This window comes from Rugamonas sp. GW822-FHT03B10, assembly GCF_058801745.1.
Map to the genome: position 1 here is coordinate 622,840 of NZ_JBXANP010000001.1, position 56,031 is coordinate 678,870.

The following is a 56,031-nucleotide window of genomic DNA, read 5'->3' on the forward strand; positions in this document are numbered from 1 at the left end:
TGGTTGTAGGCGGCGCACAACAGTTCGTCGAAATTGCCGAACGATTCGTAGAAATAGCGCTCCGTCAGACCGGCCTCCGCGCACAGCATCTTGAGCGTCGTGTGGTGGTAGCCGTGCGTGCCGAAGCAGTGGATGGCCGCCGCCAGCAGGCGCTGGCGGCGCTCGCGCACCCGCTGTTCATTGCTGGCGCCGCGGTACACCCGCTCGCCCCTGGCCGCTTCCCTCGTCGTCTTGCTGTCGCCCATGTCATCGCGCCTTGATCGGTTTGACATCGTTCAATGTCAATTAATTCCGGCTATATTGACATTGAATAATGTCAATTGTAAAGCGACTTGAGCGACATCGCGTGCTGTCAGATGGCGGCGGCGGGCGCGGTCCCGGTCCCGGTCCCGGCCCCGGCGTCGGCGCCGGTGTGCTCCAGCCGCGCCAGCAGCGCGTCCACCGGCGCCGCCCGGCCGTACAGGAAGCCCTGCATGCTGTGGCAGTGGTGGCCGATCAGGAAGTCGGCCTGGGCCTGGGTCTCCACGCCCTCGGCCACCACCCGCAGCTTCAGGTGGCGCGCCATGTCGAGGATGGTTTGCACCAGCGCGCCGCTGCCGGCGTCGTGCGGCGCGTCCGTCACGAAGCTGCGGTCGATCTTCAGCTCGTACAGCGGCATGCGGCGCAGGTAGGCCAGGCTCGAGTAGCCGGTGCCGAAGTCGTCGATCGAGAAGCGCAGCCCGAGCGCGGCCAGCGCGTGCATGCGCTCGATGGTGGCGTCCATCTTCTCGACCAGCAGGCCCTCGGTCACCTCCAGCACCAGCATGCCGGCCGGGGCGCCGGTGGCGGCCAGCGTGGCGCGCACCTGCTCGACGAAGCCGGCCTGGCGGAACTGGCTGGGGCTGACGTTGACGGACAGGGTCAGCGCGTGGCCGGCCCGCGCCAGCCGCAGCGCGGCCTGGCAGGTCTGCTCCAGCGCCCACTGGCCCAGCTGCAGGATCAGGCCCGACTCCTCGGCCACCGGGATGAACACGGACGGCGGCACGGCGCCGCCGCCGGGCAGCGGCCAGCGCATCAGCATCTCCGCGCCCACCGTGCGGCCGTGGCGGTCCACCTGCGGCTGGGCGTGCATCTCGAGCCGGCCGGCCGCCAGCGCGGCGGCCAGGTCGCGCTCCATGTCGAGCCGCCGCTCGACGTCGGTCTGCATGGCCGCCTCGTAGAAGGCGACGCCATTGCGCCCGTCAGCCTTGGCGCGGTACATGGCCGTGTCGGCCTCGCGCAGCAAGTCCAGCGCGTTCTGGCCGCTCTGCGGCAGCAAGGTGACGCCGACGCTGGCCGAACAGCCGTAGCGCTGGCCGTCGATGTCGAACGGGGTGGCGATGGCGTGGCGGATCTTGTCGGCCACCGTGCGCGCGGCCAGCGTGGCCGCCTCCAGCGCCGGCGCCAGGTGCGGCAGCACGACGACGAACTCGTCGCCGCCGATGCGGGCCACGGTGTCGGCCTTGCGCAGCAGCGGCGGCAGGCGTTCGGCCACGGCCCGCAGCAGCGCGTCGCCGGTGCCGTGGCCGCGCGCGTCGTTGATGAACTTGAAGCGGTCGAGGTCGATGAACAGCACCGCGCTGTACTGGTGGTCGCGCGCGCTGGCGGCCAGCAGGTTGTCGATGCGGTCGATCAGCAGGCGCCGGTTGGGCAAGCCGGTGAGCACGTCGTAGAACGCCAGCCGGTGGATGTCGTCGTTGACGGCCACCAGGTGGTTGCGGCTTTGTTCGAGCGAGGCGGCGCTGCTGGCCAGCTCGTCCAGCGACTGGGCCAGGTGACGCAGCAGCACCGCGCACGACAGCGTGAGGATGGCGGCGATGAACAGGAAGTTGAGCGCGATGATGAACGAGCGCAGCATGCCGTAGGCGGGCAGGCCCATCACCTGCAGGCCGGCGTCGGCCCGGTAGCCGAGCGCCAGCACGGTGGCCGTGGTCAGCGCCAGCATGCACAGCGCGGGCCGGAAGCCCAGCAGCAGCGCGGCCAGCACGGGAATGGCCAGCAGGTAGATCTGGCTGATGGGGCCGACCTTGAGCAGCAAGCCCACGCCGACCACATAGATCACGCCCAGGAAATGCCAGACGCGGGTGGCGTAGGCCAGCCGCCGCAACCGCCAGATGGCGCCTATCCACGCCATGGCCAGCAGGTCGATGACGGCGATCAGCCAGATGCCCTCGCGCGCGGCCAGCAGCGCGCTGGGGATGGCCGTGGCCACGCCCAGCACGAACACGACCAGCAGCAGACGCGCGAAGATTTGCGCGCGCCAGTGCGCGAGGGCGGTGGGCACTGCCACGGTATCGGCCTCCTCGATGTGCGTACGGAAACTTCACTTTCGCAACCGATAGTACCGGCAATCGCCGGGGATGTCACTATGACAATTGTCCCGGTTGAGCGCGTTTGCTTGACCGCGCGTATGGTCGCCGCCCGCGCCCGCTGGTCGCCCGCGCGCGGCCGTCAGTCGCCGGCGCTGACGCTGCCGATGCCCTGCACCGATTTGTTGATCACGCGCGGATGGCCGTAGTAGGACAGCGAGCCCATGCCGCGCGCGATGGCGTTCAGCGTGTCGCGCGCGTACACGCTGACGGCGCCCACCCCCTCGAAATTGACGTCCACGCGCTCGGCCCGCAGGGCGTGGGTGTCGACCTCGCCCACGCCCTTGGCGGCCAGGCGCAGCAGCTTGACCTTGCCGTTGGCTACCAGATGGCCGGCGCCCAGGTAGCTGACGTCGAGCCGCTCGCCGTCCACGTGGTTCAGGATGGTCTCGCCGGCGCCCTCGACCTTCACCCGGCTCAGCGAGGGCAGGTTGATGGCCACGTGCGGCGTGCCGTTGCCGGCCGGGGTGGCGTGCCGCTCGGGCAGCGTGATGGTCAGCTCGTTCTGCACCACCTCCGTGCGCAGCTGCGACACGACCTGCTCGGCGCCGCTGACGGTCACCGCCTGCGGCTGGCCCACGTTCACCGTGATGCTGACCGGCCCCTTGCAGTTGATGGCGATGAACGGCGCCAGCTGGCGCACGCTGTCGGCGGCGCCGGCCGGCGCGGACAGCAGCGACAGCGGCGCCAGCACGGCGGCAAGCAGGGGCACGGACAGGGTCGGACGGCACATGGAACGCTCCTTGTTGGGTGAAAATACAACGTTATGATTATGGCACCCGCCCATTGTACGGCGCGCCCGTGACGGCCGGTTGCCCGTGTGACGAACCGCCGTTTGGGCGGCATGAACGGTCGTCACTTGCAAAGAGTATGTTGCTGTTTCGATACGTTTCCATGTTATTTTAAAACTAATCTGCATTTCGGCGCCGGCCCCGCCTTGGCTATACTCGACGAGGCCGGGCCGGCGCCGCTCCCTTCAGTTTCACTAGTGACTCACTGCGAAGGAATGACATGGAACACGTACATGCTGCAGGCTTGTCCCAGATCGACCGTTGGCAAAAGAACCGCCAGAAGGCGTTCAAGGCCATCCCGCCCGAGGGGCGCATGATCAAGTACCTGGGCAAACAGTTCATGGTCTACCCCGGCACGTTCTGGCCGTTCACGGACAGCCAGCCGCTGGTGCGCCAGCTGCAGGTGGACCCCGGCGACGCCGTGCTCGACGTGGGCACCGGCTCGGGCGTGATCGCCGTGCACGCGTGCTACGCCGGCGCGGGCCGGGTGCTGGCGCTGGACGTGAACCCGTCGGCCCTGCGCAGCGCCGCCTACAACGCGGCCCTGCACGGCTTCGAGGACGTGATGGAGGTGCGCGCATCGAACCTGTTCCAGAGCGTGGGCGACGAGCAGTTCGACGTGATCACGGCCAACCTGCCGTTCCGCGACAAGCCGGCGCCCGACGTGGTGGCGCGCTCGCAGTGGGACACCAATTTCGAGACCAACACCGGCTTCTTCGAGCAGGTCGGGCGCTACCTGAAGCCGGGCGGGCGCATCTACTTCGCCCAGGCCAGCTTCGGCGCCATCGAACAGACCCGCAAACTGGCCGAGGCCAACGGCTACACCGTGCGCGAACTCGACAGCGCGGCCGCCGACAAGGCCGAGGTCAAGAAATTCTTCGTGTACCTGATCGAGCGCGCCGCGCCGGTCCGGCCCGCATGAACCGGCTGATCGACGCCGTCAATGCGATCCGCGCCGTGGCGCCGTCCGAACTGGGCGGCGCCGTGCGCCAGGTGGCCGTGATACTGACCAGTCCACGGTCCGGCTCCAGCCTGCTCACCAGCGTGCTGGCGCGCCACCCGGGCATCGCCACCCTCGATGGCGAAATCGAACCCTACCTGGCCCTGACCGGCAACGGCTTCGGCTATTCGAGCAACAGCGACGCCATCGGCCCGCTGGCCAACCGGGCCGCGCTGGCCGACTGCGTGCTCGACGACCTGACCGTGGCCGACGACGGCCCGCCCGACCTCGAATCGATCAAGCGGCGCTGGCGCAACCGGCTGCTGCTGCAGTTTCCGGCCGTGTTCGCCGAGCCGTCCGAACAGCGGCGGCTGGCCCAGTCGCTGGACGAGGCCATGACGGCCGGCGCGGCGCGGCGCTGCGCCGGCGAGCGGGCCTGGCAGGAATACGTGCTGGGCAAGGTGTTCCGCCACGACGGCTGGCGCATGTCCTATTACGACGGCATGGCGCGCGCCGGCACGGCCGGCGGCTTCGACGTGCCGCTCAAGCTCGAGGAGCCGCCGTTCGTCATGCCGCGCCACCACCGGCGCCGCTTCGACGCCACCGACGCGGCGAACAAGGTGCTGCTGTTCAAGACCCCACCCGACGTCTACCGGCTCGGCCTGTATGAGCAATTGTTCCCCAACGCCGAGATCAAATACATTCACCTCACGCGCGGCTACGCCCAGGCCGTCAACGGCCTGATCGACGGCTGGTGCTCGCCGGTCGGCTTCTTCTCGCACGACCTGCGCTGGGCCGGGGTGGACCTGCGCATCGGCGGCTACACCGACGTGCAGCCGTTCGGGCGGCGCTGGTGGAAGTTCGACCTGCCGCCCAACTGGCGCCAGTTCACGGCCGCGCCGCTCGAGCAGGTGTGCCTGAACCAGTGGCTGTCGCCGCACCGCGCCGTGCTGGCCGCGCAGGTGCCGGCGCTGCGGCTGAAGTTCGAGGACTTCCTGGCCGACCCGGTGGCCGCCATGGGCCGCGTCACCAGCTATCTGGGCTTGCCGATGATGGCCATGCAGGCGCAGCTGCCGGTGACCATGGCCACCGAGCAGCCGGCCCGCCAGCGCTGGCGCAAGCGCGAGCAAGCGTTGCTGGCGCTGGGCCGCCAGCCCGAGGTGGCGGCCATGATGGACACGCTGGCCTACAGCATGGACCCGGAGGGCTGGTCATGAAGCGCCGCCTGCTCGTGCCTTTCCTGATGGGCCAGCGGCGCGACGGCCTGGCCCGCGTGTGTGAACTCGACCGCCACGACTGGCAGGTGGTGCAGGTCGACGAATGCCGCGCCACCAGCATCGCCGACCGGGGCGAGCAGATGCGCAGCATGGGCAGGGTGTATGGCCGGCTGGCGGCGGCCGTGCGCGACATCGTGCGCGCCGGCGACGTGCCGGTCAGCATCTCGGGCGACTGCGTGTCGTCGCTGGGCATGCTGGGCGGGCTGCAGCAGGCGGGCCGCCCGCCCGAGCGCATCCTGTGGCTGGACGCGCACGGCGACTTCCACACCTGGAACACCAGCCAGACCCGCTACCTGGGCGGCATGCCGCTGGCCATGCTGGTGGGCCGGCCCGACCGCCGGCGCGACAACCGCGACGCCATCGGCGCGCTGCGCTCGGCCGTGGGCGTGACGCCGTTCCCCGAGCAGCGCATCGTGCTGTCGGACGCGCGCGACCTCGACCCCGGCGAGGCCGAGGCGGTGGCCGCCTCGGGCCTGGTCCACTGCGAGATCGGCGCCATCCTGCGCCACCTGACGCCATCCGAACGGCTGTACGTGCACTTCGACACCGACGTGATCGACGCCGAGGCGCAGATGCCGGCCCTGAAGTACCACGTCAAGGCCGGCCCCGGCCTGGCGGACATGGGCGCGCTGTTCCGCGCGCTGCGCGGCTACAACGTGGTGGCCGTGTCGGTGTCGGCCTGGCACGAGGAGAAGGATGTGGAGAACCGGGCCGCGCTGGCGTGCCTGGACCTGCTGCGCGAACTGGACCCGGCGCCGGACGACGTGGTGCCGGACAACGTGGCGCCGGACGACGTGGCGGCGCCCGGGGACGAGGCCGGGCCGCCGGTGATGCGGGCGCTGACGCCCGAGCAGCTCACGCTGCCGGCGTCGCCGCGCACGGCGTGGGAAGGCGTGTCGGCCGGCTGACGGCGCGCTTCACGCCGCCTGCAATTCCTCGTACAGGGCCAGGAATTCCTGGCTCAGCTTGTGGCGCGCGTCGAGGTGGATCATGGGCAGGTTGCGGTCGTGCGATTCGCGGATGCGGATCGAGCTCGACAGCTTGTTGTCGAGCACCGGCAAGCCTTCCTGCTTCAACTCGTCCACCAGCCGCTGCGGCAGCAGCGCGCGCGGCTGGAACTGGTTGACGACGATGCCTTCGATTTCCAGCGCCGGATTGTGGTCGGCCTTGATCTCGGCCACGTTGTTGACCAGCGTGTACAGCGCCTGGCGCGAGAAGTCGTCGCAGTCGAACGGGATCAGGCAGCTGTCGGCCGCGATCAGCGCCGACTGGGTGAAGAAGTTGTAGGCCGGCGGCGTGTCGACGAAGATCTCGTCGAAGTCCTTGCTCAGTTCATTGAGCGTGTCGCGCAGCTTGTAGATCTTGTGGCGCGATTCGAGCTTCGATTGCAGGTCGCCCAGTTCCGGGTGCGCCACCATCACCGACAGGTTCTCGAACGGCGTCTCGTGCACGTACTGGCTGGCCGCCTTGGCGAACATGGAAAAACTCAGCAGCTGCTCGAAGTAGGCGCCCATGGTCGGCGCCACCTCGCCGGCCGCCTGGCCCAGCAGGTAGCGGCTGGCGTTGCATTGTGGATCGATGTCGATCAGCAAGGTCCGCTTGCCCTGGTGCGCCGCGATGGCGGCCAGGTTCACCGCGATGGTCGATTTGCCGACGCCGCCCTTCTGATTGAAGATCACACGTTTCATTTGCTGTTCCATGGAGTGGATGAGGATGCAACGATTCTAGCATGGTGCGATGCAGCAACGAATGATGCGGCGATCACGTTTGTGTCAATTTGATCACACCGGCGCTGCGCGCCGCGCGTCAATGTGTCAGGGCGGAGATCGGGGCGGCGGGCATGGCGGGGGCGGCGTCCGCGTCGGGGGTGGCGGCCAGCGGCGGCTGGCAGGCGGCGATCCAGTCGTGCAGGGCCCGTCCCAGCACGCGCAGGCGGGCCGTCTCCACCTGGCGCCGCTTGTACGCCGCGTGGCTGGCCGGGCCGCTCAGGCTGCGTTCGTGGCTGGCCTTGTCCATCAGCTGGATCTCATATTCGAAGAAGAACCCTACATCGTAATCGCCGCTGTCGGCGCCGGGGTCCGGCTGCAGATGGATCATCTTGCGCACCGTGACCTGGATGCTGTTGAAGCCGGCCCCGCTGTGCGGGTTGTCGCTGCGCGTCTGCGGCTTGGCCAGTTGTTCCATCTCCGCGTCCATGCGCTGCAGCAGCTCGACCGGGTAGCCGTCGCTGTGCTCGAGCACGGCCCGGTATTTGCTGAACACTTGCTTGGCGGCGTCCATGTCGAGCAGCGTGTTGCGGGTGCGCTGGGCGTCCACGTTGGTGACCGACAGCAGGTGGGCCCGTTGCAGCGTGCGCAGCGCCAGCAGACATTCGAAGCGGGTGTTGAAGATCAGCCGCACGCCGAGGTGGTCGTAGATGTCGGCCGCCAGGTAGCCGGCTTTTTGCAACAGCTTGAGCAGGATGCTGTGGCGGCCCTTGTTGTTCTTGCGCTCGTAGTGCAGCAGCGGCAGGCAGGTGTCGCCGTCGGTGAGGAAATGGTGGTCGTCGTCGTCGCGGTGGATCACCTCATCCAGGCTGGCGAACACCTGCTCGCGGATGGTGGCGAAGTGGCGCAGCTTGAGGTTGTTCTCGAGGTAGAAGATGCCGTGCATGACTTTGAGCACGGCGCACGACCACATGCGCAGCAAGTCCGACTGCTGGCCGCGCATGGACGCGTACACCAGCAATTGCAGCGGATCGGCGGGCGTGGCCACGGCGGCCGGGATCAGCTGGGCCTGGCTCGGTTCGAGGAAGGTGTGGGCGATGAACTCGACCGCCTCGCGGTGCACGCGGGCGATGTGGGCGGGAGCGGCCGGCTGGTCGAGGTCGAAGCCGTATTCGCGCACGAACTGGCGCGCGTCGTGCAGGTTGCGCAAGGCCAGCGCGCCGAGGTCGATGGCCGACACCCCATTGGCGATCGCGTTCAGGTAGCTCCAGTTGAGCGAAAACTTGTGCTGGCTTTTGAGCGAGGCTCGTAGTTCTGTCATGGCACGCGGGCATGAAGCAGCAATCTGCCCCACCGCGCCGGTCACCGCGCGGTCACCGTGATGGGTGGGGGTATCGACTTGCATGCGGCATGCCGCACGCTCGTCCGTTTCAGTATTGCAGCCTGCCGTGCGGCAGTCAATCTATCTGCCGAACAACTTGTTTTGCTATGCACAAAACCCCGGGCGCGTTGAACGTGTTTGCCCACGCAAAAGCCACGTCATTCCCGCGCAAGCGGGAATCCATACTGAGCATCTGAATAGGCGGCTTATAGGGGGGGATTCAGGCAATGCCTGGATTCCCCCTGCGCGGGAAGTCGTTACTCCGGGGGAGCATCGACAGTATTTCAGGGTTCCCTTTACAGCGCGTGCTGCAGGATGGCGCGGCTCACTTCGAGGTTGATGTCGCGCCGCTCGCCCAGCTTGCTCATGCCGTGCGCGGCCAGTTGCGCCAGCACGGCCTCAACCGCCTCCTGGCCCAGGCCGTAGTCGGCCAGCCGGGTCGGGATGCCCACGCTTTCGAAGAAGGCGCGGGTGCGGGCGATGGCCGCGTCGATGCGCGCATCCTCGCCGCCGTCCGTGATGCCCCATACGCGCGCGCCGTACTGCAGCAGCTTGTCGCGCTTGCTGTCGCGCCGCACCTGCAGCAGGGCCGGCAACACGATGGCCAGCGTGCGCGCATGGTCGATGTTGTAGAGTGCGGTCAGCTCGTGGCCGATCATGTGGGTGGCCCAGTCCTGCGGGACGCCGGCGCCGATCAGACCGTTCAGGGCCAGCGAGGCGGCCCACATCAGGTTGCTGCGCGTGTCGTAGTCGTCGGGCGCGGCCAGCGCGCGCGGCGCGATCTCCACCAGCGTCTGCAGCAAGCCCTCGGCGAAGCGGTCCTGCGGCAGCGCCTGCGCCGGATAGGTCAGGTACTGCTCGGTGGTGTGGACGAAGGCGTCCACCAGGCCGTTGGCGACCTGCTGCAGGGGCAGGGTGTAGCTGCGGGTCGGGTCCAGGATGGAGAACTGGGGGAACAGGTGCTCGCTGCGGAACGGCTGCTTGGTGTGGGTGGCCTTGCGCGTGACGACGCCGCCGTTGTTCATTTCCGAGCCGGTGGCCGGCAGCGTCAGCACGGCGCCGAACGGCAGCGCGCGCTGGACCACGCTGCCACGGCTGCTGGCCACGTCCCACGCGTCGCCGTCGTACACGGCGGCGGCGGCCACGAACTTGGTGCCGTCGATGACGGAGCCGCCGCCCACGGCCAGCAGGTAGTCGAGTTTGTCGGCGCGCACCTGGTCCACGGCGCGCTGCAGCGTTTCATAGCTGGGATTGGGTTCGATGCCGCCGAACTCATGCACGACGCGCCCGGCCAGCGCCGCGCGCACATCGGCCAGCGTGCCGGTCTTCTCGGCGCTGGCGCCGCCGTACAGCAGCAGCACGCGGGCCGTTTCCGGCACCAGCCGCGACAGGGCGGCTGTGGTGCCGGCGCCGAAGACGATTTTGGTGGGATTGTAGTATTCGAAATTCAACATGGTGGGGTTCCTGAAGGCGTGTGTCGGTGCGCCATGCGCGGCCGGGAGCGGCGCGCGCGGCACGGGCAGTGTAGCAGGAGCGCGCCTTCAGCGTGCGTGGGGGGGGCGGCGCAACGGCCGGGGCCGGCGGGGCGGGGCGCCGGGCGTGCGCGTGCCGCCCGCGCCGGCGCCGGCCGTCAGTGGTGCAGCGGCATGCTGGCGGTGGTGCCCGCCAGTTCAGGGTGGAAGGCGCGGTCGCCGGGCGCCGTGTCGTGGTAGGCCCTGAAGCGGGACACCTTGCCGTCCCTCATCGTGAACACGTGGACCCACGGATTGTCGAAGCGGCGGCCGGTGGGCTTGGCGATCCAGGTGGCGTCGCCGATCACCACCACCGTGTCGCCCTCGGCGATGAACTGGCGCGGTTGGAAATAGACGGCCTGGACCGACGCGTCCAGCTTGGCGAAGAACTGGCCTATGCCCTGCTTGCCGTGGAAGCTGCCGGCATAGGGCGTGTATTCGGAATCGGGGCTGATCCATTCCGCCTCGTCGTGGTACAGGTCCATCAGCTTGCGGATGTCGCCGCTCTGGAACAGCTGGTAGCCCTGCATCACCAGTTGCTTGTTCTCTAGTGCATTCATGGCGTTTCTCCTGATCATCGTCCGCCCCGCGCCAGTCGCGGATGGTCGTGTCGGGAGCAGCCGATCAGATCAGCCTAGTGCGCGGCGGGCCAAAGTCAAGGCATCCGGCGCGCCGGGGAAAGTGGTGATGGCGTGCGGCAATGGCGCCATCGCGCGAATTGGCCTAGAGTGTGGCCATGAGCGACGCACGCCACGGGAGCGCAGGATGACGCCTGAACCGATGCTGATCCGCCCCATGCACGCGCAGGAACTGGACACCGTGCTGGACTGGGCGGCCGACGAGGGCTGGAATCCCGGCCTGAACGACGCCGCCTGCTTCCACGCGGCCGATCCGGGCGGCTTCCTGCTGGGCGTGGTGGACGGCGAACCCGTGGCCAGCATTTTCGCCATCCAATACGGCACCGGTTTCGGCTTCATCGGCGGCTACCTGGTGCGGCCCGCGTGGCGCGGGCGCGGCCACGGCATGGCCCTGTGGCGGGCCGGCATGGCGCGGCTGGCGGGGCGCAACGTGGGGCTGGACGGGGTGCTGGCCCAGCAGGGCAACTACGTCAAATCCGGCTTCCAGCTGGCCCACCGCAACATCCGCTACGAGGCCTGCGGCCGGCCCGCCGTCGACAACGAGGCGGTGCCGCTGGCCTCGCTGCCGCTCGACGCCGTGCACCAATTTGACCGCCGCTGCTTCCCCGATCAGCGCAGCCGTTTCCTGCAATGCTGGATCACGCAGCCCGATTGCATCGCCGTCGGCATCCCGGGCGAGCAGGGCGTGGCCGCCTATGCCGTGCTGCGGCCGTGCCGCAACGGCTACAAGATCGGGCCGCTGTTCGCCGACACGGCCGTGCAGGCCGAGACCCTGTTCCTCAACCTGCTGGGGCAGGTGACGCCGGGCGTGCCCGTCTACCTCGACGTGCCCGAGGCCAACCCGGCCGCCATGTCGCTGGCCGCGCGCCACCAGCTGCGGCCATGCTTCGAGACGGCGCGCATGTACACGCGGGGCGCGCCGGCGATGGACATGGCGCGCCAGTACGGCGTCACGACATTCGAGCTCGGTTAGCGCCGGTTTGCTATGCTATCGCCTTCGCGGCGGCCTGCGACACGTTGGGCCGCCTGTTCTCATTTTCGGAGTGGCACGCATGGTTTCTCTGCAAGAGCAGTTGTTAAAGGCCGGCCTGGTCGACAAGAACAAGGTCAAGAAAGTCAATCAGGACAAGAGCAAGCAAAAGAAGGAGGAGCGCCGCACGGGCACGCAGAGCGTGGACGAGGCGCGCCTGGCCGCGCTGGAAATCCAGCGCAAGAACGCCGAGCGCGCGCGCGAGCTGAACGCGCAGCGCGACGAGGCGGCCACGCAGAAGGCGATCCACGCGCAGATCGTGCAGATGGTGCAGAAGAACCGCCAGAACAAGGGCAAGGGCGACATCGCCTACAACTACACCCACGGCACGAAGATCGAGCGCATCCACGTCTCGGCCGAAGTGCGCGAGCACCTGGTGGCGGGGCGGCTGGTGATCGTCTGCCTGGAGGACGGGGTGGAACTGGTGCCGCGCGTGATCGCCGACAAGATCGCCGAGCGCGACGCGGCGCTGGTGGTGCGCGTCAACAAGAGCAGCACGGAGGTCGATGCCGACGATCCGTATGCTGCGTTCCAGATTCCCGACGATCTGATGTGGTGAGGCGCGCGGCGGCCCGCCCGGTGGATGGCGGCTGGCCGCAACCACCCGGTGGCCGCCGCCGGTGCCCGATGAACGTCCTGCTTAGCGCGTGGGCAACCAGGTCGGCTTGCTGTCCGTGTGCAGCTCACGCTCGACGGGGCCGTCGTATGGCGGCTCCAGCGTGCCCAGCGTGACCGCGATGCGATCCGGCGCCTGTGTGCTGCGCCAGAACAGCGTGGAGCCGCACACGCGGCAAAAGCCGCGCCGGCCATGGTCGGACGAGGCGTATTCCGTCACCAGGTCGGCGCCGCGTTCGAACGCGAAGCCGGCGCTGCCGACGTTGGCGTAGGAACCGGACGCGGCGCCATGCTGCTTCTGGCACATGATGCAGTAACAATGGCTGGCGTCGCGCACCGGCAAGGCGGCCCGGTAGGCGACGCCGCCGCACAGGCAGCTGCCGTGCAAGTAGTGTGGGTCGTTCAAGTGAGCGTCTCCCGTGGATGGCTTGATAGGACAGTCGGTGATGCGACCGATGTTATCAGAACCGCACAACGCGCGCCTCAGTGGCCCCTGAAGGCCAGGCTCAGCAGCAGCGCGAAGGCCAGCATGCACGACATCCCCTTCCAGAACGCCAGCGGATGGCGTTCGATCAGCGGCGGGCGCTTGCGGGCGAGGAAGGCCCGGTTCGGCTGTTGCAGGTCGTACAGGAATTCGGCCACATCGTCGTAGCGCCGCAGCGGATCCGGATGCACGGCCTTCCTGATCGCCTCGTCCACCCAGGGCGGCACGTCGCGGTTGCGGTCCGTTGCCGGATCGTAGCGCAGCTTGCGCTGGGCCGCGCGGGTGCGCGCTTTCGGCACGGCGACGCCGTACGGCAGGGTGCCCGTCAGCATCTGGTAGACCAGCACGCCCAGCGAATAAATGTCCGAACGCGTGCTGCCCGGCTCGCCGAGGAAATACTCGGGCGCCATGCATTGCAGCGCGCCGGGCGCGGGCGAACCCTCGTCGGGGCCGGCGTACTCGCTGATGCCGGCCACACTGGCGGCGCCGAGGTCGATGATGGTGACCATGCCGGCGCCATCGATCATGATGTTTTCCGGGCGCAGATCCTGGTGCACCATGTCCAGCCGGTGCAGGGCGCGCAAGCCTTTGGCCACCTGCTCGACGATGGCGCGCACCGCCGGCAACCCGGGGCGCGGCTGATCGTGCAGCCATTGCGCCAGGGTCTGGCCCTCGATGAATTCGGTCAGCAGATACACGAAGTTGCGCGGGCGCTCGTCCGGCACCGGCTTGAGCACGTGCGGGCTGTGGATGCGGCGCGCCACCCATTCCTCCATCAGGAAGCGTTCGACATAGGCCGGGTCGCCCTGCAGGTCGGCGGCGGGCGCCTTGATGACCAGCGGTCGCCCGCTGTCGCCATCGTGCGCCAGGTAGATGTGGCTGCGGCTGCTGCCGTGCAGTGTGCGCACGATCCGGTAGCCGTCGAACAGCTGTCCCGCTTCCAGCAGCGGCGGGAAGGGCAGGGCGGCGTGGCGCCGGACCAGCTCGTCCGCCTCGGGGCTGGGCAGCGCGTCGATCCGCACCAGCTGCACGGTCAGGTTGTCCGGACTGCCGCGCTGGTAGGCTTGCTCGACGATGGCCTGCGCGGCCAGGTCCAGCTGCTGCGGCGTGGCCGCGATGGCGGCGGCGATCGCGGCGCCGTCCGTGTACTCGTAGACGCCGTCCGTGGCCAGCACGAACAGGTCGCCCACCTCGATGGGGACGGTGCGGTAGTCGATGTCGAGCTGGCCGTCCACGCCCAGCGCGCGGCCCAGGTAACTCTGTCCGGGCGCGACCTGGACGCGGTGGTCGACCGTCAACTGCTCCAGCACGGCGCCGTGCAGGCGGTAGATGCGCGTGTCGCCGACATGGAACAGGTGGGCGGTGGCCGACTTGATGACCATCGTGCTCAGCGTGCAGACGTAGCCCTGGTCCTTGTCGTAGCGGCCGCGTCCCTGCTGGGTTTGCGCGTAGAGCCAGGCATTGGTGGCCGCCAGCACCCGTTCGGCCGAGGTCTTGACGCTCCATGCGTCGGAGGTGCAGTAGTAATCGTCGAGGAAGCCGGTCACGGCGAACTGGCTGGCGATCTGGCTGACGTCGCTGCCGCTGATGCCGTCGGCCAGTGCGATGGCGATGCCCTTGCCGGTCAGTTGCGCGCCGCGCGCCAGGTAGATGCCGTGGAAATCCTGGTTGACGTCCTTGCGCCCCTTGCTGGAGTGCTGGCCGGTGGAAATGGCGAGTTGATTGGACATGGATGGCGCAGCCGGCGGGCGGCCAGGCGGCCGGCCCGCGGCATCGGGGTCAGGTCAGGCCGCCTTCCTGAGGGCGCGCTTGGGCAGGGTCTTGACGTGGGTCGTGTACAGCGTGAGGCCGGTGAAGGCCAGGCCGCCCACCAGGTTGCCCAGCACGGTGGGAATCTCGTTCCAGATCAGATAGTCGAGGATGGAGAAGTGGCCGCCCATCAACATGGCCGACGGGAACAGGAACATATTGACCACCGAATGCTCGAACGCCATCGCGAAGAACAGCATGATCGGCATCCACATGGCGATCACCTTGCCGCTGACGGAGGTGGAGATCATGGCGCCGACCACGCCGGTCGACACCATCCAGTTGCACAGCATGCCGCGCACGAACAGCGTCAGCATGCCGTAGGCGCCGAACTTGGCGTAGCCGAGCGTGCGCGCCTCGCCGATGCCGGCGATGGTCATGCCGACCTTGCTCGGTTCGGTCTGGAAGCCGTTGGTGAACACGATGGCCATCAGTACGGCCACCGTCAGCGCGCCGAGGAAGTTGCCAACGAACACCACGCCCCAGTGTTTGAGCACGGCGCGCAGCGTGACGCCGGGGCGCTTGTCGAGCCAGGCCAGCGGGGTGAGCACCAGCACGCCGGTCAGCAGGTCGAAGCCCAGCAGGTACAACATGCAGAAGCCGACCGGGAACAGCAGCGCGCCCACCAGCGGGATGCCGGTCTGCACCGCGCAGTTGACGGCGAACACGGCCGACAACGCCAGGATGGCGCCGGCCATGTAGGCGCGGATCAGCGCATCGCGGGTGGCCATGTAGATCTTGGACTCGCCCGCGTCGACCATCTTGGTGACGAATTCTGAAGGTGCCAGGTATGCCATGTTGTTTTCCCTATCCTTGGTTTTTTGTGTGGTTGGTCGCGCATTTCGCGGGGCTGAAATGACTGTCATCCATCACTAAGCAAGAGTCGGGCCTTGTGGCGTGGCGGCCGAAACGGGGCACCGCGCCGGTGCGGCGAGGCAGGGTCCTGGCGCGGCAAGGTGCAGCGCGCACCATGGTGGATGCGGCTGCCTCGTTCTGGTGCGGCGCTTGGGCGCGCCGCGTCAGGTTACTTCGCCGGCAGCACGATGGGCGCGGCCTTGTCCTTCAGCAGGAAGACCAGGAATTTGGCCGGCTCCGTGCTGCTGGCATTGCGCGATACCGTGTGGATGTCGGCCGGGCCTTCGTAGAAGGTTTGGCCGGGTTTCAGCGTGACGGTCTGGCCGCCGCGCAGCCCCATCACGATCGACCCCTCCAGCACATACACAAAGGCATGCGCATTGTGCTTGTGGATCGGGCTTTCGCCGCCGGGCGCATAGTCGACGGTGATGACGGTCGCCTCCTTGCCGGGATAGTCGGCCAGTATTTTGTTCATCAGCGGCGTCACCTGCGCTTCCGGGGGCGCGGCTTGGGCGCTGGCCGTGCCGGCCGCCAGCAGCAGCACCAGCATGTATTTCAGCTTGTTCATGGCTTGCTCCTTGTCTGCCGGTTATAAGCCGGACTTGTCCACGCCGAACGCCTTGTCGAAGGCGCCCGGTTCGGGGCGGAAGGCGACGTTGACGCGGTTCCAGGCGTTGATCGACATGACCAGGAAGGTCAGGTCGGACAGGTCCTTTTCCGGCAGGTGCTCGCGCACGCGCTGGTAGATGTCGTCCGGCACGCCGAGCGGGGAAAGCTGGGTCAGGCACTCGGTCCAGGCCAGGGCAGCGCGCTCGCGCGGGCTGAACAGGTTGGACTCGCGCCAGGTGGCGATATGGTGCAGCCGCAGCGCGCGCTCGCCGTGCTGGGTGGCCTCCTTGACGTGCATGTCCACGCAGAAGGCGCAGCCGTTCATCTGCGAGGCCCGGACGTCGACCAGGTCGCGGATGGAGTCCTCGATGGAGGATTGTTTCAGGGCAAGGCTGAACTCGACGAACTTCTTGAACAGTTCCGGGGATTGCTTCATGTAATCGATACGTTGCGACATGGTGAGACCTCTTAGGTGTTGGGAAATGGGATGGCTTAGCGTGCCGGCTGGCGCAGCAGCCAGTTCTGGAACCGGGTTGGACCGATGTGGGCGTGCTCGCCGGTGACCAGCGAACGGTCGTCCAGTTCGGCGCCGAAGTAGCGCGCGTGGACGTCGGCGATCACTGTGCGCGGGTCGCCGCGCGCGGCGAGGAAGGTGCGCGCCAATTCGTCGAGCGGGAAACGGTCCGGTCCACCCAATTCGACCGCGTCCAGCAGCGGGGCGCCTACCGCAAGATCGGCCAGGACGGCCGCCACGTCGTCCGCCGCGACCGGCTGGAACAGGGCCGGCGACAGCCGGACCGTGTCGCCGTCCGTCCCGGCCTGGATGATGCCTTCGACAAATTCGAAGAACTGCGTGGCGAGCAGGATGGTGTAAGGAACGCGGGAGGCCTTGATCAGCGCTTCCTGGGCAGCCTTGGCCCGCATGTAGCCGCTGCCGGTAAGGCGGCCGGCCCCGACCACCGACAGGGCCAGGTGATGCCGCACGCCGGCCTCGGCTTCCGCCGCGAGCAGGTTGCGGCCCGATCGTTCGAAGAATTCCAGCACGGCCTGGTCCTCGAACGAGGGCGAATTGGCGACGTCGATCACCACCTCGGCGCCGGCCAGGGCGGCCGCCAGGCCTTCCCCGGTGAGCGTGTTGACGCCCGAGCGCGGCGATGCCGCCAGTGTCTCATGGCCGATCCGGCGCAGCCGGTTGACCACGTTGGAGCCGATCAGGCCCGTGCCGCCGATAACGACGATTTTCATGTTGACCTCCTGTAGGGGGGATGTCCGCGCCAAACGGCTGGCGGGGACTTGAGATGCCAGTATGCGGCGGCGCTGGCGGAAATACTTTGGCGGGCCCTTGCGTTACAATTGCCTTTAGCTTGGATATTCATCCAGAAGGAACCCCGATGTTGTTGGTGTTTGAAGATTGCGAGCTCGACCTGGACCGGCGTGAACTCAAGCGGGCCGAGATGCCAGTGGCGTTGCCGCCCAAAGTCTTCGACCTGCTCGCCTATCTGGCCAGTCAGCGCGAACGCGTGGTGAGCCGCGCGAACCTGATCGACAGCGTGTGGGACGGACGCATCGTTTCCGAATCGACGCTGGCCAGCCACATCAATGCGGTGCGCAAGGCCGTCGGCGACGACGGCCAGCAGCAGCGCGTGATCCGGACCATGGCGCGCAAGGGATTCCGTTTCACCGCCGCAGTGCGGTTGGCCGATGATGGGGCGGACGCCGGCCTGGCGCAGCGCGAAGGCGGGCCGGCGCAGCAAGCGGCGGCCCCGGCTCCGGCTCCGGCCTTGCCTGAGCGGCCGTCCATCGCGGTCCTGCCGTTCGTGAATCTGAGCGGCGATGCGGGGCAGGACTACCTGGCCGACGGGGTGGTGGAAGACATCATCGCCGCGCTGTCGCGCTACCGCTGGCTGTTCGTGGTGGCGCGCAATTCCAGCTTCACCTACAAGAACCGGAGCGTGGACGTGAAGCGCATCGGTAGCGAACTGGGGGTGCGCTATGTGCTGGCCGGCAGCTGGCGCAAGGCGGCAGGGCGGTTCCGTGTCACGGGGCAACTGATCGACGCCACCACCGGCGGCCATCAATGGGCGGGCCGTTTCGAAGGAGTGTTCGGCGACGTCTTCACGCTGCAGGACCAGATTACCGAGAGCGTGGTCGGGGCGATCGCGCCGCAGCTGGAACAGGCGGAGATAGAGCGTGCCCGGCTCAAGGCGACCGGCAACCTGGACGCCTACGATTATTACCTGCGGGGAATGGCCCAGCTGCACACCGGAACCCAGGAGAGCGCCGGGCTGGCGCTGCCGCTGTTCTACCAGGCGCTGGAGGCGGACCCGGAGTTCGCGTCGGCCTACGCCATGGCTGGCTGGTTGTACTGCTGGCGCAAGCTCAACCACTGGATGGATGATCCGGCGCAGGAGAGCGCGGAAGGCATACGGCTGGCGCGCCGCGCGGCGGAACTGGGCAAGCAGGACGCGGTGGCGCTGACCCGGAGCGGGCATGCGCTGGCCCATCTGGCCGGCGACTACCATGGCGGCATCGCCCTGCTGGACAAGGCCCTGCTGCTCAACCCCAATCTTGCGTCCGCGTGGTTCCTGGGCGCGTTCCTCCGGCTCTGGCACGGGGAAACGGTATCGTCCATCGAGTTCTTCGAGCACGCCATGCGCCTGAGCCCGCTGGATCCCGAGCTGTACCGGATGCAAGCCGGGATGGCGGCCGCGTCGCTGTTCCTGGGCCGCTACGAGGCGGCCGCGTCATGGGCCGAGCAGGCGTACCGCGAGCTGCCGAGTTTCCTGCTGGCGGCGGCGGTGCTGGCGGCCAGCCAGGCGCTGTCCGGGCGGCCGGCCGACGCGCGGCGGGTGATGGATCAGCTGCGCCAGCTGGCCCCAGATTTGCGCCTGGCTAACCTCACCGACTGGCTGCCTATCCACAAGCCTGAGAATCTTGCTACGCTGGCGGACGGCCTGCGCCGGGCCGGGTTGCCGGCGTGATGGCGGCACTGCGCTCCATGGCTGCCGCGGTCATTGCTGACCTGGCAAACTAAACCGCCGACCTGCGATGGTTGGCGTTTCCTGAGGTATGTTCTTGGTGGCCCGGGGCGGAATCGAACCACCGACACGAGGATTTTCAAAACAAGGCTCTACAGCAGGCGCAAACACGGAACTCGTCGCATTCGTTAAGTACTGAGTCTGACGACGTTCGCGGAATCATTTAAAGAAATCGTTGGCGTATCGGATTCTTCGGTCCCGTCCGGTAGATCTGCGATGCAGCGGTTTGGGGTAGCGCTGGTATCGTGTGATCGGAGCGGGTTTTTCGGACCTGCGAACCGGGCATAGACAGGCGAAGCTGGAGACGGCAAAATCGTTGCGCCGCGGAAGTCGTTCAGGAAACCGTGCAGAACAGATTTCCTGTCGCTGTCGTGTTAGTCGAGCGACAGGCGCCGGACAGTCCGCCTGAATTCTGGGCGATGTGCGGTCCGACCTCATCACCATTTTTCACAAGCGGTAATTGAGGCCCAAGAAGCCGCTTTGCAATTTCATCCGTCGCAGCAACTGATATTTCTTCCACCGGCCCGAATTCGGTTCCCCCACCCTCCAAGGTGCCTTATATGCGAAAATTATCGGTTGGCGTATTCCTCGATAAAGCGAATGTCGTGCTTTTGTTTCAGCAACGCGGCTCGGGTACGTGCGGCGGCACAGACTTTGTTCATATAGCCCTTCCCGTGCCTGTTTTTCCGAAGCAGGTCGTCAATATAGGTCGGGTTCAAGTGCCGGTCGCCAATTGCCTCAACGTATGCTGCAATGGCCCTTGAAAGGTCTTCATCGCTGCGGAAATCGGTAACGTCGCACAGTTTTCCGAGTAAGTTCGCCTTAGTGAGCTTCGCGTTGACCCAAGTTTTTTGCGCCTTTTCTACGATACTCTTTTCGCAGTAAGCTATTCCGATACGTATTTCATCTGGGTTGTTTGATAGGTAGTATGTGCCCTTGGCGCGCTGGAGCCAGTAGTCGGGTTCTTGGGCACAGATAGGGGCGAGTTTTTCGTAGACCGCTGTGATAACACGTGCTCCCCAATCCTTTTCGTTTAGTGCCTTCGTTCCATATACTGAATTGAGGTTGTCAAATAGTATTAATTGAAACGCTCCATCGTCTACAGTTCTTATCACGGAATACAGTTCGACAATAAATGCCGCAGTGTCGTCCAGTCCGAGCTTATTTGAAAGGGTTCTAAGTGCAAACTGGGTCCAGGCGTATGAATTGCATATTATTACATTGCTTGAATTTTCAGCCTGTCTACTGACCGAATCTGCGGACTCCCATTCAATGAATGGTGCCCACTTTCTTGCAAAGTCTTCGATATGCGTATCCGCCATGTACGGCAGTCCATATCGCTTTGTGAGTGTGCGATGGGCGAAGGAAAACATGCGTTGGCGGACTGCGAGATAGAACAATGTGGCGAACTCCAATTTTGATGGAGCACTAATCTGGCCGGCACTTCGTCCCTGAGTACAGATCGCAGCAATTCGTTCATCCAGCTTGGTCCGGGACTTCAACACGCTATTGACGACGGGAGATGATCCGAGGAAAAAGATATTATCCAGAATGCTGTCAGGTGCGTTCCATCGCTGAAACCCTAATGGGTCCAATAGTTTATTAATATCTGTTATTTCGGTGAAATTAAAGCGAGCATCAATTTCGATGGCCTCGTCAATATAGTTGCTGCCAAGCGCATTTAACTCGGCCCTAGACAGCGCCAACAGCACAGTTGCGTTATTTTCTCGTAGCTTGTCTGCTTTGCGGGCTAGAACTCTAAGTTGATCGTGATGGAGCGCGCCCGAGTCGATCGCGATGATCGCATCTTGGGTTTCGAAAATGTCGTTGAATGTCTTGTCGTTCATGGACGACTGCGACGGAATTAGGAAGCGTTGACGGGTGCGCGCCTCCGCAAGCACCCTATATAGGAGAGTCGTCTTTCCTGAGAACCGGCGGCCGCATAGGACGACGAGTGGCCGATCTAAACACTTGTGGATTGAAGATTCGACTGTCCTAGCAATAGAGACTGCGTACGGGGAGTCACCATGTTTCCAGCCACTCTGCAGAAGGTAGGCTGCAAATTTGTCGTTTGTAAATGGGATTGCGCTATCTGGAAAAACGAATCTGTCAATTGCCGGGCGGCGGACTTGCTCGGAGGTAGCGGCAGACGCCGCTAAATTGTAGAACATGGAATAGTCGCCGACAATAACATCGGTGATCCCGTAGGATTTGAGTTTTTTCTTCTCCGCGTAACCCGTTGGATTGTTTGATGTGACAAAAATTCGCGCATTCCCCGGAACTCGGTCTTCCGGACGAACGTTAGCAAGCGCGAAAGATATGTCCAGTTCGTCGCTCAAGCTACAGCCGATGAACAGGATGTTTTTTTCCGAAAAGTCATTTGTTAAATTGCTGATTAGATACTGATTTTTATCAAGGCTTTTGATGTAATCTGCTTTTCCGAAAATAACCTGTAGTTCATTCCGATTGGCTGCAGTCAAAACATCTTCGGCATCACCATGCAGCTTGTACACATACCGTCGGTCTGAATACCGTGAGAATGGCTTGTATGGTAAAACTTTAACTCCATCAATCAGGCGTTCGATCCCATCATCTATGTTCAATGTATATACGTAGGGCCAGTCAATTTCCAGAAATTTCTTTTTCGAAGCATCATCAATTTCTACTTTTGTAAAAAAAGCGTTGACGCTTTCCTTAATGACGCTTAGAGAAACAATATTTTCTCGAAAGTAGATGTCTGAAAGTTCTTGGAATCCAAATCCTACCAACTCTTCCGGGGATGGCTTTTCTATAACGGCCGACGCCTCGATCTGTTGGCGCATTATCTTCATCCATTCGGCTCCCCTAGGTACCTTTTCGGTACGAGCCTTTTCGCCTCCGGTAAAACCTGCACCAATGAATGGTACGCATGTATCCTGGCGTAAAATTGAACGAAGATAATTCTGGGTTTCGACGGATTCTAAATGACGAACGACGAATCCCCATTCGTTACTACTTTGATTTGTCATATCGAAGCTATCCACTAAGTCGTTTAAGGGTATTGGGCGGTTGCTACAAAAACTTGTATCTCGGAAAGGGAATTATGCACCCTAGTAGGCATGAAGACAACATGTAGTCACATTCGACAGATTTCACAATTTGTTTGGCCTTAGTTGGGGGGGCAAAATTTGGCGGCCCTGCACGTAGCATGACCGGCTAAGACAAAGGTGAGAAGATATTGTGCAGAGAGGGGGGGGGACCAGAGATAGACCGGCGCCGAGGACTACGAATACCAGAAACAACAACGCCCACTTACATGAGTGGGCGTTTCATCAAGGATGTTCTTGGTGGCCCGGGGCGGAATCGAACCACCGACACAAGGATTTTCAGTCCTCTGCTCTACCAACTGAGCTACCAGGCCAAGGGCCGCAATTATAGCAGGCCGGTGTGGGGCGCCGTCAAGGGTGAATTTTCAACGCCGCCACACCGATGCCGCGACGCTTATTTCAGCGTGCGCTCGAACAGCTGGTAGATGCGCCGGTATTCGTCGTACCAGCTTTCCGGCTGCACGAAGCCGTGCCGCTCCATCGGATAGCTGGCCAGTTCCCAGTTGTCCTTTTTGAGCTCGATCAGGCGCTGGGCCATGCGCACCGAATCCTGGTAGAACACGTTGTCGTCCACCATGCCGTGGGCGATCAGCAGGTGGCCGCGCAGCTGGTCGGCGTATTCGATCGGCGACGAGATCTTGTACGCCTGCGGGTCCAGTTCCGGGGTGTTGAGGATGTTGGACGTGTAGTCATGCTCGTAGCTGGTCCAGTCCGTCACGGGACGCAGCGCGGCGCCGGCCTTGAACACGTCGGGCGCGCGCAGCAGGGCCATGAAGGTCATGAAGCCGCCGTAGCTGCCGCCGTAGATGCCGACCTTGCCGGCGTCGCCTTGGTGGCGGGCCACCAGCCATTGCACGCCGTCCAGGTAGTCCTCCAGTTCCGGGTGGCCCATCTGGCGGTAGATGGCCGTGCGCCAGGCACGGCCGTAGCCTTCCGAGGCGCGATAGTCCATGTCCAGCACGATGTAACCTTTTTCCACCAGCAGGTTGTGGAACATCTGCTCGCGGAAGTAGTTCGGGTAGCGCTGGCTGACGTTCTGCAGGTAGCCGGCGCCATGCACGAACATGACGATCGGGTAGCGCTTGCCCGCTTCCAGCTGGGCCGGGCGGTACAGCTTGGCCCAGATCGGCGCGGCGCCATGGGTGGACGGCACGGCCACCAGTTGCGGCGCGATCCAGTGGCGGGCCTTGAACTCGGGCGTGCGCGTGTCCGTCAGCACGGTGGGGGCGCCGCCCGTGGCCGGCACGGTGGCCAGTTGCGGCGGCAGGTAGCTGGCCGAGTAGCGCAGCAGCACCTTGCGGCCGTCCGGCGACAGCGCGAAATTCTCCACCCCGCCCAGCGCCGTCAGTTCGCGCAGCGCGCCATCCTTGACGGACGTGGCGCACACTTCATAGGTGCCCGGCAGCTTGGGGTTGCAGACGAAATAGACCTGGCTGCCGTCGGCCGTCCATTCGGGCTGGCTCGCTTCCCATGCGCCGGCGGTGAGGGCGCGCGGCCGACCGCCGGGGGCCAGCGTGTACAGGTGCGAATAGCCGCTTTCCTCGGACTGGTACCACAGCGTGCTGTTGTCGGGCAGCCAGCCGAAGTGGTTGCCACGGTAGTTGATCCAGGCCGGGTCCGTCAGCCGGTGCACGCTGGCCAGCGCGGCGCGGGCCAGGTCGACGGTGGCGATCCAGCGGTCCTTGTTGTCGATGGCGCGCACCATCACGGCGGCGCGGCTGCCGTCGGCGCTCCATTGCAGCACGCCATCGTCGGGGTCCACGCGCACCGGACGGTTGCCCTTCAGCGCCGGCAGCTTCTGCGCCGCGCGCAGCTCGGCCAGCGGGTCGGTGGCGATGCCGGGCAGGCTGTCGTACGGTAAATCGCGCACGCTGCGCGTGGCCAGGTCGACCAGCTTGAGCGTCTGCGGCACGGGGCCGTCGTGGGCCACGCGCTGGCGCTGGTCGACCGCTTCCTCGAAGCCCGATTCGGTGACGAAGCGGGCCATCTTGTCGCGTGGCGCCTTGGCGGCGTCGCGCGGGGTCGTCACCACCAGCAGGTAGCGGCCGTCGGGCGACAGCGCGCTGCCGCTGATGTCGACCTGGTCGCCCAGGTAGACGGGCAGCGGGGCGCGGGTGGCGTCGGCGCGGCGCCGGGCCTGGTCCTGTTCGCGTTGCTGCTCGCGCTCCTGCTTCTGGCGCGCCAGCGTGCTGAGCAGGCGCAACTGCAGGTCGCGCAGGGCGTCCGGCGCCGGCTTGGCGTCCGGATCCTTGACGGTGCGCAGCTGGGCCACGGGCGCCACCAGCCGTTCGGCGCGGCTCCAGCTGTACCAGTCCTGGCCGAGGCGGAATTGCACGTGGGCGCCGTCGGCCGCGTACTGGGGCGCGGCGGCCGGCGTGCCGCCGCGCACGATCTGGGTCAGCGCGCCGGTCCTCAGGTCGCGCTCGAACAGGTCGCCGTTGCGCAGCTCGATGGCGCGCGTGTGGTCGCGGTTGTACACCATGGCCGGGCTGTCGATGGCGGCCAGGTGCTGGTCGTCGACGACGGTGGGCGCGCCCGTGCCCGTCTGCCAGATGTCGCGCAGCGGCGAGCCGCCGCGCTTTTGTTTGAAGTACAGGCGGCGGCTGTCCCAGCCCCACCAGGCCGCTTCGACGGGCGTGCCTATCCAGTCGGGATTGGCCATGGCCTGGTCGAGCGTGATCGGGGTGGGGGCGGCGGCAGGGGCAGGGGTGGCCGCTGACGCGGCGCCGGCCGCCAGCAAGGCGGCGAGGGGCAAAGCAAAACGCATGGTGGGGTTCGCTATTCTGTTGGGTGGACGGGGGCATGGGATCGCCACGCGGTCACGATTCTAGCCCAACAGTGTCAGCGGGGAAACACCGGCGCGCGGCGCCCGTGTTTCCGCCGGGGGCCGTTTCAGCCGGCCGGCATCAGCTGTGCCTGGCCGCCCCGGTAGCCGGGACGGGCGGGCGCCGGCCGCCGGCGTGCGGCGTCGTCGTCCGACTGGTCCTGGGTCAGGAACATGCTGCCGATCTCGAACCATTCCTCGCTGCGGATCACGCGCTGGGCCAGCGGCAGCAGTTCGCGTTCCTCCTTGTCCAGCCGTTGCAGCAGGTTCTGGCAATACATGTCGATGGTGCGGCACAGGAAGGTGCTGTGCACGGCGCTGCGGCGCATGGCGCGGCGCAGACACTTGCGCACGGCCGCCAGCATGGCGTGGCCGAGCCGGCTCAGCGATTCGAGGTCGGCCAGCAGCGGTCCGGCGTCGCCGGTGGCGTTGCGCACGGCCGGCATCAGGCAGGCCTCGACCTTGCGCTGGTGGCGCGCTTCGGCGAAGCGGGCCAGTTCATCGAGCTGGGATTGCAGGTAGACGGGGTCGACCTCCTGCGGTTTGCGGGCCATGGTGCGGACTTGGTGCAACAGGCGTGAAATGAAGTGGCGTTCCTTCTTCTGTTCGATTGACAGGGTCAACAGGACATAGGTGGCAGTGAGCATAGCGTTTCCCGGAATACGTCTGACGTCGGCTGCGAGGCATACGTTGATGGGGCCGGGCCAGGTGGAAAAACATCACCTTAGCGCTGTCGGGCACGCCATCAACGACTCTTTACAATTGTTCACAACTATCCGTGTGGCACAACCTGGGTAAAAAAACCTGCGAACTTTTTGGCCATCCTGGCGCTTGCATTGCCGGCATGTAAAACGTATTGCGGGGGCGCCAAGCCGGCGGAGGCGCCTTGCAATGTCGGGACATGAGCGAACAATTATGCGCCTGATTTATGTGGCGAAAAACAAGTTTTCACGGCGATGCGCGAAAAAAAATCGCGCTTGCCCGTGCGCGGAATATGGCGGCCCCGGCCGCTGTTGCGCCGGCGCCGCAGCCCGCCATCGGACAGTTTTTTCCGATCTGGACAAAAAAAGAAACAGAATAATCCAACAATGCTAAGATGATAATTCTCCGCGCCCCTTAACATTTTGAACGGAAGGTAATCGACATGCTCCAGACATCGTTGCGCCTCACCGCGTCGCTGGCCGCCGCCACGGCGCTGCTGACCGCCTGCGCCAGCGCACCGCCGGCCGACACCACCGTGGCTTCGGCCCAGCCGGCGGCGCCCGTCGCCAAATGCCACAATGCCGAGGCGACCACGGGCAGCTCCATCGTGCGCAAGGATTGTTCCGCCACCAACAAGGTGAGCGAAGTCGATCCCCACGATCTGATGGACAGCAAGCGCGTGGCCCTGCCCAATCGCTGAACCGCCAGGCGCCTTCGCGCGCCGGCCGGCCCGGCCAGCGCGCCGTCGCCGGCCACGCCTGGCTTGCCAGCAATCTCTGCGACGGCCCCGACGGTGTGCGGTTTCCACCGGGCAGGTAATGAACTTGGTATCATGTCCGGCTCGCCGGCGACCCGCCGGCTTACCCAAAGGCCGGCGACCCGCCGGCCCACTTACGTCGGAGATCAACCCATGACATTACGTCTGTTGCTGCTGGGAACCGCCGTGGCGGCCTCCAGCGCGCTGGCCGCGCCGCGCGGCTTCACGGTGGAAGATATGGTCAACATGGAGCGCGTGGGCGCCCCGGTGCTGGCGCCGGACGCCAGCCGCGTCGTCTACACGGTGCGCACGACCAACCTGGACAAGAACCGTGGCAACACCCAGCTGTGGATGCTGGACCTGCGCGCCGCCAAGCCCGCGCCCCAGCGCCTGACCCAGAGCGAGGCCAGCAGCACCGACCCCGAATGGTCGCCCAAGGGCGACGCCATCTATTTCCTGTCGTCGCGTTCCGGTTCCCAGCAAGTGTGGCGCCTGCCGCTCACCGGCGGCGAGGCCGTGCGCGTGACGGACTTCCCGGTCGACGTCGACAACTTCCGCCTGTCGCCGCAGGGCGACCGGCTGGCCTTCAGCCTGGCCGTGTTCCGCGACTGCGCCGACCTGGCCTGCACCAAGGCCCGGCTGGACGCGCAGGCCAAGAACAAGGCCAGCGGCCGCGTGTATGACCGCCTGTTCGTGCGCCACTGGGACACCTGGGGCGACGGCCGCAACGCCGTGCTGTACTCGGCCCCCATCGACGCCAGCGGCAAGGTCAGCGCCGCGCCCGTCAGCCTGAGCGGCACGCTCGACGGCGACGTGCCGTCCAAGCCGTTCGGCGACCATGACGACTACCACTTCAGCCCGGACGGCCGCAGCGTCGTGTTCGCGGCCCGCATCGCCGGCAAGACGGAAGCGTGGTCGACCAATTTCGACGTCTACCAGGTGCCGGCCGCCGGCGGCGCGCCGCGCAACCTGTCGGCCGACAACCCGGCCTGGGACAGCAAGCCGATCTACGCGCCCGACGGCCGCACGCTGGCCTGGCTGGCCATGGACCGGCCCGGCTTCGAGGCCGACCGCTTCCACCTGGTGCTGATGGACGTGGCCACGGGCAAGAAGCGCACCGTGGCCGACGACTGGGACCGCTCGATCGCCGACTACACCTGGAGCCCGGACGGCAAGCAATTGCTGGCCACGGCCGACGACGTGGGCCAGCACCGCCTGTTCGCGATCGACGCGGCCAGCGGCAAGGTCGCTGCGCTGACCGGCGACGGCGCCGTGCACGGCTTCGACGTGCGCCACGACACCATCGTCATGGCGCGCGCCGACCTGGCATCGGGCGCCCAGTTGTACCAGCAGAAGCTGGGCGCGGCGCCCGGCAAGGCCGCGCAACTGACCTGGAACAATGCGCAGGCGCTGGCCGACGTCAAGATGGGCGAGTACGAGCAGTTCTCGTTCCCGGGCGCCAATGGCGACACCGTGTACGGCTATGTGACCAAGCCCTGGAACGCCGTGCCGGGCAAGAAATATCCGGTCGCCTTCCTCGTCCATGGCGGCCCGCAGGGCAGCTTCGGCAACGCCTGGGGCTACCGCTGGAACCCGCAGGTGTACGCGGGCGCCGGCTACGCCACCGTGTTCATCGACTTCCACGGCTCGACCGGCTATGGCCAGAAATTCACCGACGCCATCAGCGGCGACTGGGGCGGCAAGCCGCTGCAGGACCTCAAGCTGGGCCTGGCGGCGGCGGCCCGGCGCTTCCCGTGGCTGGACACCGAGCGCAGCTGCGCGCTCGGCGCCTCCTACGGCGGCTACATGATGAACTGGATCCAGGGCAACTGGTCGGACGGCTTCCGCTGCATCGTCAACCACGACGGCGTGTTCGACACGCGCGGCATGGCCTATTCGACCGAGGAGATCTGGTTCACGGAATGGGAAAACGGCGGCAGTTACTTCAACGTGCCGCAGAACCACGAGAAGTTCAATCCGGTCAACCTGGTGAAGAACTGGAAGACGCCGATGCTGGTGGTGCAGGGCGACCAGGACTTCCGCATCCCCACCGCCCAGGGCCTGGGCACGTTCACGGCCCTGCAGCGGCGCGGCATCCCCAGCAAGCTGCTGATGTTCCCGGATGAGAACCATTGGGTGCTCAAGCCGGCCAACTCGCTGTTGTGGCACCACACCGTGCTGGACTGGCTCGACACCTACCTGAAGCACTGAGCGCGCCATCGCCCATCGCAGGGCGTTAAATATTGCCACACGGGAAAAAGTAGCAATATTTTAATTGGCCGTCCCGCAGCGCCGCCCCGGCCGGCCCCTGGACCAGGGGCCGGCCGGGGCGGCCACTTCCAGCATGATGGCGGCATGTAGGACGGACGTTCGACGCGGTAGCCGCACCGTTGCGCGACGTTCCGTGTGCCGCCGCCATTTCCCCGCGTTCCGCGCACGAAGTTTGTTTTTACTCAAATTTGCGGAATAACAACAAATAAACAGGCAGCGGGCGTGGCGTGATGCCACCGGATGAAGCTGGTTTCATCGGTGATGCCATTTTTTCTTCTGTTTTTAAAAATAAAATCAAACAATCAACGTTAAGATAATTGCACTTTAAGTTGTTCCTCTTGCTATATTTCTTGATGCTGGCATCGCGACCCGATGCCGCGAAGCAGGGCGCCCCGACCTTGCGGGTCCGACGCAGACCATGTCCGCTCCTTAACCAAGAAGGCAAGAGAAATGAAATCTACCCCCCTCCTGAAACATCTGGCTGGCGCCGTCGTCAGCGCCGTGGCCCTGCTGGGCGCCATGCCGGCCATGGCCGACACCATCACGTTCGATGCCCATGGCCCCGACGTGTTCGCCGGCGGCGACACGTTCGACGAAGCCGGTTACACCATGCAGGTGCTCGACACCGCGGCCGGCAGCGGCGGCGGCTTCGCCGGCGCCATCGGCGACCAGTCGAGCTGCAATGTGGCCGCTTGCCCGGTCGGCAACAGCAGCATGTTCTATCTGGGCATGAACGACGGCGGCCTGAATATCCACCGCACCGACGCGGCGGCCTTCTCGTTCCACGGCCTCGACTACGCGTTCGCGGCGCCGGTGGGCGGCCTGCCCAACTTCAACTACGGCAAGCTGGTGCTGACGGGCACGCTGACGAGCGGCGACACGGTCAGCCGCGCCTTCGATTTCCCGCTGCAGGACGCGGGGGGCAGCTATCTGTTCGGCGCCCTGCCGCTGGACGCGGCCTTCGCCCAGGCCAGCCTGAGCGCGCTGACCATCAACGCCTGCCTGTTCGACGCTGGCGGCAGCTGCTTCAACCCGGCCGCTAACCAGGCCCAGTTCGCCATCGACAACGTCGACGTCAACGTGAGCGCCGTGCCGGAGCCGGCCAGCTACGCCATGCTGATGCTGGGCCTGGGCGCCGTGGCCTTCGCCGCCCGCCGCCGCGCCGGCGCCGCCGCCCCCACCCTGCCAGCCCAAGCCTGAGGAGCCGCCATGAAACTGCATCCCATCTCCTCCGCCGTCCTGGTGCTGCTGTCGGCCATGGCCGGCGCCGCCATGGCCGATGACGTCCGCCATTCCTACATCGTGCAGCTGGTCGACAAGCCGGCCGCCACCTACACCGGCCAGATCACGGGCCTGCCCGCCACCATGCCGGCCCCCGGCCAGCGCCTGAACGTGGACGCGGCCGACGTGCAGAACTACCTGAGCTACCTCGACACCAAGCAGGAAAGCGTTCTGAACACCGTCAGCGCCGCCGAGATCACCCACAAGTACAACGTCGTGTTCAACGGCTTCGCCGCCATGCTGACCGACGACGAGGTGCGCGCGCTGAAGAAGAACCGCGGCGTGGCCAACATCACGGCCGACTCGATCCAGCAGCTCGACACCAGCTACACCCCGACCTTCCTCGGCCTGGACAAGGCCGGCGGCCTGTGGGACCAGCTGGGCGGCAAGGGCGCGGCCGGCGAGAACATGATCCTGGGCATCGTCGACGGCGGCATCTGGCCCGAGAACCCCAGCTACGCCGACCGCGTGGACGAGAACGGCAACCCCAGCCACACCGGCGCCACCCGCGTGTACGACGCGCCGCCGGCCAGCTGGAAGGGCGAATGCCAGACCGGCGAAGGCTTCGGCGTGCAGAACTGCAACAACAAGCTGATCGGCGCGCGCTACTTCAAGTCGCCCGACCAGACCCTGCACTGGACGGAATTCCTGTCGGCCCGCGATTCCGTGGCCGGCACCGAGGGCCACGGCGGCCACGGCAGCCACACCTCGAGCACGGCCGGCGGCAACGCCAACGTCAGCGCCAGCGTCGGCGGCGTGCCGATGGGCAAGGTGTCGGGCATGGCCCCGCGCGCCCGCATCGCCGCCTACAAGGTCTGCTGGACCGACGGCGTGACGGGCAAGAACGGCTGCGCCACCTCCAACAGCGTGGCCGCCATCGACCAGGCCGTCAAGGATGGCGTGAACGTGATCAACTTCTCGATCGGCCCCAACGCCGGCGGCGGCGCCTTCAACGAAGCCACCGAGGTGGCGTTCCTGGGCGCGGCGGCGGCCGGCGTGTTCGTGTCGGCCGCGGCCGGCAACTCCGGCCCCACGTCCAGCCCGCCGGCGCCGGTGTCGCACATCAGCCCGTGGCTGACCACGGTCGGCAACTCGACCCATAACCGCACCTATATCGCCTCGGCCACGCTGGGCAGCGGCGTCAAGGTCGATGGCGCCTCGAGCAACGCCATGACCCCGAGCGCGCCGCTGATCCTGGCCAAGGACGCCGGCCTGGCCGGGGTCGATCCGGCCGACGCCAACCTGCTGCGCTGCTTCGGCGCCACCGACGGCGTGGCGCCGTTGCTGGACCCGGCCAAGGTGACGGGCAAGGTGGTGGTGTGCGACCGTGGCGCCAACGTGCTGGTCAACAAGAGCGCCAACGCCAAGACGGCTGGCGCCGTGGGCGTGATCATCGCCAACGTGGCCGGCGGCGCGACCACCGTGCTGAACCAGCCGCACACGCTGTCGACCATCCACATCACCGAGGAGAACGGCGCCATCGTCAAGAACTACGTGGCCGCCAGCGGCGCCGCCGCCACCGCCGCGCTGGGCGACCTGCGCGCGTTCTTCGACCCCAACGTGCCGGCCCCGGTGATGAACGGCTCGTCCTCGCGCGGCCCGAACGTGGCCAACGCCAACATCCTGAAACCGGACCTGACCGCGCCCGGCACCGACATCCTGGCCGCCGTGACGGCCGACCTGACCCAGGCCCAGCGCGACGCCGTCGCCGGCGGCGGCGTGGCGCCCGTGACCGACTGGGCGTTCTACACCGGCACCTCGATGGCCACCCCGCACGTGGCCGGCATCGCGGCCCTGCTCAAGCAGCGCCATCCGGACTGGACCCCGGCCGCCATCAAGTCGGCCCTGATGACGACCGCCTACGACACCAAGCCCGACGGCCTGAATGGCTCGATGGCATGGGACGCCACCGCCAAGACCACGGGCACGCTGCCATGGGGCCAGGGCGCCGGCCACATCGCGCCGTCCACGGCGGCCGATCCCGGCCTCGTGTACGACGCCACCGAGATCGACTACGCGCGCTTCCTGTGCGGGCTGAACGCCGGTGTGTACTCGGCCGCCACCTGCCAGGCCGTGGGCAGCATCCAGCCGTACAACCTGAACCTGGCGTCGCTGACGGCCGCCAACGTGCTGGGCTCGCTGACCATGACCCGCACCGTCACCAACGTCGGCAACACGGCCGCCACCTACACGGCCGTGGCCAGCCTGCCCGGCTACACGGTGGACGTGCAGCCGGCCGCGCTGACGCTGGGCGCCGGCGCCAAGGCCAGCTTCACCGTCAAGCTGACCCGCACCAGCGCCCCGATCGACACCTGGACCTATGGTTCGCTGGTGTGGTCGGACGGCACCCACACCGTGCGCAGCCCGCTGACGGCGCGTGGCAGCGCGCTGGCCGCGCCGAGCCGCGTGAGCAGCGAGGCGGCCACCGGCAGCAAGATCCTGACCATCGGCACCGGCTTCGCCGGCACCCTGGGCAGCGTCAAGGGCGGCCTGATCCCGGCCACGGTCGATGCCCGCGTGGTGGGCCAGGCCGACGTGTCGGCCAACACGGCGGCCCAGTGCGCGGCCGGCGGCGCGCCCGGCGTCAACGTCCACACGGTGGTGGTGCCGAGCGGCGCCCTGGTGGCGCGCTTCTCGCTGTTCGACGCCGACACCAGCGGCAATGGCGAGTCGGACCTGGACCTGGTGGTGGTCAAGGGCAGCACCGTGGTGGGCAGCAGCGGCGGCAGCAGCGCCAACGAGCAGGTGCAGCTGATCAAGCCGGCGGCCGGCACCTACAACGTGTGCGTGGTCGGTTACGCGCCCGTCGGCGGCCAGGCCAACTACAGCCTGAACGCGTGGGTGATCACGCCGGCCACCACGGGCGGCAACTTCAAGGCCCTGATGCCGAGCGCGGCCACCGTGGGCGGCACCGCCTCCGTGGGCATGAGCTGGTCGGGCCTGGCGTCGGGCAAGCGCCACCTGGGCGCCGTGCAGTACCTGCTGAACGGTGCTTACCAGGGCACGACGGTGGTGGAAGTGAACACCAACGACCCGCTGCCGCAGTTCGACAACGCGCGTGACAAGTACGTGAACGCGAAGTAAGCAGTAACAAGGCCCGCCACGCGGCGGGCCGCAACGGCGAAGGCCGGGCCCGCGCAAGCGGCCCGGCCTTTGCTTTTTGACGGGTGGGAAACTCGAAATACGTCGTTCCCGCGCAGGCGGGAACCCATACGCCGCGTCCTCAGAGGCTCAGCATGGGTTCCCGCCTGCGCGGGAACGACGAGCTGGGGGTCTTTCGAGGTGCCAGGGTGTCTCCGGTGACGTTATTGCTGCAGCGGTGGGCCGTCGATGGTGAGCGGACGCAGCACGCAGTGGCCGGCCTGGCAGGTGGCGCCGGGGTCGCTGACGTAGGAGCAGGTGGACATCATGCGGTCGCGCTTGTCCTCGGCGCGGCGCGCGGCCGCGTGGCGGGCGGCAAGCTCCCGCAAGCGGCTGCCGTCGTGGTGGCGGTCGGACCAGGCGCGGTAGGCTTCCGGGCCGCCGCAGGCCTTGCTGCCGATGGCGATGGTGTGGCACTGGCGCTCGCTGTCGCAGCCGTTGTCGGCCAGTTCGGCCTGGATCTGGCGCATCAGCGCGGCGCTGTCGGCCGGCGTGGTGGACACGGCAGCGGTGGGCGTTGCCGCAGCTCCTGCCGTTGCCGCAGCAGCGGTAGCGGCGGAGGTGGCCGGCGGCGGGCTGCCGCAGGCGGCGCCGCCCAGCGTCAGTGCGACGGCGCAGGCCAGGCGGGAGAGCAGGAGTCGGGTCGAGGTGTGCATGCCCCATCATCGCCCAGCGCGCGCGCCGACGCAAGCGCGGCGCGCGGCGAGCTGCTTGCAAGCCTCTTGCAAGCCTCTTGCGAGCTTCCTACAAGCCTTTGCTGCACAGGCGGAAGTCGGGGTCGTCCTCGTAGGGCTGGATCTGGAAGCCAAGGCTGGCCATCAGCTTGAGCATGCCGCTGTTCTTGCTCAGCACCAGGCCGTTGATCTCGGTCAGGCCCTTGTCGCGCGCCACGTCCATGATGGCGTGCATCAGCCGCGTGCCGAGGCCCTGGCCGCTGAAGCGGTCGTCCACCACCAGCGAGAACTCGCAGCTGCTGCGGTCCGGGTTGGCGATGTAGCGCGACACGCCGATGATGCGGTCGTGGACGATGAATTCGCCATCCTCGCCCGGCGTGCGCACCGACTGCACGGCCACCAGCGCCATTTCGCGGTCGTAGTCGATCAGCGTGTAGCGCGCCAGCATGGGCACCGACAATTCGCGCAGCGACGAGGCGAAACGGTAGTAGCGCGACTTCTCCGACAGGCCGCGCGTGAACTCCTGCAGCATCGAGGCGTCGTCCGGCTGCACCGGGCGCAGCGTGTACTGGCCGCCGCCGCGCATCGGCCACTCCTGCGTGTAATTGGCCGGATAGGGCAGGATGGCCAGGTGGTCGTAGCGGTGCACGGACGGCGGCGCGGCGTCGATCACGATGCGCGCGTCCACCGCCAAGGCGCCGTGCTCGTCCACGATCAGCGGGTTGATGTCCATCTGGCGCAGCTGCGGCAGCTCGCACACCATCTCCGACACCCGCAGCAGCATCTGTTCGATCGCCTCGCGGTCGGCGGCCGGCGCGCCGCGCCGCTCGTCGAGCGTGTGGGCCGAGCGCACGCGCCCGATCAGGCGCTGGGCCAGGAACTGGTTCAGCGGCGGCAGCTCGATGGCGCGGTCGTTGATCAGCTCTATCATGGTGCCGCCCGCGCCGAAGCTGATGGCCGGGCCGAACAGCGGGTCGGTGACGACGCCGATGTACATCTCGCGGCCATTGCGCTTGCCGGCCATCTTCTGGATCGTCACGCCGTTGATGCGCGCCTCCGGGGCCAGGCGCTGCACGGTGGCCATCATGTCGCCGAAGGTGTCGCGCACGGCGGCCGCGTTGACCACGTTCAGGGCCACGCCCTGCACGTCGGACTTGTGGCTGATGTCGGGCGAGTCGATCTTGAGCGCCACCGGGTAGCCCTGCTGGCTGGCGATCAGCATGGCCTCGTTGGCGCTGCGCGCCAGGATGGTCTGGGTGATGGGGATGTGGAAGGCGGCCAGCAGCGCCTTCGATTCCATCTCCGTCAACACCTTGCGGCGCTCGGCCAGCACGCTTTCGATCAGGAGGCGGGCGCCGTCCAGGTCCGGCTCGGCCAGTTGCGACAGCGGCGGCGGGGTCTGGTGCAGCAGTTGCTGGTTCTGGTAGAACGAGGCGATGTTGGAGAAGCCGTCCACCGCCGCCTCCGGCGTGCGGAACGTGGCCACGCCGGCCTGGTTGATGATCTCGCGCGCCTGGCCCACCATCTCGTCGCCCATCCAGCAGGTCAGCAGCGGCTTGCCGACGGCCGCCTTCAGCTCGCCCACGGCCTGCGCCACGGCGTTGTGGTCGCCCGCCAGTTTGGGCGAATAGATGGCCAGGATGCCGTCCACCTGGCTGTCCTGGCCGCAGGCCATGATGGCGGCCCGGTAGTGCTCGGGCCCCGCCTCCTCCGACAGGTCGAGCAGGTGGCCCAGCGTGGCATGGGGCGGCAGCAGCGGCGCCAGCGCCTGCGCGTGCGGCGGCGACAGCGGCGTCAGTTGCAGGCCCAGCTCCGCCACCCAGTCGGCCGCCAGCACGCCGGGGCCGCCGCCGTTGGTGACGATGGCCAGCCGCGGCCCCACCGGCCGGTAGCGCGAGGCCAGGCACTTGGCGGCCGCGAACAGCTGCACGAACGATTTGACGCGCACCGCGCCCGTGCGGCGCAGGGCCGCGTCGAACACGTCGTCGCTGGCCAGGATGTTGCCCGAGTGGGTCAGCGCCGCCTGCGAGGCGCCGGCCGCGTTGCCGGCCTTGAGCACCACCACCGGCTTGGTGTTGGCCGTGCCGCGCAGGGCCGACAGGAAGCGGCGCGCGTTGGTCACGCCCTCCATGTAGATGACGATGCTCTCGGTGGCCTGGTCGGTGGCCAGGAAGTCCAGCGTCTGGGCCAGGTCGACCGAGGTGTTGGGACCCAGCGAGACGACGGTGGAGAAGCCGACCGCGTTCTTGTCGGCCCAGTCGAGGATGGCCGAGGTGAGGGCGCCCGACTGCGACACCAGGGCCAGGCTGCCCGGCCGCGCCAGCTGGCCGGCCACGCCCGCGTTCAGGTGCAGGCGCGGACGCTGGTAGCCGAGGCAGTTCGGCCCCAGCAGGTGCAGGCTGTGCTTGCGCGCGATCGCGTGCAGCTCCTTGGCCAGTTGCGGCTCCACGCCCGACGAGATCACCAGCGCCGCCTTGCACTGGATGCGACCGGCCACCTCCAGCGCGAACGCCAGTTCCTCGTGGGGCAGGGCGATCAGGGCCAGTTCGGCGCGCGAGTGGGCCAGGTCGGCCAGGGTGCCGCTCATGTTCACGTCGAGGTAGGTGACGGGGCCGGTGAAGCCGCCCTCGCGGATCTGGGCGCAGATGCTGCGCCCGTAGCTGGTCTGGGTCTCAGGCTGGTCGACCTTGCCGGCGAAGACGACGATGGCCTGGGGGGAAAACAGGGGGTTCAGGTAATGGGTATCCATGTTGTTCTTGTTCGGGATGCGTTGGATGGGAATGGACCATAGGGTACACGGGAATCAGTCGTCCAGGCCGAGCAGCACCTTGACGTGGGCCGCCGCGCTGCGCGCCAGCGACGACAGATCATAGCCGCCCTCGAGGCAGGACACGATGCGCCCCTGCGCGTGGCGCCGGGCCACGCCGGCGATCTGGCGCGTCATCCAGGCGTAGTCGGCTTCGACCAGGCCCAGGTTGCCCATGTCGTCGTCGCGGTGGCCGTCGAAGCCGGCCGAGACGACGATCAGCTCGGGCGCGAAGCGCTCGAGCGCCGGCAGCCAGAATTCGGCCACGCTGGTGCGCAGCAGTTCGCCGCCGGAGCGGGCCGGCAGCGGCACGTTGACCATGTTGGGGCCGCGCGGCGTGTTGCCGCTGTACGGGTAGAGCTTGTCCTCGAAGATCGAGCACATCAGCACCCGCTCGTCGTGGTGCAGGATGTCCTCGCTGCCGTTGCCGTGATGCACGTCGAAATCGATCAGGGCCACGCGCTGCAGGCCGTGCACGTTGAGCGCGTGGCGGATCGCCACGGCCGCGTTGTTGAAGAAGCAGAAGCCGCCGGCGGCCGCGTACTCGGCGTGGTGGCCGGGCGGGCGGATGTTGCAGAACGCGTTGGGCGCCTTGCCCTCCAGCACCAGGTCGACGGCCAGCACGGCGGCCCCGGCCGCCCGCAGCGCGGCCTGGTAGCTGTGGGGATTCATGCTGGTGTCGGGATCGACCTGCACCGTGCCCTCCTTGGGCGCCATGTTGGCCAGGGTGCGGATGTAGAGCGTGGAATGGGCCTGCGCCAGCTGCTGCTCGGTGGCGCGCGGCGCGTCGTAGGTCTGCATGTAGTCGAGCAGACCCTTGATCAGCAGCATGTCCTTGATGGCGCCCAGCCGCGCCGGCGCTTCCGGGTGCTGGTCGCCCATGTCGTGTTTCAGGCAGTCGGGGTGCGAGATATAGGCTGGCAGCATCGTGGGGGCAGGGCAACGTTGCGGGCGCACGAAGGCGCCGGGCCGCCGTGATCGTTTAACTCATGGTACGAAACCCAGTGTACTGAGGTGTATCAAATGTTGCGTTGATCTAAATCAAACGGGCCGGCTTGGCGGGCGGCCACGCCGGCGCGGTGGCGAGGCTAGTGGCGGTGGCTGGAAGCGCCGGTGCCGGCGGCGCCGGCCTGGCCCGGCATGGTCAGGTATTCGGGCGGCGTGCCGTCCTTGAACAGTTGGCGCAATTGCTGGCGCAGTTGCGGCGTGTCCTCGTGGTGGTGCGCGCTGACGGCGTGCTGGACGGCGATTTCCATCAGTTCATTTTCGCTGTCGGCGGCGATGGCGACGGTGCAGTTGATGTCGCTGGGAAATTCCCGGCAATCGATGTATTTGCGTGTCATGATCTGCTCCTTGCGGCTGGCGGGCGTGTCGCCCAATTCAGTATAGGCCGCCTGCGGATGGGCACAATGGACCGTTCCGGCGGCCGCGCGCGGCCGTATAATCGGGCCGAGGAGCGGGCCGGTGCCCGGACGGGGGAAGGGATGACGCTGGCGCAATTTGCGGTCGACGTGGCGTGGAAGACGCTGCCGCTGCTGGCTTTGATCGGGCTGGCCGGGCTGGCCGAGCGCAGGCGTCCGGTGGAGGCGCAGCGCTGGCGCGGCCGGGTCGTCAACCTCGGTTGCATGCTGGTGTACGTGCTCGGTGCCGCGCTGTCGCGGCTGGGCACGGCCGCGCTGACGGTGCTGGCCATCAACGGCGCCGGCGGCGGCTGGCTGGCCTTGCCGGCCGACGGCTGGCATCTGCTGCCATCGTTCCTCGTCTACACGCTGGTGCTCGATTTTGGCGAATACGCTTTCCACCGGGCCCAGCATCGCATCCCCGCGCTGTGGGCCATGCATTCGTTGCACCACAGCGACACGGCCATGAACGCCACCACCACCGATCGCCACTTCTGGCTGGAGCCGGGCATCAAGATGGTGACGATCTACCTGGCCATGGGTTTGTTGTTCAAACCCGACCCCGTCATCGTCGGCATGTACGCCGTGCTGGGGCTGTACAACGTGGTGCCGCACATGAATCTGCGCTGGGGGCTGGGGCGCGCCGCGTTCCTGATCAACACGCCGCAGTACCACCGGCTGCACCATTCGATGTCGCCGCAACACTACGACTGCAATTTCGCCGGCCTGTTCCCCGTGTTCGACCTGCTGTTCGGCACCTACCGCCGGCCGGCCACGGACGAGTATCCGCCCACCGGCATCAGCGGCGGCGACGTGCCGGCCAGCCTGCTGGAAGTGCTGGCCTGGCCGTTGCGGCGCTGGCTGCGCTGACCGGCCCACGGCAACCGGGCAGGCGAAAAAAAAGCTCGCCGAGGCGAGCTTTTCTTTTCACACGGGAACCGCTTAGAACTGGTTCATCGTGTTGTCTTTACCGGCCGCCTTCAGGGCTGCTTCGCCGCTGAAGTAGTCCTTGTGGTCGTCGCCGATGTCCGAACCGGACATGTTCTGGTGCTTGACGCAGGCGATGCCTTGACGGATTTCCTTGCGCTGCACGCCAGCCACGTAGCCCAGCATACCTTGGTCGCCGAAGTATTCCTTGGCCAGGTTGTCGGTCGACAGGGCAGCCGTGTGGTAGGTCGGCAGCGTGATCAGGTGGTGGAAGATGCCGGCTTCGCGGGCGGCGTCGGCCTGGAAGGTGCGGATCTTCTCGTCGGCGGTGCGGGCCAGTTCGGTCTCGTCGTACTCGACGCTCATCAGCTTGGCGCGGTCGTAGGCCGACACGTCCTTACCGGCGGCCTGCATCGCATCGTACACTTGCTGGCGGAAGTTCAGGGTCCAGTTGAACGATGGGCTGTTGTTGTACACCAGCTTGGCGTTCGGGATGACCTTGCGGATTTCGCTGACCATGCCGCCGATCTGGGCGATATGTGGTTTTTCCGTTTCGATCCACAGCAGGTCGGCGCCGTTCTGCAGCGAGGTGATGCAGTCGAGCACGCAACGCGCTTCGCCGGTGCCCGAGCGGAACTGGAACAGGTTGCTTGGCAGACGCTTAGGACGCAGCAGCTTGCCTTCGCGCTTGATCACGACGTCGCCGTTGCCCAGGGCTTCGGCCGACACTTCTTCGCAATCGAGGAACGAGTTGTACTGGTCGCCCAGGTCGCCCGGCTTGTGGGTGACGGCGATCTGCTTGGTCAGGCCGGCGCCCAGCGAGTCGGTACGGGCGACGATGATACCGTCGTCCACGCCCAGCTCCAGGAAGGCGTAGCGCACGGCGCGGATCTTGGCCAGGAAGTCCTCGTGCGGCACGGTGACTTTACCATCCTGGTGGCCGCACTGCTTCTCGTCCGACACCTGGTTCTCGATCTGGATGCAGCAGGCACCGGCTTCGATGAACTGCTTGGCCAGCAGGTAGGTCGCCTCGGCGTTGCCGAAACCGGCGTCGATGTCGGCGATGATAGGCACCACGTGGGTCACGTGGTTGTCGATCTGCGACTGGATGGCGGCCTTGTCGGCGGCGTTGGTGGCGGCGTCCAGCTGGCGGAACAGGCCGCCCAGTTCGCGCGCGTCGGCCTGGCGCAGGAAGGTGTACAGTTCACGGATCAGGTCCGAGACGGCGGTTTTCTCGTGCATCGACTGGTCAGGCAGCGGGCCGAACTCGGAGCGCAGGGCGGCGACCATCCAGCCCGACAGGTACAGGTAGCGGCGGTCGGTGCTGTTGAAGTGTTTCTTGATCGAAATCATCTTCTGTTGACCGATGAAACCGTGCCAGCAGCCCAGCGACTGGGTGTACTTGGACGAGTCGGCATCGTAGTTGGCCATGTCGGCGCGCATGATCTTGGCCGTGTACTTGGCGATGTCGAGGCCGGTCTTGAAGCGGTTCTGGGCGCGCATACGGGCGGCCGACTCAGGATTGATCGCGTTCCACGCGGCGCCTTGCTGGTCTTTCAGCGTGGCGATGGCTTGGATGTCGTCTTGGTACTTGGACATGTGAATCTCCTAATGAATGAAGCAAAAATGAGAAAACCGTATTCCTGTCGCGTCGCGCTTGCCGCTCGTGTTCACGACATGATGCTGCTACCGAAGCGAAACTGCATGGAAGAATAATAGAACGTTTTCGGTGGAAGGCACAAGTCTTATATAAGACATATAACCTAAATAATGTCGTTTTATTTCAACGGTTTAGTGGTTATTTTTCAGTATGTGGTATGCATTTTCAAAAAATGGAATGGCGGTGCCCGTTTTTTACGCACGTCTATTTCGCAATATGGAACACTGTTTCACGCGAACGCCGTAAGTGCCAGTAAAAACAGGGCCGCGGCCGCCGCGTGGCGGATCAGGCAAGGAGATAGCAATGGACGCTCCCCGCACGGCGCCAGCCATGGCGCCCACCGAAGCCGACCGGACCTTCGGCGGCTCCGTTCCCCAACTCTACGAGCGCTACATGGTGCCGCTGATCTTCGCGCCCTACGCCGAGGACATGCGGCGCCGGGTGCTGGCGCGCCAGCCGCGCGACGTGCTCGAAATCGCCTGCGGCACGGGCGTCGTCACGCGCCAGCTGGCGGCGGCGCTGCCGGCCGGCACCGCGATCACGGCCAGCGACCTCAATCAGCCGATGCTGGACCACGCGATCGCCCAGGGCACCAGCCGGCCCGTGACGTGGCGGCAGGCGGACGCGATGCAGCTGCCGTTCCCGGACGCGGCCTTCGATCTGGTGGTGTGCCAGTTCGGCGCCATGTTCTTCCCGGACAAGCGCCAGGCCTACGCGGAGGCGCGCCGCGTGCTGCGCCCGGGCGGCGCCTTTCTGTTCAGCGTGTGGGACGGCATCGGACAGAACGCGTTCGCCGATGTGATCAACCAGGCGCTGATCAAGGCCTATCCGGCCGATCCGCCCGCGTTCATGGCGCGCACCCCGCATGGCTATCACGACGCCGCCCTCATCGCGGAGCAGCTGCTGGCGGCCGGTTACGCCAGGCCGCCCGTGTTCGAGACGGTGACGGCGCGCAGCCGCGCATCGTCGGCGCGCCTGGTCGCCACCGCGTATTGCCAGGGCACGCCGTGGCTGGGGGAAATCGAAGCGCGCCGCAGCCCGAGCGTGGCCGAGGCGACCAGCCTGGCCGAGGCGGCGCTGGCCGCGCGCTTTGGCGACGGTGAAATCGACGGCCAGATCCAGGCGCTGGTGGTCACGGTGGAAAAGTAGGCCGGAAAAAGCAGGCCCGCGCGCGTGCGCGTGCCCGCCCGCCCGCTAGCGCGCCCGGGGGCGCCCGCCAGCACGTCCGGGTGCGCCCCAGCTAATGCGTGCGCCAGGCCGTGATGCTGCAGCCGTGGCGCTGACTGAACCAGCGCGAGAACGCGCTTTGCGATGAGAAGCCCAGCAGCAGCGCCACCTCGCTGGCGCGGCGGCGGTCGTGCAGCAGGTAGCGCGTGGCCAGTTCGTCGCGCACGGCGTCCACCAGCACGGTGAAGGTCTCGCCATGCTGGGCCAGGTGGCGGTGGATGGTGCGCCGGTCCACGCCCAGGCTGTCGGCCACGGCCTCGGCGCTGCAGCGGCCCGTGGGCAGCATGGCCAGCACCAGCTGCCAGACCTTGTCGCGCGTGTCGTTGGCCGGGTCGCCGACGATGGAGTCCAGATAGGCGCGCACATACTTGGCCATCTGCGGATCGGCCGCCTGGGTGGCGCGGTCCAGGTCGCGCGCCTGGCAGATGAAGCCGTCGAAGTCGGCGCGGAAGCGCAGCGGGGCGTCGAAGAAGCGGCGGTGCGGCGCCATGTCGCGCGGCGGCTGGTGCGAGAAGCACACGGCGCGCGGCGCCCAGCCTTCGCCGAAGAACAGCTTCATCATCCCGTGCAGCACGCCGATGGTCAGCTCGGCCGCCTGGCGGTAGACCATGCCCGAGGTGCCCAGCATGGCTTCGGACACATAGACCAGGCCATCCTCCTCCTCGACCCGCAGACGCAGCGCCTCATTGTGCAGGCGCTGGAACTTGGCGGCCGCCTCCAGCTTGCGGCGCAGCGTCGGTTCCTCGCGCATGGCCAGCGCCAGCGGACCGAGGTTGGACAGCTCGCGCGTGGCGGCCAGGCGCAGGCCGAAGTCCTCCACGCCCGCCTCGGCGGCGCTGGCCTCGAGCATGCGCGCCAGGGCCTCGGCCGGGATCTTCAGGTCGGGGTCGAGCAGGGCGGCGCGGTTGATGCCCGCTTCCGTCAGCAGGCGGTAGGGATCGAGCCCCAGCGATCGGGCCAGGGGCACGTAACTGGTCAGGGCGGCGCTGCGGACTGCGTATCGGGACGATTTCATGATGTCCCAAAATGTAACATCAATGTCCCGTTATGTGAATACCGGCATGGCCCCGGCTTCCTAGAATGGCTCCATTACATCAAAAAAATGGAGACAAACGATGGACAACCACACCCCGCTGTGCGACCACCTGCGTGCCACCGGCGAATGGAATCCGAACTGGACCCCGTTCGCTGAGCTCGACCCGGTCTGGACCGAGAAATTCATGGCCATGGGCCTGCGCCCGCTGATCGCCGGCGTGCTCGATCCGAAGACGGTGGAGTTCCTCGCCATCGCCGTCGACGCCTCGTGCACCCACATGTACGCACCGGGCGTGCGGCGCCACATCCGCAAGGCGCTGGAACTGGGCGCCACCAAGGAGGAAATCACGGCCGTGCTGCAACTGACGTCCGTGCTGGGCATCCACACCATGAGTCTGGGCGCCCCCATTTTGCAGGAAGAACTGGCCGCGCGCAGCAAGTGAGGCGGCCATGGGACAACTGAATAAGCGCATCGCGCTGGTGACGGGCGCGGGCCGTGGCCTGGGGCGCGCCATCGCGCTGGCCCTGGCCGACGCCGGCGCCCGCGTGGCCATCTGCGACATCGACACCGACAACCTGGAGACCACGCGCGCCGCCATCGAGGCGGCCGGCGGCGAATGCCTGGCGCTGCGTTGCGACGTCTCGTCCAGCGCCGCCGTGGACGCCATGTTCGCGCAACTGGCGGCGCGCTTCGGCACGCTGCACATCCTGGTCAACAACGCGGCCCGCGTGCCGGAGGGCGAACACGATACCGTGCGCCGCAATCTGCACTACGGCTACCTCACCACGCCGGTGCCGCGCCAGTCGCTGGCCATCACCAGCGCCATGAGCGACGAGGAGTGGATGCGCTTCTGGGACGTGAACGTGCATGGCCTGTTCTACTGCACGCGCGCCGCGCTGCGCCTGATGGAGCCCCAGCGCGACGGCAAGATCATCAACATCGCCTCCATCGCCGGCATCTCCGCCATGAGCGCGCACAGCCCGCACTACAGCGCCACCAAGGGCGCCGTGGTGGCGTTCACCAAGAGCGTGGCGGCCGAGGTGGCCGGGGCCAACATCTACGTCAACGCCGTCGCCCCCGGCGGCGTGCTTACTCCCCTGTTCGAGCAGTACCTCGCCGCCGTGGGCGAGGAAAAACGCAACCAGCTGTGGCAGGTGGTGCCCGCTGGCCGGCTCGGCACGATGGAGGAATACGCCTCCCTCGTCACCTACCTGGCCGGCCAGCACTACCTGGTTGGACAAATCATCAGCCCCAATGGCGGCGCTGTCATCTAAACGAAAGGACTTACCATGCAATTCTTCGACGATTCCCTCCTGCCGGAAAACCAGGAAAAGCTCGTGATCCAGGTGGCGCCGTTCGGCCCGCAATTCATCCCCGGCGATTCGGACGACATCGCCGTCACCATGGACCAGCAGGTGCAGAAGGCGGTCGATTGCTGGAACGCCGGCGCCACCGTGCTGCACGTGCACGTGCGCGAGGACGACGGCAAGGGCTCCAAGCGGCTGTCCAAGTTCAATGAAATGCTGGGCCGCCTGCGTGACGCCGTGCCGGACATGGTGCTGCAGGTGGGCGGTTCGATCTCGTTCGCGCCGGAAGGCGAGGGCGCCGATGCGAAGTGGCTGAGCCACGACACGCGCCACATGCTGGCCGAACTGACCCCCAAGCCGGACCAGGTGACGATCGCCATCAACAACGCGCAGATGAACGTGTTCGAGCTGCTCACGGCCGAGGACGGCGCCGGCACCATGCTGGCCGATCCGCGCGTGAAGGCGGCCTACCAGGACATGTGCACCGAGGCCACGCCCACCTTCTACATCGAGCACCTGAAGCGCCTGCAGGAGGCGCGCATCCAGCCGCACTTCATGCTGGGCGGCGTGTCGCAGCTGGAGACGGTCAAGCGCCTGATCCGGCGCGGCAACTACACCGGCCCGCTGGTGCTGAACTACGTGGCCATCGGCGGCGGCGCGGCCGGCCCCGACCCGTTCCACATGATGGAGTTCATCCGCCAGGTGCCCGACGGCGCCGTGCTGACCATCGAGGGCATCATGCGCAACGTGGCGCCGATGAACATGATGGCCATCGCCATGGGCCTGCACGTGCGGGTGGGCATCGAGGACAACCTGTGGCGCCGTCCCGGCGAGCGCATGACCTCCGTCGAGCAGGTGGAGCAGATGGTGCGGCTGGCGCGTGAAGTGGGCCGCGACGTCGCCACCGGCAAGGAAGCGCGTTCCATCTACCAGATCGGCACGCACTACAATGATGTGGGGACGACGCTCGCCAAGCTGGGCATGGCGCCCAACCGCCAGCCCGGCCAGCGCGGCTTCCCGATGAACCAAGTGGGGTAATCACCATGCAATGGCGGCACTTCTCCCGGATCGCCCTGTGCGTCCTGCTGTTCGCCCACATCCTCGCGCATGTGGACCGCAATATGCTGCTCGGCTTTTCGCCGCAGATCATCCGCGACATCGGGCTCTCCAACGCGCAATACGGGTTCCTGGTGGGTGCCGTCTGGGTGCTGAGCTTCGGCCTGATGGCCATGTTCATGGGCACGCTGGCCGACCGCTACTCGCGCCCGCGCGTGGTGGCCGTGGGCATGCTGGTGTGGAGCGTCTGCACCTGGGCCTCCGGCAATGTGCACGACTTCACGCAGATGGCGATGGCGCGCTTCTTCGTCGCCAGCGGCGAGGCGGCGCTGGTGCCGGCCGCCGTCAGCCTGCTGGCCGACCTGTTCCCGGCGCGCCGGCGCGGCACGGTGATCGGCATCTTCTTCACCGGCATCCCGCTCGGCATCGGCGTCAGCTTCCTGCTGGCCGGCACCTACGGCGCCACGCACGGCTGGCGCGACACCTTCCATGTGCTGGGCGTGGTGGGCGCGCTGCTGGCGCTGCCGCTGGCCTTCCTGTCGGAGGAGCGCGGCCAGCCCGGGCATGAGCGCGGCGCGCCGTTCGGTGCGCAGTTGCGGGCCATGATACGCACCGTGGGCGGCACGCCGGGCCTGTTGCAGGTGATCGCCGGCTTCGTGCTGCTGCACATGGTGTTCGCCGGTTTCGCGTTCACGCAGGTGTGGCTGGTCGATGAGCGGGGGCTGGATGCGGCCACCATGGCCAAGCGCATCGGCATGCTGCAACTGGTGTTCGGCACCTTCGGCGCCGTGTTCGGCGGCGGCCTGGGCGACCGCTTCGCGCACGCCATCAAGGGCGGCCACGCCGGCTTCGTGGCCGGACTGGTGGTGCTGTGCGCGCCGTTCATGCTGGCCTACCGCTTCGCCGCGCCCGGTTCCGCGCTGTTCTACCTCGGCATGTGCGCGGGCGCCTTCCTGCCGATGGCCGCCTACGGGCCGGCCAACACGCTGATCCAGGGCATGGTGCCGGCCACCATGCGCTCGACCGTGGCCGGCTTCACGATGATGGCGATTAACGTGGTGGCCATTTCCCTTGGCAGCCTGGCCGTGGGGGCGGGGCGCGATCTGCTGGCCGGCGCCGGCGTGGCGTCGCCGTTCACGGTCATGATGCTGGCCACCGACGTGCTGGCCATCGCGTCGGTGGTGCTGTTCGCCGGCGCGGCGCGGCGTGGCATGGTGGTGTCCATACCGGCCGCCGTCCGCTCACATTGACCGTCCGGCCCCGCTCACGGCAGCACGGCGCCCGCGTTCAGGCGCAGTTGCAGGCCGTGGGTGTGGGCGATGAAGGCCGGTCTGGCGTCCTGCAATCCCATCGCCTTCAACCGTTCGGCCATCGGGTGGGCGCCGGGGCCGATGCGCAGGCGCAGCGAGCCGGGCAGGCATAGCCGGCCCTTGCCACGGATGTTGATCAGCGTGCGCAACATGCCGGTCCGGTGGCTGGAATACAGGATCAGATTGATCAGCGGCGCCGGGATGCCGGGACCGGCCGTCCCCGTCAACGAGAAGATGGGCGCGCCGCCGGCCGGATCGTGCACGGCGCCGCTGAAGTTCGGGCCATGCAGCGAGAAGTCGATCGGGGTGATGAACTTGGGGTAGCCCCAGATGTCGCGTCCGGCCGCGCAGGCCGCCGCCGTGGTGACGGGCAGGTCGATGACGTGGAAGCCGAGCCGGTTCTTGTCGAGGCTTTTAAAAAGCGACAGCAGCGGCCGCGCGGGCGGCGTGGTGCCCCTGGGCACGCAGGCGATGGCCGTGCCCACCTCGTTGTAGGCGCCGATGGAGGTGTTGCGGTATTCGTAGAACGCCACGGCCGCGAGCACCTTGCCGCCGAAGCGCACCGCTTCGTATTGCTCGCCCAGCAGCGCCTGGGCGCGGTCGACATCGAGCCAGTAGAAGGCCATCAACTGCGACGCATCGTAGTACAGGATGGGCATCGCCACGTCGCCGGCCGAGGTGGCGAGGGTGTTGCGGGGATATTGGAAGAACGGGTCCGCGTCAAATTGGGTCATGTTCAAACTCCGATGGGGGTGGTGTGGTCGAGAAGCTGTCCTTGCCAGTCCTCGACCATGGCCAGCCGGTTGATCTGGTTGGTGCCCTCGAAGATGCGCGTCAGGCGCACGTCGCGGAAGATCTGCTCGATCCGTTGTTCGTGCAGGCCGCCGTGGTCGGCCAGCAAATCCATCGCCATCTCGCACACGGCTTGCGCGCGGTCGGTCGCGTGGAATTTGCACAGCGAGGCGTGCAACTGGCGCGGCTTGCGCGCGTGGCGCGCCTCCTGCCACACCAGATTGCGGATGGCGCGGGTCTCGGCCAGCATGGTGGCGATATGCAGTTGCACGTCCTGGTAGTCGAGCAGGCATTTGCCGGCCAGCGTGTAACGGCGCGCGAACTCGATCGCCACCTCGGTGGCGGCGCGGGCGAAGCCGACCCCCATGGCGGCCACCGGGATGCGCGACGAATTGAGGGTGCCGCGGTTGAGCACCCAGCCGTTGCGCAGGCCGCCGATCACGCGCCCGTCCGGGACGAAGGCGTTGTTGAATTCGACCTCGGCGGCGCCGGAGGCGCGCATGCCCATCTTGATCTCGGTGCGCGGAATGGTGACGCCGGGCGTGGCGCAGTCGACGTAGAAGCAGGTCCACGATGCCATGCCCTCGCCCTTGAGCGCGGCGAACACGGTCATGCTGCGGGCCAGGTCGCCGCCGCTGATGAAGCACTTGCGGCCGTTGAGCAGGTAACCGCCGGCCACCGGCGTGGCCACCACGCCGGGCCGGTACTGCTGCGCGCCGTGGCCTTCCTCGACGTCCGATCCGGCCTGCGGTTCCGTGATGGCGAAGGCGACCAGGTGCGGATCGCCGCGCTCGTTGCTGCGATAGACGGGCAGCAGGAAGTCGCGGATGGTCGAGAGACGACCCGACAGCAGCAACGGCATGCAACCCAGGTGGTGGGCCGACAGCAGCAGCATCTGGCCGCCGCACACGCGCGTGAATTCCTCCACCACCAGGCTGCAGGCCCAGACCGGCGGATGCAGGGCCGCGCCCCAGGGCAGGCTGCCCAGCGGGGCGGGCAGGAAGTAGCTGAGCCAGCCGGCCTTGCCCGCCGCGATCAGCATCTGCCGGGTGGCGGGCGGGCAGGTGCCCGGCGCCAGGTGCGCTTGCTGGTCGAGGGTGGCCGAGAGCGGCGCCAGACGGGTTTCGGCGAACGCGCGGGCCTTGTGCCGCAGGCCGCGCAGGCCGCGCGGCAAACGCGCGCAGTCGGCGTCCCACAGGTCGTCGAGCGGGCTGTTGGTGAAGGCGCGGCCGGCCGCCGGCAGGTGGCGGAACTTCAGCTGCGGCGACAGGGCGTGGTCGAACGGCAGATGGCCTGCCAGATGGGCGGCGTGGCTCATGGCTGGCCTCCGCACAGGGCGCTGAGCAGCAGCGGGATCTCACGCGTGCCGCCGGCCAGCAGTTTGAGCATGTTCTGGTCGCGCACGATCTTTTCCGCGCCCACGTCGCGCATGTAGCCGACGCCGCCGTGGACTTGCACGCCCTGGTTGGCGCCATGGCACAGCGCGCCGTGGGTGCTGGCGCGTTGGGCCGCCACTTCGTTGAGCGCGATGTCGTCGATCGGGCGGGCCAGGCGCGCCAGCGCGGCGGACGCCTGTTGCCAGGCCATTTCGATCTCGCCCAGCATGATCTGGACGGCCGCATGGTCGCCGATCACCTTGCCGCCCTGCCTGCGGATGGCGGCGTAGCCGGCCGCCAGTTCCCAGGCGTGGCGCAGCGCGCCGGCGCCGATGGCCATCAGCCCCAGCATGTCGAGCTTGAGCATGCGCTCGTAGGCCTGGCGGGGATCGCCGCCCTCGGGCAGCAGCATGGTGTCGGCGTACGGCGCCAGGCGCACGCTGAACGCGGCCAGCTCGTCGAGGCCGTGCTGGGCGCGGCGCGGTTCCACGTGCAGCTGCTGGCGCGCGGCGCGTTGCCAGCGGATGGTGTCGCGATGCCAGACCGGCCACACCAGCTGCTGCCACGACGCCGTCGTGATCACGGTGGTGTCGTGCCAGCGGCGGTCCAGCCAGTCGGACAGGAAGGCAATGTCGGCGCGCGGCCCCTGCGGGCGCAGGAACCGCGCCAGTTCCGTGCGCGCGAGGCCAAGGTGGCCGGTGGTGACGAGGGCCGTATCGAGCACGCTCCCGCCGGAAATGGGGGCGCCGGGCAGCGCGGCGGCCGAGCGCGCCAGCGCGCTGCGGTGCCAGGCGAAGGCCACGCCGGCGTTGGCCCGCGCCACCAGCTGCAGCAAGCCCAGGTTGAATTGCATGGCGTTGGCGTGGTCGCAGTGCTCCCACAGCGCGTAGCCGGGGGCCGCGTCCGGGGCGGGGATCAAGCCCAGTTCGGCGGCCTCGGTGCTCAGGGCGGTGAGGGTGTCGTTGGACAGGGGCGCTTCCGGTCGTTCGACCGCCGCCGCGATGCGCTCGGTGGCGAACGCGTCGACCTCGGACAGCAGCGCCGCCACGTCATCGGTATCCAGCATGGTTGTCTCCTTCTCGTTATCGTGAGTCCGGCCCGCGACCGACGCGGGAGGCGGCGCCGTTGGCGACTCAGTTTGGAGACTCAACTCTAGCAAGCGGGGGGCCGGACGCTGTATAGTGGTCGCGGCCAATAAATTTACATTTTCGGACAAATCAACGATGGGCAGCTGGGACTTTGCACGCAGCATCGCCGGGATACGGCTGCTGGCCGAACTGGGCGCCAGCCATGGCCTGGCGCCCAAGCAGGTGCTGGCCGGCAGCGGCGTCCGCCAGCGCGACCTGGACGATGCCGGCTGCGTGGTGAGCGCCGCGCAGGAATTGCGCCTGATCCGCAACCTGCTGGCCCACTTGCGCCATGTGCCCGCGCTGGGCGTGGCCGCCGGCTTGCGCTATCACTATTCGACCTTCGGTTCGCTGGGCTTCGCCCTGGTCACGAGCCGCCATTCGCGCCAGGCGCTCGACGTGGCGCTGCGCTATTTCAATCTCACCCATGCGTTCACCCGCTTCGAGGCGACGGACAGCGACCATGAGACAGCCGTGGCGATCGATGCCGACCACGTGCCCGAGGACGTGCGGCGCTTCATCATCGAACGCGATGCGGCGGCGCTGGTGGCGATCCAGCGCGAATTGATCGTGCTGCCCGACGCCTTGCGCCGCGTGGAGTTGCCGTTCCCGGCGCCCGCCGCGACGGCCCCCTATGCGCAGGCGTTCGGCATGCTGCCCCAGTTCGGCGCCGCGCGCACCGTGGTCGCGTTCGCGCGCGAGCAGATGCTGCTGCCGCTGCCGCAGGCCAATGACCTGATGCTGAAATACAGCGAGGAGCAGTGCGTCCGCATCCTCGAACGCCACCGCGTGCGCGTGGGGCTGGCCGCCAGGGTCAGGGAGCGCCTGGCCGGCAATATCGAACTGGGGATGGAGGAGGTGGCCAGCGCCCTGTGCATGACGTCGCGCACCCTGCGGCGCCAGTTGATACAGGAGGGCACGGCGTTCACGGCGATCCGCGATGAGGCCCGGATCGCGCTGGCCGAGGAATATCTGGTGGTGCTCAAACTGTCGGTGGACGAGACGGCCTACCGTCTGGGCTACCTGTCGTGTTCGGCGTTCATCACGGCGTTCCGGCGGCTCACCGGCGAAACGCCGCTCGTGTTCAGGAAACGCCTCGAGCGCGAGGCGTCCGGCGCGCCGTGCGGGCGGTAGCGCGCCACCGCCCGCGACGGGTCAGCGGCCGGTTTCAGTGGCCGCAACCCTGGCTGCGGATGCGGTCATACGCGGCCCGCGCCTGCACCAGGCCATAGCCAAAGTAGGGGTCGCGGCCCGGCGTGCCCAGATCGAGCGCCGAGTTGTCCAGCGCGCTGCGGATCTGGCTGGCGCTGCACTGGGGGAAGTAGCTCCACACCAGCGCGGCCACGGCAGACACGTGCGGCGTGGCCATCGAGGTGCCGTTGTAGAGCGCGTAGTTGGTGGCCGTCACGGTCACGTTGGCTTGCTGGCCCAGTTGGGTGAGCAGGCTGGCGCCTTCCGTGTCGGACACGCCGACCGAAGGGATGGTGGTGACGGTCGTGCCCAGCGTGCCGTTCAATTCGCCGGCCACGTTGTTGTAGACGACGGCGCCGACCCCGCCGCTAGCCTGGCAGTTGCCGACCTTGGTGGCGAACGACACGGCGCCGCGCCGGACCAGGCAGACCTTGCCGGCCATGGCGGCGTCGGTGGCCGTGCCCAGGCCGAAGTCGGCCAGCGGCGCATGGGCGCTGGCGGCCGGCGAGCCCTCCATCTCGCGCGGCGCGTAGGTGGTGGCGCCCACCGTCAACGCGGCGGCGCGGCCGGTGCCCATCGGCACGGTCGACAGCACGTCCACGCCCGGCGCCGCCAGCTCGACCTTCGAGGTGAACTGGGAGAAGGACGCGATCTGCTTGTTCTGGTCCAGCGCGGCGATCGACATCACGCTGCTGTAGCCGGCCGGGTAGGACTGGGTGTCGTTGCCGTCGTTGCCGGCGGCCGCGATGGACAGCACGCCGCGCCTGGCCAGGCCATCGAAGGCGCGCTCCTCGGCGATGCTGGCGTCGGCGCCGCCCAGCGACATGCTGATCACATTGGCGCCGGCGGCACCGCACTTGTTGGCGGCCGCGATCAGGGTCGAGGTGTAGGCCCAGCCGTCGGCGCCGAACACCTTGACGATGTGCAGGTTCAGCTGGCGGCCCGGATTGACGCCGACCACGCCCACGCCCGCGTTGTTGATGGCGGCGATGGTGCCGGCCACGTGGGTGCCGTGGTGGTTCTCGTCGGTGTACCAGTTGCCGGTGCCGGGGTTGGTGTCGCCGGTCACGTGGTTGCCGTGCAAGTCCTCGTGCGCGAGGTCGATGCCGGAGTCGATGATGCACAGCATGCGGTTGGCGGCGTAGGTGTCGGGCAGCTGGTCGGCCTGCACCATGGCGATGCCATAGGGCACTTGCTGGCCCAGCTGGTAGGGGGTGCCGGTGGACGGGGTGCTGGCGGCGAACGGGATGCGTTTCTGGTCCGGTTCCACGAATTCGATGTTCGCATTGTGGCGCAAGCCATCCAGCGCCTTGGACGGCACCTGGGCCGCTGCGGCGCCGATCTCGGGCAAGTCCTGCACGACGTTGCCTTGCGCGGCGGCCAGCGCCGCCTTGCCGTTGGCCGTGTTGCCGGCCTTGAATCCGACGATGACGCGCACCGTGCCGTCGCCGGCGGCGCTGGCCATGGTGCAATGGGCGCCGACGGCGGCCGCCAGCATGGTCATGACGAGTGTGCGGGAGGTATTGCTGAGATGTTTTTTGAACATGATGAGCCCTGGAAGTCGTGAATGGAAGGGATGGCCTTGCACGCCAGAAACTAGACGGCCGCCGGTCGCGGCGATCGAAATCCGATGCTAGGGGCGTTGCCCTGGCGGGTCAATCGCGATGTATAAATAACATGCGAAATTGTCTGAAAAACCACAAATTTAATTTATGGCAACACCCGCCGGCATGGCCGGGCCGGATCAGGCCGGCGCCTTTCGCTTTTTATTTGCAATGTGCTAAAGTGATTTGGCTGAGTTGGTTGCGGGCAGGCGGTGCGCGGCCCCGCGCTGGGTTCCTATCTTTTGGATCATCATCGAAAAGGGGGAAATATCATGGCCAAATACGGTTGGTTGCCCGACAGTGTCAATCGCGCGCGGCGCATCGTTGGCAGGGTCATAAATCAAAAAGAACTGCCGGCTTTTGTCTACCGCTTCGACGCGCGCACGCCGGCGACCATCCGGGCCACCGGCTTCCAGCCATGGAACGGGGCCGGCGGCATCTCGATGATGGAACACGTCAACAACGCCTACGCCACCGGCCATGCGCAGGCGGGGAACCAGACCAAGTACGACAGCCAGTTCGTCTCCACCGGCGCCTACGGCATCCTCAAGCGCATCGATCCCACGTTCGCGCAGCAAGTCCTGCAAACCAACCTGTACAAGATCGACACGGCCGTGGCCTTGCTGACGGGCATGTTCTACGACGCCAACGATGTGTTCGACAGGGCGGGCATTAATCGGCCCTATGCCACGCAGCGGGAATGGATCAAGGCAGGCGGCATCGACCAGGCCGCCGTCGTCGCCACCATGACGGGCGCCAACTATGCCGGCCAACTGGCCATGCCCGGCGGCACCGCGCCGGACGAGGGGGCGTTGCAGGGCTGGCAAGCGTTCTAGACTCCCGTCGGAGCAGCCATTCATCAAGCCGCGATGCGTTCGATTTTGGGCCGTTTAAGCTTGCTTGCCTGGTGCAGGTCGTATTGCAGCTGCATGCCGGCCCATAGCTCCGCGCTGGTGCCAAAGGCGGCGGCGAGCCGGAAGGCCATGTCTGGCGAGATCCCCGATGCGCCGCTTACGATGCGCTGGAGCGTGACACGGCCAACGCCGAGGCGGGCAGCCGCCTCCGTTATCGTGACGTCGCCCAGGTATTCCCTCAGCACTTCGCCCGGATGAGGTGGATTATGCATAGGAGCCATGTGGAAAGTCCGTGCGCGTTAGTGGTAGTCCAGATAGTCAACGAGAATGGCGTCGCGGCCATCAAAGGCGAAAATCATACGCCAATTTCCGTTGACCGTAATTGCCCAGTGCCCTTGCAAGTCGCCCTTGAGCGGGTGCAGTCCCCATGACGGAGCCGACATATCCGCAGGCCGTACCGCCCGATCCAGTGCGGCGAGCTGAAGCCGTAGCTTGCCGGCATGCGCCGCCACGATGCCCGCTTTGCTGCCGGTCTCGAAAAAACGCTGCAGACCGTGGTGGCGGAAGCTCCTTATCATATGGCGAATAGTAGGCTGTATCGATATGATATACAAGCAGGGCTGGACAGCCAGTAGATAGGAGTCAACGATAATTGTAGGGCTGTCGCAATTAGCGTTGCGCCGAGATTTGATTAGGCGGAAACAAAAAAAACGCCGATCCGCATGTTGGATCGGCGTTTTGTCGAGCGTGTTCCTGTTGATTGCAGAGGAACCGGGTCACCGCCAATTGCGGATGGACGAAACCTGCTCAGGCGGTGGTGTTGATGATCGTTCCGACAGGACCGGAGGTGGCCTTCGGCGGCTCGACCGCTGGCGCTTTCGTGCCGTCATTGTCGCCGTCGGCATCGGTGCCCACGGGTTTTGCCTGCTGTGTCGCAACGGGCGGTACGTACTGGGTTGAGGTTGCACTTCCGATCGGCGTACTCATGCTTTACTCCAGGTTGGTTGAAGGGCTTCATCTGTAGTATCGGCGGCAAACCGCAAATCATGAATGGCCCGGTAACGACGATGGCGCCCCCGAAAGTGCGGCGGCCGGCCATTCGGGTCGAACGCGGCCGATTTCGCTTTCATGCAAGAAAGTTGTTTACTATTGTATAGTGCGCGATATAATAGGCGGAACGCGGCGCTTGAGCTCATTGAAATAGCAGGGGCGCTGCGGCGTGTCGCGATGTGCCTAGTATATAGTGCGCGATTTAATTGTTAACGATCAGATTAAGGAATCAGTGTATGAAAAACTTGAACATCATGTCGATAGCGTCCGCCCTGGCGCTTGTCTCCGGTAGTGCCTTCGCCGTGGACTACACGGGTGTCGATCCGCACATCGTCCCCTTCCTGCACGCGCTTGAGACCGCGCCGGCTTTGGAGAAATTGCAACCGGCCGATGCCCGGCAGGTGTTGATCGGCGCCCAGCAAGGCGCCAAGCTGCCCAAGGCCGATGTGTCGGAAAAGGTGATCAAGGTCGACGGCCAGGATGTCAAATTGCACATCGTTCGTCCGGCCGGCGTGAAAGGCACGCTTCCCGTGTTCATGTTCTTCCATGGCGGGGGCTGGGTGCTCGGCGATTTCCCCACGCACGAGCGGCTGGTGCGTGACCTCGTGGCCGATTCAGGCACCGTCGCCGTGTTTGTCGACTACACGCCCTCGCCGGAAGCGGGCTACGGCGTCGCCATCCATCAAGCTTACGGTGCGACCAGGTGGGTGGCCGCGCATGGCAAGGACATCAACGTCGACGGCAACCGGCTCGCCGTGGTGGGCAACAGTGTCGGTGGCAACATGGCAGCGGTCGTGGCGTTGATGGCCAAGGAGCAGGGGCTGCCCAAACTGCGCGCGCAAGTGCTGCTGTGGCCAGTGACCGATGCGAACTTCGACACGCCGTCGTACAGCCAGTTCGAGCATGGTTACTTCCTGACCCGCGCGGCGATGCGGTGGTTCTGGGATAACTACACGACCAGCGACGCGGCGCGCAAAGAGATCCATGCTTCGCCATTACGTGCATCGGTCGAGCAACTGCAAGGCCTGCCGCCGGCACTTGTGCAGACCGCCGAATTCGACGTGCTGCGCGATGAAGGCGAAGCCTACGCGCGCAAGCTGGGAGAGGCCGGCGTCCCGGTCACGTCGACGCGCTATTCGGGCATGATTCATGACTTCGGTCTGCTGAATCCGCTCGCGACGGTTCCGGCTGTGCAAGGCGCGTTGCGACAGGCCGGCGCCGAACTGGCTTATCGCCTGAAGTAAGCGGAAATGAAAAACGCCGATCAGCATGGATCGGCGTTTTCATTTTTTATTCTTGGTGGCCCGGGGCGGAATCGAACCACCGACACAAGGATTTTCAGTCCTCTGCTCTACCAACTGAGCTACCAGGCCAAGGACCGCAATTATAGCAGGCGCTGGAGAATTGGCAAGGGCGGCCGCGAAAAAACTTTGATGCCGGGGCAAACGCCGGGCATTTGCCGCGTCAACATCCTGGCGGGCGGGGCAATTGCCGTCCGCCA

48 protein-coding genes and 2 tRNA genes (1 of these 50 only partly in view) are annotated in these 56,031 nt (G+C 66.6%); 19 read left to right on the forward strand and 31 right to left on the reverse strand.

Going from position 1 to position 56,031, the window contains the following annotated elements:
- The 3 genes from AC1RQG_RS02840 to AC1RQG_RS02850 form a co-directional block, all read right to left on the reverse strand.
- Positions 1-245: the start of a TetR/AcrR family transcriptional regulator gene (locus AC1RQG_RS02840; protein ID WP_493128072.1), read on the reverse strand. 484 nt of this gene lie to the left of the window's left edge; 245 of the gene's 729 nt are visible here — the first part of the coding sequence; its start codon is at positions 243-245; its stop codon lies off the left edge, out of view.
- Between the two features lie 107 nt (positions 246-352).
- Positions 353-2,308 carry a putative bifunctional diguanylate cyclase/phosphodiesterase gene (locus AC1RQG_RS02845; protein WP_493128074.1) on the reverse strand — a complete coding sequence of 652 codons (1,956 nt, stop codon included), beginning with the start codon at positions 2,306-2,308 and terminating at the stop codon, positions 353-355.
- Positions 2,309-2,469: 161 nt separating this feature from the next.
- On the reverse strand, positions 2,470-3,120 hold the full coding sequence (locus AC1RQG_RS02850) for a GIN domain-containing protein (RefSeq protein ID WP_493128076.1): 651 nt from the start codon (positions 3,118-3,120) through the stop codon (positions 2,470-2,472).
- A gap of 278 nt (positions 3,121-3,398) precedes the next feature.
- Between AC1RQG_RS02850 and AC1RQG_RS02855 the strand changes: the two genes are divergently transcribed.
- Genes AC1RQG_RS02855 through AC1RQG_RS02865 form a run of 3 tightly spaced genes read left to right on the forward strand, consistent with a single transcriptional unit; the run spans position 3,399 to position 6,303 of the window.
- Positions 3,399-4,100, forward strand: coding sequence for a methyltransferase (locus tag AC1RQG_RS02855; protein WP_493128078.1), 702 nt, complete (start codon positions 3,399-3,401; stop codon positions 4,098-4,100).
- The gene (locus tag AC1RQG_RS02860) at positions 4,097-5,335 is read left to right on the forward strand and encodes a hypothetical protein (protein ID WP_493128080.1); all 1,239 of its coding nucleotides are present in this window, start codon (positions 4,097-4,099) and stop codon (positions 5,333-5,335) included. The genes AC1RQG_RS02855 and AC1RQG_RS02860 overlap by 4 nt, the downstream gene beginning before the upstream one ends.
- The gene (locus tag AC1RQG_RS02865) at positions 5,332-6,303 is read left to right on the forward strand and encodes an arginase family protein (RefSeq protein WP_493128082.1); all 972 of its coding nucleotides are present in this window, start codon (positions 5,332-5,334) and stop codon (positions 6,301-6,303) included. Before AC1RQG_RS02860 ends, AC1RQG_RS02865 begins: the two co-directional genes overlap by 4 nt.
- A 9-nt stretch (positions 6,304-6,312) precedes the next feature.
- Here AC1RQG_RS02865 and AC1RQG_RS02870 read toward each other — a convergent pair whose 3' ends face one another.
- The 4 genes from AC1RQG_RS02870 to AC1RQG_RS02885 form a co-directional block, all read right to left on the reverse strand.
- Positions 6,313-7,083, reverse strand: a complete 771-nt coding sequence (locus tag AC1RQG_RS02870) for a ParA family protein (protein ID WP_493128084.1) — start codon at positions 7,081-7,083, stop codon at positions 6,313-6,315.
- A 118-nt stretch (positions 7,084-7,201) separates the two neighbouring features.
- Positions 7,202-8,422, reverse strand: coding sequence for a TIGR04552 family protein (locus AC1RQG_RS02875; protein ID WP_493128086.1), 1,221 nt, complete (start codon positions 8,420-8,422; stop codon positions 7,202-7,204).
- Between the two features lie 356 nt (positions 8,423-8,778).
- Positions 8,779-9,936 carry an iron-containing alcohol dehydrogenase gene (locus AC1RQG_RS02880; RefSeq protein WP_493128088.1) on the reverse strand — a complete coding sequence of 386 codons (1,158 nt, stop codon included), beginning with the start codon at positions 9,934-9,936 and terminating at the stop codon, positions 8,779-8,781.
- 176 nt (positions 9,937-10,112) lie between these two features.
- Entirely contained in the window at positions 10,113-10,553 is a 441-nt protein-coding gene (locus AC1RQG_RS02885; RefSeq protein ID WP_493128090.1) for a nuclear transport factor 2 family protein, read from the reverse strand.
- Positions 10,554-10,758: 205 nt separating this feature from the next.
- Between AC1RQG_RS02885 and AC1RQG_RS02890 the strand changes: the two genes are divergently transcribed.
- Both AC1RQG_RS02890 and AC1RQG_RS02895 read left to right on the forward strand, forming a co-directional pair.
- The gene (locus AC1RQG_RS02890) at positions 10,759-11,604 is read left to right on the forward strand and encodes a GNAT family N-acetyltransferase (protein ID WP_493128092.1); all 846 of its coding nucleotides are present in this window, start codon (positions 10,759-10,761) and stop codon (positions 11,602-11,604) included.
- A gap of 79 nt (positions 11,605-11,683) precedes the next feature.
- Positions 11,684-12,220 carry a DUF2058 domain-containing protein gene (locus tag AC1RQG_RS02895; RefSeq protein ID WP_493128094.1) on the forward strand — a complete coding sequence of 179 codons (537 nt, stop codon included), beginning with the start codon at positions 11,684-11,686 and terminating at the stop codon, positions 12,218-12,220.
- A gap of 81 nt (positions 12,221-12,301) precedes the next feature.
- Here AC1RQG_RS02895 and AC1RQG_RS02900 read toward each other — a convergent pair whose 3' ends face one another.
- The 6 genes from AC1RQG_RS02900 to AC1RQG_RS02925 all read right to left on the reverse strand — a co-directional run bounded on the left by AC1RQG_RS02900 (position 12,302) and on the right by AC1RQG_RS02925 (position 17,278).
- Positions 12,302-12,682, reverse strand: a complete 381-nt coding sequence (locus AC1RQG_RS02900) for a GFA family protein (protein WP_493128096.1) — start codon at positions 12,680-12,682, stop codon at positions 12,302-12,304.
- A 77-nt stretch (positions 12,683-12,759) separates the two neighbouring features.
- The gene (locus AC1RQG_RS02905; RefSeq protein WP_493128098.1) at positions 12,760-14,490 is read right to left on the reverse strand and encodes a bifunctional protein-serine/threonine kinase/phosphatase; all 1,731 of its coding nucleotides are present in this window, start codon (positions 14,488-14,490) and stop codon (positions 12,760-12,762) included.
- Between the two features lie 54 nt (positions 14,491-14,544).
- Positions 14,545-15,366 carry a formate/nitrite transporter family protein gene (locus tag AC1RQG_RS02910; protein ID WP_493128100.1) on the reverse strand — a complete coding sequence of 274 codons (822 nt, stop codon included), beginning with the start codon at positions 15,364-15,366 and terminating at the stop codon, positions 14,545-14,547.
- A 227-nt stretch (positions 15,367-15,593) separates the two neighbouring features.
- Positions 15,594-15,992, reverse strand: a complete 399-nt coding sequence (locus tag AC1RQG_RS02915; RefSeq protein ID WP_493128102.1) for a cupin domain-containing protein — start codon at positions 15,990-15,992, stop codon at positions 15,594-15,596.
- A 21-nt stretch (positions 15,993-16,013) separates the two neighbouring features.
- A complete protein-coding gene (locus AC1RQG_RS02920; RefSeq protein WP_493128104.1) occupies positions 16,014-16,490 on the reverse strand; it encodes a carboxymuconolactone decarboxylase family protein in 477 nt (158 codons plus the stop codon).
- Positions 16,491-16,525: 35 nt separating this feature from the next.
- A complete protein-coding gene (locus AC1RQG_RS02925) occupies positions 16,526-17,278 on the reverse strand; it encodes an SDR family oxidoreductase (RefSeq protein WP_493128106.1) in 753 nt (250 codons plus the stop codon).
- Positions 17,279-17,424: 146 nt separating this feature from the next.
- On the opposite strand from AC1RQG_RS02925, the gene AC1RQG_RS02930 reads away from it, so the two are divergent.
- The gene (locus AC1RQG_RS02930; protein ID WP_493128108.1) at positions 17,425-19,014 is read left to right on the forward strand and encodes a winged helix-turn-helix domain-containing tetratricopeptide repeat protein; all 1,590 of its coding nucleotides are present in this window, start codon (positions 17,425-17,427) and stop codon (positions 19,012-19,014) included.
- Between the two features lie 626 nt (positions 19,015-19,640).
- On the opposite strand, the gene AC1RQG_RS02935 is transcribed toward AC1RQG_RS02930, so the two are convergent.
- The 4 genes from AC1RQG_RS02935 to AC1RQG_RS02950 form a co-directional block, all read right to left on the reverse strand.
- Entirely contained in the window at positions 19,641-22,079 is a 2,439-nt protein-coding gene (locus AC1RQG_RS02935; protein WP_493128110.1) for an SIR2 family protein, read from the reverse strand.
- Positions 22,080-22,395: 316 nt separating this feature from the next.
- A tRNA-Phe gene (locus AC1RQG_RS02940) sits at positions 22,396-22,471 on the reverse strand.
- 80 nt (positions 22,472-22,551) lie between these two features.
- Positions 22,552-24,924, reverse strand: a complete 2,373-nt coding sequence (locus tag AC1RQG_RS02945) for a S9 family peptidase (RefSeq protein WP_493128112.1) — start codon at positions 24,922-24,924, stop codon at positions 22,552-22,554.
- 125 nt (positions 24,925-25,049) lie between these two features.
- Positions 25,050-25,628, reverse strand: a complete 579-nt coding sequence (locus tag AC1RQG_RS02950) for a hemerythrin domain-containing protein (RefSeq protein ID WP_493128114.1) — start codon at positions 25,626-25,628, stop codon at positions 25,050-25,052.
- A gap of 497 nt (positions 25,629-26,125) precedes the next feature.
- On the opposite strand from AC1RQG_RS02950, the gene AC1RQG_RS02955 reads away from it, so the two are divergent.
- The 4 genes from AC1RQG_RS02955 to AC1RQG_RS02970 all read left to right on the forward strand — a co-directional run bounded on the left by AC1RQG_RS02955 (position 26,126) and on the right by AC1RQG_RS02970 (position 33,076).
- Complete coding sequence (locus AC1RQG_RS02955) at positions 26,126-26,383, forward strand: hypothetical protein (protein WP_493128116.1); 258 nt, start codon at positions 26,126-26,128, stop codon at positions 26,381-26,383.
- 210 nt (positions 26,384-26,593) lie between these two features.
- Positions 26,594-28,651: a S9 family peptidase gene (locus AC1RQG_RS02960; RefSeq protein WP_493128118.1), complete on the forward strand. Its 2,058-nt coding sequence runs from the start codon at positions 26,594-26,596 to the stop codon at positions 28,649-28,651.
- 510 nt (positions 28,652-29,161) lie between these two features.
- Positions 29,162-29,911: an NF038120 family PEP-CTERM protein gene (locus AC1RQG_RS02965; protein WP_493128120.1), complete on the forward strand. Its 750-nt coding sequence runs from the start codon at positions 29,162-29,164 to the stop codon at positions 29,909-29,911.
- Between the two features lie 9 nt (positions 29,912-29,920).
- Positions 29,921-33,076: a S8 family peptidase gene (locus AC1RQG_RS02970; RefSeq protein ID WP_493128123.1), complete on the forward strand. Its 3,156-nt coding sequence runs from the start codon at positions 29,921-29,923 to the stop codon at positions 33,074-33,076.
- 221 nt (positions 33,077-33,297) lie between these two features.
- Here AC1RQG_RS02970 and AC1RQG_RS02975 read toward each other — a convergent pair whose 3' ends face one another.
- The 4 genes from AC1RQG_RS02975 to AC1RQG_RS02990 form a co-directional block, all read right to left on the reverse strand.
- Positions 33,298-33,789, reverse strand: a complete 492-nt coding sequence (locus AC1RQG_RS02975; RefSeq protein ID WP_493128125.1) for a hypothetical protein — start codon at positions 33,787-33,789, stop codon at positions 33,298-33,300.
- A gap of 88 nt (positions 33,790-33,877) precedes the next feature.
- A complete protein-coding gene (locus tag AC1RQG_RS02980) occupies positions 33,878-36,556 on the reverse strand; it encodes a bifunctional acetate--CoA ligase family protein/GNAT family N-acetyltransferase (RefSeq protein ID WP_493128127.1) in 2,679 nt (892 codons plus the stop codon).
- 54 nt (positions 36,557-36,610) lie between these two features.
- Positions 36,611-37,540, reverse strand: coding sequence for a histone deacetylase family protein (locus AC1RQG_RS02985; RefSeq protein WP_493128128.1), 930 nt, complete (start codon positions 37,538-37,540; stop codon positions 36,611-36,613).
- A 161-nt stretch (positions 37,541-37,701) separates the two neighbouring features.
- Positions 37,702-37,956, reverse strand: a complete 255-nt coding sequence (locus AC1RQG_RS02990) for a DUF1059 domain-containing protein (RefSeq protein ID WP_493128129.1) — start codon at positions 37,954-37,956, stop codon at positions 37,702-37,704.
- 66 nt (positions 37,957-38,022) lie between these two features.
- On the opposite strand from AC1RQG_RS02990, the gene AC1RQG_RS02995 reads away from it, so the two are divergent.
- Positions 38,023-38,883 (forward strand): sterol desaturase family protein, encoded by an 861-nt coding sequence (locus AC1RQG_RS02995; RefSeq protein ID WP_493128131.1) that lies wholly within the window; start codon positions 38,023-38,025, stop codon positions 38,881-38,883.
- 72 nt (positions 38,884-38,955) lie between these two features.
- On the opposite strand, the gene AC1RQG_RS03000 is transcribed toward AC1RQG_RS02995, so the two are convergent.
- A complete protein-coding gene (locus AC1RQG_RS03000) occupies positions 38,956-40,539 on the reverse strand; it encodes an isocitrate lyase (protein ID WP_493128133.1) in 1,584 nt (527 codons plus the stop codon).
- Positions 40,540-40,903: 364 nt separating this feature from the next.
- On the opposite strand from AC1RQG_RS03000, the gene AC1RQG_RS03005 reads away from it, so the two are divergent.
- Positions 40,904-41,749, forward strand: coding sequence for a class I SAM-dependent methyltransferase (locus AC1RQG_RS03005; RefSeq protein ID WP_493128135.1), 846 nt, complete (start codon positions 40,904-40,906; stop codon positions 41,747-41,749).
- Between the two features lie 91 nt (positions 41,750-41,840).
- Here AC1RQG_RS03005 and AC1RQG_RS03010 read toward each other — a convergent pair whose 3' ends face one another.
- Positions 41,841-42,842: an AraC family transcriptional regulator gene (locus AC1RQG_RS03010; RefSeq protein ID WP_493128137.1), complete on the reverse strand. Its 1,002-nt coding sequence runs from the start codon at positions 42,840-42,842 to the stop codon at positions 41,841-41,843.
- A gap of 100 nt (positions 42,843-42,942) precedes the next feature.
- On the opposite strand from AC1RQG_RS03010, the gene AC1RQG_RS03015 reads away from it, so the two are divergent.
- From AC1RQG_RS03015 to AC1RQG_RS03030, 4 genes are read left to right on the forward strand one after another with little or no spacing between them, the layout of a single operon-like run.
- Positions 42,943-43,305, forward strand: a complete 363-nt coding sequence (locus tag AC1RQG_RS03015) for a carboxymuconolactone decarboxylase family protein (RefSeq protein WP_493128139.1) — start codon at positions 42,943-42,945, stop codon at positions 43,303-43,305.
- 7 nt (positions 43,306-43,312) lie between these two features.
- Positions 43,313-44,137, forward strand: coding sequence for an SDR family NAD(P)-dependent oxidoreductase (locus AC1RQG_RS03020; protein ID WP_493128141.1), 825 nt, complete (start codon positions 43,313-43,315; stop codon positions 44,135-44,137).
- Positions 44,138-44,152: 15 nt separating this feature from the next.
- A complete protein-coding gene (locus AC1RQG_RS03025; protein WP_493128143.1) occupies positions 44,153-45,208 on the forward strand; it encodes a beta-keto acid cleavage family enzyme in 1,056 nt (351 codons plus the stop codon).
- Positions 45,209-45,213: 5 nt separating this feature from the next.
- Positions 45,214-46,476 (forward strand): MFS transporter, encoded by a 1,263-nt coding sequence (locus tag AC1RQG_RS03030; protein WP_493128145.1) that lies wholly within the window; start codon positions 45,214-45,216, stop codon positions 46,474-46,476.
- Between the two features lie 14 nt (positions 46,477-46,490).
- Here AC1RQG_RS03030 and AC1RQG_RS03035 read toward each other — a convergent pair whose 3' ends face one another.
- Genes AC1RQG_RS03035 through AC1RQG_RS03045 form a run of 3 tightly spaced genes read right to left on the reverse strand, consistent with a single transcriptional unit; the run spans position 46,491 to position 49,770 of the window.
- Positions 46,491-47,270, reverse strand: coding sequence for an acetoacetate decarboxylase family protein (locus tag AC1RQG_RS03035; RefSeq protein ID WP_493128147.1), 780 nt, complete (start codon positions 47,268-47,270; stop codon positions 46,491-46,493).
- Between the two features lie 2 nt (positions 47,271-47,272).
- A complete protein-coding gene (locus AC1RQG_RS03040; RefSeq protein ID WP_493128149.1) occupies positions 47,273-48,646 on the reverse strand; it encodes an acyl-CoA dehydrogenase family protein in 1,374 nt (457 codons plus the stop codon).
- Positions 48,643-49,770: an acyl-CoA dehydrogenase family protein gene (locus AC1RQG_RS03045; RefSeq protein WP_493128151.1), complete on the reverse strand. Its 1,128-nt coding sequence runs from the start codon at positions 49,768-49,770 to the stop codon at positions 48,643-48,645. Before AC1RQG_RS03045 ends, AC1RQG_RS03040 begins: the two co-directional genes overlap by 4 nt.
- Positions 49,771-49,927: 157 nt before the next feature.
- Here AC1RQG_RS03045 and AC1RQG_RS03050 point away from each other — a divergent pair, with 157 nt between their 5' ends.
- Positions 49,928-50,965, forward strand: coding sequence for an AraC family transcriptional regulator (locus AC1RQG_RS03050; RefSeq protein ID WP_493128153.1), 1,038 nt, complete (start codon positions 49,928-49,930; stop codon positions 50,963-50,965).
- A gap of 34 nt (positions 50,966-50,999) precedes the next feature.
- On the opposite strand, the gene AC1RQG_RS03055 is transcribed toward AC1RQG_RS03050, so the two are convergent.
- A complete protein-coding gene (locus AC1RQG_RS03055) occupies positions 51,000-52,568 on the reverse strand; it encodes a S8 family serine peptidase (RefSeq protein WP_493128155.1) in 1,569 nt (522 codons plus the stop codon).
- 330 nt (positions 52,569-52,898) lie between these two features.
- On the opposite strand from AC1RQG_RS03055, the gene AC1RQG_RS03060 reads away from it, so the two are divergent.
- The gene (locus tag AC1RQG_RS03060) at positions 52,899-53,462 is read left to right on the forward strand and encodes a hypothetical protein (RefSeq protein WP_493128157.1); all 564 of its coding nucleotides are present in this window, start codon (positions 52,899-52,901) and stop codon (positions 53,460-53,462) included.
- A gap of 23 nt (positions 53,463-53,485) precedes the next feature.
- Here the strand turns inward: AC1RQG_RS03060 and AC1RQG_RS03065 are convergent, their stop codons facing one another.
- The 3 genes from AC1RQG_RS03065 to AC1RQG_RS03075 all read right to left on the reverse strand — a co-directional run bounded on the left by AC1RQG_RS03065 (position 53,486) and on the right by AC1RQG_RS03075 (position 54,467).
- Positions 53,486-53,761: a HigA family addiction module antitoxin gene (locus AC1RQG_RS03065; RefSeq protein WP_493128159.1), complete on the reverse strand. Its 276-nt coding sequence runs from the start codon at positions 53,759-53,761 to the stop codon at positions 53,486-53,488.
- Between the two features lie 18 nt (positions 53,762-53,779).
- Positions 53,780-54,058: a type II toxin-antitoxin system RelE/ParE family toxin gene (locus tag AC1RQG_RS03070; protein WP_493128232.1), complete on the reverse strand. Its 279-nt coding sequence runs from the start codon at positions 54,056-54,058 to the stop codon at positions 53,780-53,782.
- Between the two features lie 229 nt (positions 54,059-54,287).
- Entirely contained in the window at positions 54,288-54,467 is a 180-nt protein-coding gene (locus AC1RQG_RS03075) for a hypothetical protein (RefSeq protein WP_493128161.1), read from the reverse strand.
- Between the two features lie 299 nt (positions 54,468-54,766).
- Here AC1RQG_RS03075 and AC1RQG_RS03080 point away from each other — a divergent pair, with 299 nt between their 5' ends.
- Positions 54,767-55,774 carry an alpha/beta hydrolase gene (locus tag AC1RQG_RS03080; protein ID WP_493128163.1) on the forward strand — a complete coding sequence of 336 codons (1,008 nt, stop codon included), beginning with the start codon at positions 54,767-54,769 and terminating at the stop codon, positions 55,772-55,774.
- Positions 55,775-55,827: 53 nt separating this feature from the next.
- Here AC1RQG_RS03080 and AC1RQG_RS03085 read toward each other — a convergent pair.
- Positions 55,828-55,903 (reverse strand) — tRNA-Phe (locus tag AC1RQG_RS03085).
- Positions 55,904-56,031 lie beyond the last annotated feature (128 nt).

What these genes read in the sequence shown, in the direction of transcription:
- AC1RQG_RS02960 (WP_493128118.1), top strand. Translation starts at nt 26,594, where the DNA reads ATGACATTACGTCTGTTGCTGCTGGGAACCGCCGTGGCGGCCTCCAGC.
- AC1RQG_RS02975 (WP_493128125.1), bottom strand. Translation starts at nt 33,789, where the DNA reads ATGCACACCTCGACCCGACTCCTGCTCTCCCGCCTGGCCTGCGCCGTC.
- AC1RQG_RS03010 (WP_493128137.1), bottom strand. Translation starts at nt 42,842, where the DNA reads ATGAAATCGTCCCGATACGCAGTCCGCAGCGCCGCCCTGACCAGTTAC.
- AC1RQG_RS03040 (WP_493128149.1), bottom strand. Translation starts at nt 48,646, where the DNA reads ATGAGCCACGCCGCCCATCTGGCAGGCCATCTGCCGTTCGACCACGCC.
- AC1RQG_RS02955 (WP_493128116.1), top strand. Translation starts at nt 26,126, where the DNA reads ATGCTCCAGACATCGTTGCGCCTCACCGCGTCGCTGGCCGCCGCCACG.
- AC1RQG_RS02965 (WP_493128120.1), top strand. Translation starts at nt 29,162, where the DNA reads ATGAAATCTACCCCCCTCCTGAAACATCTGGCTGGCGCCGTCGTCAGC.
- AC1RQG_RS02915 (WP_493128102.1), bottom strand. Translation starts at nt 15,992, where the DNA reads ATGAACAAGCTGAAATACATGCTGGTGCTGCTGCTGGCGGCCGGCACG.
- AC1RQG_RS02890 (WP_493128092.1), top strand. Translation starts at nt 10,759, where the DNA reads ATGACGCCTGAACCGATGCTGATCCGCCCCATGCACGCGCAGGAACTG.
- AC1RQG_RS03035 (WP_493128147.1), bottom strand. Translation starts at nt 47,270, where the DNA reads ATGACCCAATTTGACGCGGACCCGTTCTTCCAATATCCCCGCAACACC.
- AC1RQG_RS03070 (WP_493128232.1), bottom strand. Translation starts at nt 54,058, where the DNA reads ATGATAAGGAGCTTCCGCCACCACGGTCTGCAGCGTTTTTTCGAGACC.
- AC1RQG_RS02865 (WP_493128082.1), top strand. Translation starts at nt 5,332, where the DNA reads ATGAAGCGCCGCCTGCTCGTGCCTTTCCTGATGGGCCAGCGGCGCGAC.
- AC1RQG_RS02855 (WP_493128078.1), top strand. Translation starts at nt 3,399, where the DNA reads ATGGAACACGTACATGCTGCAGGCTTGTCCCAGATCGACCGTTGGCAA.
- AC1RQG_RS02930 (WP_493128108.1), top strand. Translation starts at nt 17,425, where the DNA reads ATGTTGTTGGTGTTTGAAGATTGCGAGCTCGACCTGGACCGGCGTGAA.
- AC1RQG_RS02985 (WP_493128128.1), bottom strand. Translation starts at nt 37,540, where the DNA reads ATGCTGCCAGCCTATATCTCGCACCCCGACTGCCTGAAACACGACATG.
- AC1RQG_RS03000 (WP_493128133.1), bottom strand. Translation starts at nt 40,539, where the DNA reads ATGTCCAAGTACCAAGACGACATCCAAGCCATCGCCACGCTGAAAGAC.
- AC1RQG_RS02920 (WP_493128104.1), bottom strand. Translation starts at nt 16,490, where the DNA reads ATGTCGCAACGTATCGATTACATGAAGCAATCCCCGGAACTGTTCAAG.
- AC1RQG_RS02860 (WP_493128080.1), top strand. Translation starts at nt 4,097, where the DNA reads ATGAACCGGCTGATCGACGCCGTCAATGCGATCCGCGCCGTGGCGCCG.
- AC1RQG_RS03045 (WP_493128151.1), bottom strand. Translation starts at nt 49,770, where the DNA reads ATGCTGGATACCGATGACGTGGCGGCGCTGCTGTCCGAGGTCGACGCG.
- AC1RQG_RS03025 (WP_493128143.1), top strand. Translation starts at nt 44,153, where the DNA reads ATGCAATTCTTCGACGATTCCCTCCTGCCGGAAAACCAGGAAAAGCTC.
- AC1RQG_RS02925 (WP_493128106.1), bottom strand. Translation starts at nt 17,278, where the DNA reads ATGAAAATCGTCGTTATCGGCGGCACGGGCCTGATCGGCTCCAACGTG.
- AC1RQG_RS03020 (WP_493128141.1), top strand. Translation starts at nt 43,313, where the DNA reads ATGGGACAACTGAATAAGCGCATCGCGCTGGTGACGGGCGCGGGCCGT.
- AC1RQG_RS02995 (WP_493128131.1), top strand. Translation starts at nt 38,023, where the DNA reads ATGGACCGTTCCGGCGGCCGCGCGCGGCCGTATAATCGGGCCGAGGAG.
- AC1RQG_RS03050 (WP_493128153.1), top strand. Translation starts at nt 49,928, where the DNA reads ATGGGCAGCTGGGACTTTGCACGCAGCATCGCCGGGATACGGCTGCTG.
- AC1RQG_RS02945 (WP_493128112.1), bottom strand. Translation starts at nt 24,924, where the DNA reads ATGCGTTTTGCTTTGCCCCTCGCCGCCTTGCTGGCGGCCGGCGCCGCG.
- AC1RQG_RS02870 (WP_493128084.1), bottom strand. Translation starts at nt 7,083, where the DNA reads ATGAAACGTGTGATCTTCAATCAGAAGGGCGGCGTCGGCAAATCGACC.
- AC1RQG_RS03030 (WP_493128145.1), top strand. Translation starts at nt 45,214, where the DNA reads ATGCAATGGCGGCACTTCTCCCGGATCGCCCTGTGCGTCCTGCTGTTC.
- AC1RQG_RS02880 (WP_493128088.1), bottom strand. Translation starts at nt 9,936, where the DNA reads ATGTTGAATTTCGAATACTACAATCCCACCAAAATCGTCTTCGGCGCC.
- AC1RQG_RS03075 (WP_493128161.1), bottom strand. Translation starts at nt 54,467, where the DNA reads ATGAGTACGCCGATCGGAAGTGCAACCTCAACCCAGTACGTACCGCCC.
- AC1RQG_RS03080 (WP_493128163.1), top strand. Translation starts at nt 54,767, where the DNA reads ATGAAAAACTTGAACATCATGTCGATAGCGTCCGCCCTGGCGCTTGTC.
- AC1RQG_RS03015 (WP_493128139.1), top strand. Translation starts at nt 42,943, where the DNA reads ATGGACAACCACACCCCGCTGTGCGACCACCTGCGTGCCACCGGCGAA.
- AC1RQG_RS02980 (WP_493128127.1), bottom strand. Translation starts at nt 36,556, where the DNA reads ATGGATACCCATTACCTGAACCCCCTGTTTTCCCCCCAGGCCATCGTC.
- AC1RQG_RS02905 (WP_493128098.1), bottom strand. Translation starts at nt 14,490, where the DNA reads ATGTCCAATCAACTCGCCATTTCCACCGGCCAGCACTCCAGCAAGGGG.
- AC1RQG_RS03005 (WP_493128135.1), top strand. Translation starts at nt 40,904, where the DNA reads ATGGACGCTCCCCGCACGGCGCCAGCCATGGCGCCCACCGAAGCCGAC.
- AC1RQG_RS02850 (WP_493128076.1), bottom strand. Translation starts at nt 3,120, where the DNA reads ATGTGCCGTCCGACCCTGTCCGTGCCCCTGCTTGCCGCCGTGCTGGCG.
- AC1RQG_RS02910 (WP_493128100.1), bottom strand. Translation starts at nt 15,366, where the DNA reads ATGGCATACCTGGCACCTTCAGAATTCGTCACCAAGATGGTCGACGCG.
- AC1RQG_RS03060 (WP_493128157.1), top strand. Translation starts at nt 52,899, where the DNA reads ATGGCCAAATACGGTTGGTTGCCCGACAGTGTCAATCGCGCGCGGCGC.
- AC1RQG_RS02970 (WP_493128123.1), top strand. Translation starts at nt 29,921, where the DNA reads ATGAAACTGCATCCCATCTCCTCCGCCGTCCTGGTGCTGCTGTCGGCC.
- AC1RQG_RS02935 (WP_493128110.1), bottom strand. Translation starts at nt 22,079, where the DNA reads ATGACAAATCAAAGTAGTAACGAATGGGGATTCGTCGTTCGTCATTTA.
- AC1RQG_RS02875 (WP_493128086.1), bottom strand. Translation starts at nt 8,422, where the DNA reads ATGACAGAACTACGAGCCTCGCTCAAAAGCCAGCACAAGTTTTCGCTC.
- AC1RQG_RS03055 (WP_493128155.1), bottom strand. Translation starts at nt 52,568, where the DNA reads ATGTTCAAAAAACATCTCAGCAATACCTCCCGCACACTCGTCATGACC.
- AC1RQG_RS02990 (WP_493128129.1), bottom strand. Translation starts at nt 37,956, where the DNA reads ATGACACGCAAATACATCGATTGCCGGGAATTTCCCAGCGACATCAAC.
- AC1RQG_RS02895 (WP_493128094.1), top strand. Translation starts at nt 11,684, where the DNA reads ATGGTTTCTCTGCAAGAGCAGTTGTTAAAGGCCGGCCTGGTCGACAAG.
- AC1RQG_RS03065 (WP_493128159.1), bottom strand. Translation starts at nt 53,761, where the DNA reads ATGGCTCCTATGCATAATCCACCTCATCCGGGCGAAGTGCTGAGGGAA.
- AC1RQG_RS02950 (WP_493128114.1), bottom strand. Translation starts at nt 25,628, where the DNA reads ATGCTCACTGCCACCTATGTCCTGTTGACCCTGTCAATCGAACAGAAG.
- AC1RQG_RS02885 (WP_493128090.1), bottom strand. Translation starts at nt 10,553, where the DNA reads ATGAATGCACTAGAGAACAAGCAACTGGTGATGCAGGGCTACCAGCTG.